The sequence below is a fragment of the Nostoc sp. WHI genome (assembly GCF_015714725.1).
Taxonomy (GTDB): domain Bacteria; phylum Cyanobacteriota; class Cyanobacteriia; order Cyanobacteriales; family Nostocaceae; genus Nostoc.
In genome coordinates, this window is sequence record NZ_WBKM01000109.1 from 1 (window position 1) to 57671 (window position 57671).

General features: G+C 41.2%; 48 protein-coding genes, 1 tRNA gene and 1 pseudogene (1 of these 50 running past the window's edge). 27 read left to right on the forward strand and 23 right to left on the reverse strand.

Translation table 11 applies throughout. The features are described 5' to 3' along the window. Together F8S12_RS10740 and F8S12_RS10745 are read right to left on the reverse strand one after the other, a co-directional pair. Nucleotides 1-2427, reverse strand: a 2427-nt coding sequence (locus F8S12_RS10740; RefSeq protein WP_196516284.1) for a WD40 repeat domain-containing protein, incomplete at its 3' end; no start/stop codon positions are given. A gap of 19 nt (nucleotides 2428-2446) precedes the next feature. Beyond that, nucleotides 2447-2827 carry a hypothetical protein gene (locus F8S12_RS10745; RefSeq protein ID WP_196516285.1) on the reverse strand — a complete coding sequence of 127 codons (381 nt, stop codon included), beginning with the start codon at nucleotides 2825-2827 and terminating at the stop codon, nucleotides 2447-2449. Nucleotides 2828-3296: 469 nt separating this feature from the next. On the opposite strand from F8S12_RS10745, the gene hpnA reads away from it, so the two are divergent. Next, the gene (gene hpnA / locus F8S12_RS10750) at nucleotides 3297-4298 is read left to right on the forward strand and encodes a hopanoid-associated sugar epimerase (RefSeq protein WP_196516286.1); all 1002 of its coding nucleotides are present in this window, start codon (nucleotides 3297-3299) and stop codon (nucleotides 4296-4298) included. Between the two features lie 206 nt (nucleotides 4299-4504). Here the strand turns inward: hpnA and F8S12_RS40500 are convergent, their stop codons facing one another. Then, nucleotides 4505-4660, reverse strand: coding sequence for a hypothetical protein (locus tag F8S12_RS40500; protein ID WP_230967936.1), 156 nt, complete (start codon nucleotides 4658-4660; stop codon nucleotides 4505-4507). A gap of 170 nt (nucleotides 4661-4830) precedes the next feature. Here F8S12_RS40500 and hpnH point away from each other — a divergent pair, with 170 nt between their 5' ends. After that, entirely contained in the window at nucleotides 4831-5850 is a 1020-nt protein-coding gene (gene hpnH / locus F8S12_RS10760) for an adenosyl-hopene transferase HpnH (RefSeq protein WP_196516288.1), read from the forward strand. A gap of 605 nt (nucleotides 5851-6455) precedes the next feature. Here hpnH and F8S12_RS10765 read toward each other — a convergent pair. Further along, complete coding sequence (locus F8S12_RS10765; protein ID WP_196516289.1) at nucleotides 6456-7223, reverse strand: DsbA family protein; 768 nt, start codon at nucleotides 7221-7223, stop codon at nucleotides 6456-6458. Nucleotides 7224-7483: 260 nt separating this feature from the next. Between F8S12_RS10765 and F8S12_RS10770 the strand changes: the two genes are divergently transcribed. Further along, nucleotides 7484-10345: a HEAT repeat domain-containing protein gene (locus F8S12_RS10770; RefSeq protein WP_196516290.1), complete on the forward strand. Its 2862-nt coding sequence runs from the start codon at nucleotides 7484-7486 to the stop codon at nucleotides 10343-10345. Nucleotides 10346-10895: 550 nt separating this feature from the next. After that, nucleotides 10896-11351: a DUF2141 domain-containing protein gene (locus tag F8S12_RS10775; protein WP_196516291.1), complete on the forward strand. Its 456-nt coding sequence runs from the start codon at nucleotides 10896-10898 to the stop codon at nucleotides 11349-11351. A 2-nt stretch (nucleotides 11352-11353) separates the two neighbouring features. Here F8S12_RS10775 and F8S12_RS10780 read toward each other — a convergent pair whose 3' ends face one another. The 5 genes from F8S12_RS10780 to F8S12_RS10800 all read right to left on the reverse strand — a co-directional run bounded on the left by F8S12_RS10780 (nucleotide 11354) and on the right by F8S12_RS10800 (nucleotide 18856). Then, a complete protein-coding gene (locus F8S12_RS10780) occupies nucleotides 11354-12502 on the reverse strand; it encodes a peptidoglycan-binding protein (RefSeq protein ID WP_196516338.1) in 1149 nt (382 codons plus the stop codon). An 85-nt stretch (nucleotides 12503-12587) separates the two neighbouring features. Then, the gene (locus F8S12_RS10785; protein WP_196516292.1) at nucleotides 12588-13658 is read right to left on the reverse strand and encodes a DMT family transporter; all 1071 of its coding nucleotides are present in this window, start codon (nucleotides 13656-13658) and stop codon (nucleotides 12588-12590) included. 406 nt (nucleotides 13659-14064) lie between these two features. After that, on the reverse strand, nucleotides 14065-16227 hold the full coding sequence (recQ, locus tag F8S12_RS10790) for a DNA helicase RecQ (RefSeq protein ID WP_196516293.1): 2163 nt from the start codon (nucleotides 16225-16227) through the stop codon (nucleotides 14065-14067). A 313-nt stretch (nucleotides 16228-16540) separates the two neighbouring features. Next, nucleotides 16541-18283 carry a fatty acyl-AMP ligase gene (locus tag F8S12_RS10795; RefSeq protein WP_196516294.1) on the reverse strand — a complete coding sequence of 581 codons (1743 nt, stop codon included), beginning with the start codon at nucleotides 18281-18283 and terminating at the stop codon, nucleotides 16541-16543. 432 nt (nucleotides 18284-18715) lie between these two features. After that, entirely contained in the window at nucleotides 18716-18856 is a 141-nt protein-coding gene (locus tag F8S12_RS10800) for a hypothetical protein (RefSeq protein WP_230967937.1), read from the reverse strand. Nucleotides 18857-19064: 208 nt separating this feature from the next. On the opposite strand from F8S12_RS10800, the gene F8S12_RS10805 reads away from it, so the two are divergent. Together F8S12_RS10805 and F8S12_RS10810 are read left to right on the forward strand one after the other, a co-directional pair. Further along, nucleotides 19065-19328, forward strand: coding sequence for a hypothetical protein (locus F8S12_RS10805; protein WP_196516296.1), 264 nt, complete (start codon nucleotides 19065-19067; stop codon nucleotides 19326-19328). A gap of 162 nt (nucleotides 19329-19490) precedes the next feature. After that, entirely contained in the window at nucleotides 19491-19775 is a 285-nt protein-coding gene (locus F8S12_RS10810) for a DUF427 domain-containing protein (protein WP_196516297.1), read from the forward strand. Between the two features lie 290 nt (nucleotides 19776-20065). On the opposite strand, the gene F8S12_RS10815 is transcribed toward F8S12_RS10810, so the two are convergent. The 5 genes from F8S12_RS10815 to F8S12_RS10835 form a co-directional block, all read right to left on the reverse strand. Beyond that, complete coding sequence (locus tag F8S12_RS10815; protein ID WP_196516298.1) at nucleotides 20066-23089, reverse strand: hybrid sensor histidine kinase/response regulator; 3024 nt, start codon at nucleotides 23087-23089, stop codon at nucleotides 20066-20068. A 105-nt stretch (nucleotides 23090-23194) separates the two neighbouring features. Then, nucleotides 23195-26023: a methyl-accepting chemotaxis protein gene (locus F8S12_RS10820; RefSeq protein WP_196516299.1), complete on the reverse strand. Its 2829-nt coding sequence runs from the start codon at nucleotides 26021-26023 to the stop codon at nucleotides 23195-23197. Nucleotides 26024-26083: 60 nt separating this feature from the next. Next, the gene (locus F8S12_RS10825; protein ID WP_196516300.1) at nucleotides 26084-26581 is read right to left on the reverse strand and encodes a chemotaxis protein CheW; all 498 of its coding nucleotides are present in this window, start codon (nucleotides 26579-26581) and stop codon (nucleotides 26084-26086) included. Nucleotides 26582-26585: 4 nt separating this feature from the next. Beyond that, nucleotides 26586-26963, reverse strand: coding sequence for a response regulator transcription factor (locus F8S12_RS10830; protein ID WP_196516301.1), 378 nt, complete (start codon nucleotides 26961-26963; stop codon nucleotides 26586-26588). A 65-nt stretch (nucleotides 26964-27028) separates the two neighbouring features. Beyond that, nucleotides 27029-28096, reverse strand: a complete 1068-nt coding sequence (locus F8S12_RS10835; protein WP_196516302.1) for a response regulator — start codon at nucleotides 28094-28096, stop codon at nucleotides 27029-27031. Between the two features lie 606 nt (nucleotides 28097-28702). Between F8S12_RS10835 and F8S12_RS10840 the strand changes: the two are divergent. Continuing rightward, nucleotides 28703-28852: pseudogene (locus F8S12_RS10840) on the forward strand (element excision factor XisH family protein); the annotation flags it as partial. Between the two features lie 132 nt (nucleotides 28853-28984). Here the strand turns inward: F8S12_RS10840 and F8S12_RS10845 are convergent. From F8S12_RS10845 to alr, 4 genes are all read right to left on the reverse strand, one after another. After that, nucleotides 28985-29446, reverse strand: coding sequence for a DUF29 domain-containing protein (locus F8S12_RS10845; RefSeq protein ID WP_196516303.1), 462 nt, complete (start codon nucleotides 29444-29446; stop codon nucleotides 28985-28987). A 98-nt stretch (nucleotides 29447-29544) separates the two neighbouring features. After that, the gene (locus F8S12_RS42285) at nucleotides 29545-29658 is read right to left on the reverse strand and encodes a hypothetical protein (protein WP_230967938.1); all 114 of its coding nucleotides are present in this window, start codon (nucleotides 29656-29658) and stop codon (nucleotides 29545-29547) included. Between the two features lie 124 nt (nucleotides 29659-29782). Then, a tRNA-Leu gene (locus F8S12_RS10855) sits at nucleotides 29783-29864 on the reverse strand. A gap of 98 nt (nucleotides 29865-29962) precedes the next feature. Continuing rightward, nucleotides 29963-31150 carry an alanine racemase gene (alr, locus tag F8S12_RS10860; RefSeq protein WP_196516304.1) on the reverse strand — a complete coding sequence of 396 codons (1188 nt, stop codon included), beginning with the start codon at nucleotides 31148-31150 and terminating at the stop codon, nucleotides 29963-29965. A gap of 271 nt (nucleotides 31151-31421) precedes the next feature. On the opposite strand from alr, the gene F8S12_RS10865 reads away from it, so the two are divergent. The 12 genes from F8S12_RS10865 (at nucleotide 31422) to F8S12_RS10920 (ending at nucleotide 42358) form a co-directional block, all read left to right on the forward strand. Next, nucleotides 31422-31919, forward strand: a complete 498-nt coding sequence (locus F8S12_RS10865) for an HNH endonuclease (protein WP_196516305.1) — start codon at nucleotides 31422-31424, stop codon at nucleotides 31917-31919. 614 nt (nucleotides 31920-32533) lie between these two features. Further along, complete coding sequence (locus F8S12_RS10870) at nucleotides 32534-33817, forward strand: DHH family phosphoesterase (RefSeq protein ID WP_196516306.1); 1284 nt, start codon at nucleotides 32534-32536, stop codon at nucleotides 33815-33817. Between the two features lie 161 nt (nucleotides 33818-33978). After that, nucleotides 33979-34449 carry a DUF29 domain-containing protein gene (locus F8S12_RS10875; protein ID WP_196516307.1) on the forward strand — a complete coding sequence of 157 codons (471 nt, stop codon included), beginning with the start codon at nucleotides 33979-33981 and terminating at the stop codon, nucleotides 34447-34449. A 93-nt stretch (nucleotides 34450-34542) separates the two neighbouring features. After that, the gene (locus tag F8S12_RS10880) at nucleotides 34543-35742 is read left to right on the forward strand and encodes a hypothetical protein (RefSeq protein WP_196516308.1); all 1200 of its coding nucleotides are present in this window, start codon (nucleotides 34543-34545) and stop codon (nucleotides 35740-35742) included. Continuing rightward, nucleotides 35735-36124: a type II toxin-antitoxin system VapC family toxin gene (locus F8S12_RS10885; protein WP_196516309.1), complete on the forward strand. Its 390-nt coding sequence runs from the start codon at nucleotides 35735-35737 to the stop codon at nucleotides 36122-36124. Before F8S12_RS10880 ends, F8S12_RS10885 begins: the two co-directional genes overlap by 8 nt. Before the next feature lie 151 nt (nucleotides 36125-36275). After that, nucleotides 36276-36770: a phosphohistidine phosphatase SixA gene (gene sixA, locus F8S12_RS10890; RefSeq protein WP_196516310.1), complete on the forward strand. Its 495-nt coding sequence runs from the start codon at nucleotides 36276-36278 to the stop codon at nucleotides 36768-36770. Between the two features lie 107 nt (nucleotides 36771-36877). Next, the gene (locus F8S12_RS10895; protein ID WP_196516311.1) at nucleotides 36878-38014 is read left to right on the forward strand and encodes a citrate synthase; all 1137 of its coding nucleotides are present in this window, start codon (nucleotides 36878-36880) and stop codon (nucleotides 38012-38014) included. Nucleotides 38015-38404: 390 nt separating this feature from the next. Further along, nucleotides 38405-39523 (forward strand): NADH-quinone oxidoreductase subunit NuoH, encoded by a 1119-nt coding sequence (gene nuoH, locus F8S12_RS10900; RefSeq protein ID WP_196516312.1) that lies wholly within the window; start codon nucleotides 38405-38407, stop codon nucleotides 39521-39523. A gap of 172 nt (nucleotides 39524-39695) precedes the next feature. After that, complete coding sequence (gene ndhI / locus F8S12_RS10905; RefSeq protein ID WP_196516313.1) at nucleotides 39696-40280, forward strand: NAD(P)H-quinone oxidoreductase subunit I; 585 nt, start codon at nucleotides 39696-39698, stop codon at nucleotides 40278-40280. Between the two features lie 172 nt (nucleotides 40281-40452). After that, nucleotides 40453-41067, forward strand: a complete 615-nt coding sequence (locus tag F8S12_RS10910; protein ID WP_196516314.1) for an NADH-quinone oxidoreductase subunit J — start codon at nucleotides 40453-40455, stop codon at nucleotides 41065-41067. A gap of 58 nt (nucleotides 41068-41125) precedes the next feature. Beyond that, a complete protein-coding gene (gene nuoK / locus F8S12_RS10915) occupies nucleotides 41126-41431 on the forward strand; it encodes an NADH-quinone oxidoreductase subunit NuoK (protein WP_196516315.1) in 306 nt (101 codons plus the stop codon). A 6-nt stretch (nucleotides 41432-41437) separates the two neighbouring features. After that, nucleotides 41438-42358: an NAD(+) kinase gene (locus tag F8S12_RS10920; protein ID WP_196516316.1), complete on the forward strand. Its 921-nt coding sequence runs from the start codon at nucleotides 41438-41440 to the stop codon at nucleotides 42356-42358. A 20-nt stretch (nucleotides 42359-42378) separates the two neighbouring features. Here the strand turns inward: F8S12_RS10920 and F8S12_RS41615 are convergent, their stop codons facing one another. Beyond that, a complete protein-coding gene (locus F8S12_RS41615; protein ID WP_269144802.1) occupies nucleotides 42379-42501 on the reverse strand; it encodes a hypothetical protein in 123 nt (40 codons plus the stop codon). A gap of 30 nt (nucleotides 42502-42531) precedes the next feature. Between F8S12_RS41615 and F8S12_RS10925 the strand changes: the two genes are divergently transcribed. Further along, nucleotides 42532-42795: a DUF3303 domain-containing protein gene (locus F8S12_RS10925; protein WP_230967939.1), complete on the forward strand. Its 264-nt coding sequence runs from the start codon at nucleotides 42532-42534 to the stop codon at nucleotides 42793-42795. A 396-nt stretch (nucleotides 42796-43191) separates the two neighbouring features. Continuing rightward, nucleotides 43192-44004, forward strand: a complete 813-nt coding sequence (locus F8S12_RS10930; protein ID WP_196516318.1) for a GNAT family N-acetyltransferase — start codon at nucleotides 43192-43194, stop codon at nucleotides 44002-44004. On the opposite strand, the gene F8S12_RS10935 is transcribed toward F8S12_RS10930, so the two are convergent. Continuing rightward, nucleotides 43995-47039, reverse strand: a complete 3045-nt coding sequence (locus F8S12_RS10935; protein WP_196516319.1) for a bifunctional diguanylate cyclase/phosphodiesterase — start codon at nucleotides 47037-47039, stop codon at nucleotides 43995-43997. The genes F8S12_RS10930 and F8S12_RS10935 overlap by 10 nt on opposite strands. A gap of 409 nt (nucleotides 47040-47448) precedes the next feature. On the opposite strand from F8S12_RS10935, the gene F8S12_RS10940 reads away from it, so the two are divergent. Both F8S12_RS10940 and F8S12_RS10945 read left to right on the forward strand, forming a co-directional pair. Continuing rightward, a complete protein-coding gene (locus tag F8S12_RS10940; RefSeq protein ID WP_196516320.1) occupies nucleotides 47449-49116 on the forward strand; it encodes a glycosyltransferase family 39 protein in 1668 nt (555 codons plus the stop codon). A gap of 96 nt (nucleotides 49117-49212) precedes the next feature. After that, nucleotides 49213-50829 carry a glycosyltransferase family 39 protein gene (locus F8S12_RS10945; protein ID WP_196516321.1) on the forward strand — a complete coding sequence of 539 codons (1617 nt, stop codon included), beginning with the start codon at nucleotides 49213-49215 and terminating at the stop codon, nucleotides 50827-50829. Here F8S12_RS10945 and F8S12_RS10950 read toward each other — a convergent pair. Continuing rightward, the gene (locus F8S12_RS10950; protein WP_196516322.1) at nucleotides 50826-53099 is read right to left on the reverse strand and encodes a glycosyltransferase; all 2274 of its coding nucleotides are present in this window, start codon (nucleotides 53097-53099) and stop codon (nucleotides 50826-50828) included. The two genes, F8S12_RS10945 and F8S12_RS10950, sit on opposite strands and share 4 nt — an antisense overlap. 312 nt (nucleotides 53100-53411) lie before the next feature. Here F8S12_RS10950 and F8S12_RS10955 point away from each other — a divergent pair, with 312 nt between their 5' ends. Then, nucleotides 53412-54131, forward strand: a complete 720-nt coding sequence (locus F8S12_RS10955) for a DUF4079 domain-containing protein (protein ID WP_196516323.1) — start codon at nucleotides 53412-53414, stop codon at nucleotides 54129-54131. Nucleotides 54132-54281: 150 nt separating this feature from the next. On the opposite strand, the gene F8S12_RS10960 is transcribed toward F8S12_RS10955, so the two are convergent. Continuing rightward, nucleotides 54282-54476, reverse strand: coding sequence for a hypothetical protein (locus F8S12_RS10960; protein WP_196516324.1), 195 nt, complete (start codon nucleotides 54474-54476; stop codon nucleotides 54282-54284). A gap of 163 nt (nucleotides 54477-54639) precedes the next feature. Between F8S12_RS10960 and F8S12_RS10965 the strand changes: the two genes are divergently transcribed. Beyond that, nucleotides 54640-55158, forward strand: coding sequence for a GNAT family N-acetyltransferase (locus tag F8S12_RS10965; RefSeq protein ID WP_196516325.1), 519 nt, complete (start codon nucleotides 54640-54642; stop codon nucleotides 55156-55158). Between the two features lie 118 nt (nucleotides 55159-55276). On the opposite strand, the gene F8S12_RS10970 is transcribed toward F8S12_RS10965, so the two are convergent. After that, complete coding sequence (locus tag F8S12_RS10970) at nucleotides 55277-55894, reverse strand: class I SAM-dependent methyltransferase (protein ID WP_196516326.1); 618 nt, start codon at nucleotides 55892-55894, stop codon at nucleotides 55277-55279. Between the two features lie 700 nt (nucleotides 55895-56594). On the opposite strand from F8S12_RS10970, the gene F8S12_RS10975 reads away from it, so the two are divergent. Both F8S12_RS10975 and F8S12_RS10980 read left to right on the forward strand, forming a co-directional pair. Beyond that, nucleotides 56595-56882, forward strand: a complete 288-nt coding sequence (locus tag F8S12_RS10975; protein WP_196516327.1) for a Mo-dependent nitrogenase C-terminal domain-containing protein — start codon at nucleotides 56595-56597, stop codon at nucleotides 56880-56882. A 191-nt stretch (nucleotides 56883-57073) separates the two neighbouring features. After that, nucleotides 57074-57671: the 5' portion of a response regulator transcription factor gene (locus tag F8S12_RS10980; protein WP_196516328.1), read on the forward strand. It continues 83 nt past the right edge of the window; 598 of the gene's 681 nt are visible here — the first part of the coding sequence; its start codon is at nucleotides 57074-57076; the stop codon falls past the right edge of the window.

A 57671-nucleotide genomic window follows, 5' to 3' on the forward strand; every position in this document is an offset into this window, starting at 1 on the left:
ATCATGTCCCTTGAGGGTGCGGATTTCCTTTCCTGTCTCTAGATTCCAGAGTTTGATCGTCTTGTCATCACTGCCAGAAGCCAATGTCTTGCCGTCGGCGCTAAAACTGACGCTATAGACAGAGCGATCATGTCCCTTGAGGGTGCGGATTTCCTTTCCTGTCTCTAGATTCCAGAGTTTGATCGTCTTGTCATCACTGCCAGAAGCCAATGTCTTGCCGTCGGCGCTAAAACTGACGCTAGAGACAAAGCCATCATGTCCTTTGAGGGTGCGGATTTCCTTTCCTGTCTCTAAATTCCAGAGTTTGATCGTCTTGTCCTTACTGCCAGAAGCCAATGTCTTGCCGTCGGCGCTAAAATTGACGCTATGGACAAAGCCATCATGTCCTTTGAAGGTGCGGATTTCCTTTCCTGTCTCTAGATTCCAGAGTTTGATCATCTTGTCATCACTGCCAGAAGCCAATGTCTTGCCGTCGGCGCTAAAACTGACGCTTAAGACAATGCCATCATGTCCCTTGAGGGTGCGGATTTCCTTTCCTGTCTCTAGATTCCAGAGTTTGATCGTGTTGTCATCACTGCCAGAAGCCAATGTCTTGCCGTCGGCGCTAAAACTGACGCTCCTGACAAAGCCATCATGTCCTTGCAAGCGGTTGCGTTCTGTTCCTGAAAAACTAACTACCTGCAAAGCATTCATTACCTCTGGGTTAGTTGTATGTTGGCTTTGCAGAAATTTTCCCGCCTTGATTGCTTGGACAAAAGCCTCTAAGTGTTTATTTTCATTCAATAGAGACAAAGAATATCGACCAAGAGATTCGGCTTGATTGAGTTCCGATTGGTTTTTCTGATTCCATGCCGTGAAACCCAATCCACCGCTAATTACCATCGCCACCAAAGAACCAGCCGCAATCCCCCAGGCGGTTCTGATTTCGCGCTTTCTGCGAGCTGCTTCGGCTTGTTTGAGGCGCTGTTGTTCTTGGATACTCTGCTCAATAAATTCTTTCTCATCAATTAAATCTTCTGGGCGTTCCTTCAGTTTTTCTTCTGCCTCCGCCAAAGCTGCACCACGCAACAATGAACCCGAATCTCGATTCGTTGCTTCCCATTGTCCCTTTGCTCCTCGCAGTCGCTCTTGCCAAGCTCTAAAAACGCGGCTTGTATTCATCCATTCTCGCAATTCTCCCCAATTACGAATCAGAGCTTCATGAACTACCTCCACCGTTTCTTGACTGCTGAGATTGCGACTTGTCACCACCAACCGAGCATCAGCTAATTTTTTTACCAAAGACCAGCTTTGCTCCCCCAATTCCGCTTTCATCGCTATGCGTCTTGTATCCTCTGCTCCCTCACCCGGACGTACCAATTGAATAAAAATCCGCCGGACTTTTTCTTTCTCGTCATCTGTCAAGTTGCCATATTTTTCATCAGCATGGCGCGCTAACGCACCTTCTACTTGACCAATTTCTTCATAGATTTTGTGAGTTAATAGTTTACCCGATCGCTTGTTCCACAACTCTGTTAATGCAAACTCTAGCAAAGGTAAATTTCCCGGTTGGTCTTCCACATCATCCAGAATGCGTTCTACCAGTCCTGTTTCAAATGTCACCCCTAATTTTTGGGCAGGTTTTTCAATGACTTCTGTTAGTTCTTTCCGATTCATCGGCCCCAGTTTCAAGTCAGCATTTTGCAAGACATCAGCAAAGGGACGATAGGAGAGAGCATTTCCCAAAAAATCTGCCCGCATCGTTGTCACCAACACCGTAGCCGATGAAGACAGAGAAATAGGAGTTTCTAGACTGGCTAATAAGCAGTCGAGAAACTTACGGCGTATTTCCTGATTGTTACAGAGTGTGTAAATTTCTTCAAATTGGTCAGCAATCAGTAGCACCCGATGATTAGGGTGATTTTGCCGAATTTTAGCAAAAACGTCTGAGAGAGGAACAGAGCCATCTTGCAAGTAACCAGCCATCTTTCGGGCTTGGGCAATTTGGTCAGTTTGATCTAAATCAGGTGTATAAAGAGGAACAAGAGCTAAAGCGATCGCATGGAAAGGATCAGAACCAGGACGAAAGTGAGTAAACTGCCAATGACCTGCTTTTTGCAACTTAGGGACTAATCCAGCTAATACCACCGAAGATTTACCGCTTCCTGATGCACCTAACACCGGAATAAAATTATTGGTTTTAGTTGCACTATAAAGTTCTTCTATAAATATTTCACGCCCAAAGAAAAACTCAGCCTCATTGGGGCCAAAATGAAACAAACCCTGATAAGGACAAGGCAGATATTCATCAACAGCGATCGCAAAATCAACAGGTTTTACTTCTTCCCTAGAGTAGAAGTAGTTGTAGATAATGTTTCCTTCACCAACTACAGCACCTTTGACTTCATTTTGAAACGTTGAATTATAGTTAGAACTCTCCTCAGCCATCTAGAGACTCCAGTGGCTTCTAGCCAAATTTATTTTCCTGTTTGTTGCCATCGCCAACCTGCGCGCCCTTAACTTCTGCTTGAAACACTGTGTCATACTTACCTGCTGCTGACTCTTCAGGCTTTTCCTGTTTCAGTAACTCCTGCGCTAACTTAATAATTTCCGCATCTTGATCAACACCAGCTTCAGCTAATTTCTTTTTAAGTGGTGCATTATATGTTTCAGGATCTGTTTCGTGTTCTTCCAGAACCATTTGGGCTTTTGGTTCACTTTCAAACTTCTTCTTAATCAACGTTTTCAATCCCTGATAGGCATCTTTAACGGCTGTTCCTGCGGTATCTTTAGTAGCAGCGATCGCACCAGCGCCTAAAGCTGCAATAATTAGAGAAATAGGTTCCATACTTGATCCTTAACAATTTGTAATAGTAAAAATACTTATCTTTGAGACTTATATTATCACAGACTGGGCAACTGAGTTACTTGCAATGTGAGTTTGATAAACCTCTGTGCGATCGCTCTCAGAGGATGTTTGAAAAGTCCTCTTGTCGGTAGCAAAACGTTCCAGATCCCCCTAAATCCACGCCACGTGCTTCAAGTCGGGAAACCCGCCCAACGCAGTGGCTCCCCTTAAAAAGGGGGACTTTGATTCCGGTTCCCCCCTTTTTAAGGGGGGCTAGGGGGGATCTCTGAGTACCTAAAATCACAGCCAACCACTTTTCAAACAACCTCTCAGATGCAGAGTTGACTTTATTACGAGAATAAAAAAAGGAGCAGCAAGCTTTGATGTCTAATTAAAATCTCTGTTGCAAAACTTAATCACGAATTAGTTTAACTGTCCCCAGTCGCTATTCAAAACAGGAAATCCAAAATTGCTAAATCCCAAATATCAAAAGGTTTTTGTCACAGGGGGGACGGGTTTTATTGGTGCCCACTTAGTACGCTTGTTGCTGCAACAGGGTTACACAGTTAAAGCACTGGTACGCTCAAGCAGCAACCTGGAGAATCTACGCGGCTTGGAGGTGGAAATTGTCAAAGGCGATTTGAATGATCCAAACCTTTGGCGACAGATGGTAGGTTGTCAATACCTATTTCATGTTGCAGCCCATTATTCTTTGTGGCAAGCAGACCGGGAATTACTTTATCGTCACAATGTGCAAGGTACGCGCAATGTGTTAACAGCAGCTAGTAAGGCTGACATTGAGCGCACCGTCTACACGAGTTCAGTGGCGGCAATTGGGGTAGGATCACCTGGGGAAGTTGTGAATGAAACACATCAGAGTCCTTTAGAAAAGTTGGTGGGTAACTACAAAAAGTCAAAGTTTCTGGCTGAACAAATAGCTATGGAAGCCGCTAATTCAGGTCAGGAGGTAGTTATAGTCAATCCCAGCAGCCCCATTGGGTCGTTAGATATCAAACCGACCCCCACAGGTGATATAATCTTACGGTTTTTGCAACGGCAAATGCCCTTTTATTTAGATACTGGTTTGAATTTTATTGATGTGCGGGATGTGGCATGGGGACATTTACTAGCTTTGCAGCACGGTAAATCAGGCGATCGCTATATACTAGGTCATCAAAACCTTAGTCTGAAGCAACTACTGGAACAACTCGCCGACATCACAGGCTTGCTGGCACCTCAACGAACTGTACCCCCTTGGTTGCCCCTTAGTGTTGCCTGGGTTGATGAAAAGATCCTCGCAGCACTGGGAAAATCGCCCTCAGTGCCATTGGATGGCGTTCGGATGGCGAAACAACCTATGTATTACGATGCGGCAAAGGCTGTACGAGAGTTGGGTCTACCTCAATCTTCGCTGAAGGCGGCACTTAAGGATGCTGTGGATTGGTTTGTTGCTCAGGGGTATGTGAAATGAAAAATAATAACGCCGTGTGCAACTTTCTCTCAGACCTAACCCTCAACTCCTTCCCTACAAGGGAAGGGGAGCAAGAATTAAAGCCTCTCTCTCTGTGGGGCTACGGTGTACACACAAGTTATCGAATCACTGTACACACAAGTCTTTTAAAGTTGCTGCGTGTAGGGTGGGTTAATTTTTGCAGGGCGATGCATCAAAGGTGCGAGTCAATGCATCAAAGGTGCACGTCGATGCATCAAAGGTGCACGTCGATGCAACAAAGGTGCACGTCGATGCATCAAAGGTGCAGGGCGATGCATCAAAGGTGCACGTCGATGCATCAAAGGTGCGAGTCGATGCAACAAAGGTGCACGTCGATGCATCAAAGGTGCGAGTCAAGAAACTTGTGTACACCATAGCCCTGTGGGGGAGAGGAATGGAAGTGGGGTTTTAAGGATAAGTTGCACATCAAGTAAATATAGTAGGCTAGCTAGCACAGATGTGCATCCCTAATGTGGTGTTTTTAGATATATAAAGAGGAGCGATCGCAACAATGGCAGTTAATTTACAACAAGCTATGGATATTGGGAAGTATCTTGTTACTCAGCGTTTGAAAGGACGTAAACGCTTCCCTTTAGTATTGATGTTAGAACCTCTTTTTCGGTGCAATCTCGCTTGTACAGGTTGTGGTAAGATCCAGCATCCAACGGAAATTTTAAAGCAAAACCTGACCCCAGAACAGTGTTTTGCCGCAGTGGAAGAGTGTGGCGCACCGGTTGTCTCAATTCCTGGGGGAGAACCTTTACTACATCCCCAAATTGATGAAATTGTCCAAGGATTAATTCAGCGCAAGAAGTATATTTACTTGTGTACCAATGGTTTGTTGTTAGAAAAGAGCTTAGATAAGTTTCAGCCTTCCCCTTACTTGACTTTTAGCGTGCATCTAGATGGGATGCGGGATCTGCACGATCATTGTGTCGATCGCAAAGGTGTTTTTGATATTGCTGTCAAAGCTATTCGCGCCGCTAAAGCTAAAGGCTTTCGTGTCACCACTAACACTACTATCTTTGAAGGTACTCAACCCAAAGATATGCAAGAGTTCTTCGACTTTCTGGAAACACTAAATACTGACGGGATGATGATTTCTCCTGGATACAGTTACGAGTGGGCACCAGATCAAGATCATTTTCTCCACCGTGAACAAACACGCGCCCTATTCCGGGAAATTCTGGCTCCTTTGAAAGCTGGTGAAAAAAATTGGAACTTCAATCACAATCCACTGTTCTTAGATTTTCTGACTGGTGAGAAAGACTACGAATGTACACCTTGGGGTAGCCCTAGTTATAGTGTTCTCGGTTGGCAAAAACCTTGCTATCTGCTGAACGAAGGTTATTACTCTACCTTTAAGGAATTATTAGGAGAAACTGACTGGAGTCAATACGGCCGTGCTAGCGGTAATCCCAAGTGTGCCGATTGTATGGTTCACTGCGGCTACGAACCTACCGCCGCAATGGATGCAATGCAGCCGCAAAATATGGCGCGTGCCCTTGGCAGTGTGTTTGGCAGGAGCTAGGCAGGGGAGCAGGGGGCAGAAGAAAATGGGAAGTTGAATTGTCAGCTTCTTATTTTGTACGGGGCGTTATGCCTATGGCTAACGCACTCTACTGGTGTGGCACTTTAGCTTACAGAATTAGTATAGAAAGATCGCTCACGAGTATCAAAGACTCGTCCGCGAGCGAGTAAGCTAATCGTCATTCATTTTTCCAAAATGATTCGCTTGTAGTAAGGGCTTCAGCCCTACCTTCATGCAACTTAAATGCCGATTAGTTTATCAAGAGAAAAGGAAAAGTATACCAATTTGAAAAAAGAATGCGACAAATAGACCATCTGTAGAGACGCGATGAATCGCGTCTTTAACGAAGGGTGTGTTGCAATCATTAATTGAATTAGTATTACATTTCTCATTAATTGAATTAGTATTACATTTCTTTTCTCCAAATTCTGTAATAAATCTGGCGTTGCTGAATTAGGTATGAAAGTTAATGTTTTAAAAATCTAAAATTTAAATTCTTCGCGTCTTTGCGCCTTTGCGCGAAACAAAATTCATACTGCAATCAGCAACGCCATAAATCTATTTGGTAGAGATGTTTCTTTCGTTCCTTTACCAGATACACCCATTTACCTAGCATCAGCCAATATCTTTTCAACGTCTGATAGCTCAACCACTCCTGAAAAAGTTGGACTATCAATTACAAAAAAAGGTGTGCCAGGAACAGCCAACTTCTCAGCTAGCTGAATATCTTTGGTAATTGCCGGAGTGGCAAGGGTAATCTCGCGTTTAAATTTTGCCAAATCTAGATTCAGATTTTTAGCAATATCTAAATATAACGCCTCACCCAGTTGCTTTTGATTAGTAAATAAGGCATCCTCATATTCCCAAAATTTATCTTGCTGATGTGCCGCCCAAGCTGCTGTTGCAGCTGGCAATGCTTCAGCATGAATTGAAGTTAGCGGTAAATTCTTGTAAACTAATCTTAGTTGATCCTGATGCTTTGCCAGCAATTTTTTTAAGGTTTTATGCATCTCGGCACAATAAGGACATTGAAAGTCTGAAAATTCTATCAGCACAATTTTTGATTCAGCTGAACCTGTAGTAGGAGACTCACCAATCACCGCTTGAGAATTCGTTTTTAAATCCTGTAAAAATGTTTGCCGTGCTTGCTTTACTTTCTGTTGTTGTTGCTCCTGATACGCTTGAACAGATTTGATAATTACCTCTGGGTGTTCGCGGACAATTTGTAATACTTGCTGTTCAAGTTGCGAATTAATGGTGCTAGCAGCTTGTGCAGGTAGTGACCAGGCGACAACCAAACATAGCAGACCTATTGCTGTCAAGGTACGCAGATATTTAAGTAATTGACCAAACCGATGAAAGAATGTATTCATAGAAAAACTCTTGAGAAATCAACATTCTCTTAGTATTACTTGAGAAGTGTAAACTTACGCTAGTCGAAGCTACCTTATAAACATAGATGTACGATAATTATCATCCAGAGGTCAAATGAGTGTACATGAAGAAACTGAAGATTTAGCGATCGCACCTAACACAATTCTGGGATTATCAATAGAAAGCTGATGCACTCCAAACATATTTTATTGTGTAGTATAGAAAACAGCGCTTAACTTTCCTCGGTCGATTAACTGGCATGGTTGCAGACCACAGCATTGATTTTCAAGCATATCTACAATCCCTCTGTGATAACGATATATACAGGGATTTGCAAGAATTTTATACACCGACCGATGCTTTAGACCGTCAACGATCTGAACTGAAGAAATCTCAAAGACGGTTGGATTTGAGTTTGATGGCGCAAACAGAACAATCACAGCAACCAGGAGGGGAAGCGCTAGACAGAGAAAAAATAAATGTCTTAAAAGGATTAAGGAAGTATGCTCCAGAGCATATACTGCTAGTAGGTAAGCCTGGGTCGGGAAAATCAACTTCGGTGCGGTGGTTGCTGTGGGAAGAGTCTCGGTGCTGTGTCGAAGCAATCGAGCAAGGCAAGAGTGAAATTCCCCCAATCCCTATCCTGATTGAACTGCGCGGTCTTAGGAGTTCAGTGTTGGCAGCAATTCAAAAAAAACTGGAACAGTGGCTTGACCTGAATAAGAAAACCTTAAAAGCTCTCTTGCGCGATAAACGATTGTTGGTGATCTTAGACGGGTTGAATGAATTACCAAATGACAAAGCTTGGCAGGAAGTAGATGAATTTAGACAGTTATGTACTGATTCAAAGTCTCCTTTAATCTTTACCACGCGAGAACTTGGTTCAAGCTCGAATTTAGACATTCCTAAAAAACTAGTGATGTTGCCACTGACTGAACCTCAGATATGGGAGTTTATTCAAAAGCGTTTGCCTGAAACGGGTGGGGAACTGTGGCGGCAGATTAAGGGGCAGCTTCGAGAGTTAGCAGAAACGCCACTGTTGCTGAAGTTTTTGTGCGATATTTTTGAGCAGAATGGTGATGAAATTCCTACAAACCGAGGCGATCTGTTCCGCAAGGAATTTGCACGACGGTATGAGGAATTTAAACCCGGACGACTTAAAAACGTTTCTGAGGAATCGCGTCGTTTTACGTCCCATCTACTAAGCTATCTCGCTTTTACGGTTCAAGGTGATCCGCATATCGCTCCTTATAAACCCAGAACTATTCGTAAGGATGAGGCAGAGAGAACACTAGCCATTTTTCTGGCTGGCGAACGCACACCCGATGTCACGAACATGGAAAAGGCTCATGAGTGGTTAGAGGATTTGTTGGAATGGCATTTGCTCCAAGTAGCGAGTGACCCGGATTACATTGAGTTTCATCACCTGTTGCTTCAGGAATATTATGCTGCTGAAAGGTTATTACAACAGCTTCCCGATATTAATAATGACAAGCTGAAACGGGATTATCTAAATTATTTCAAATGGACAGAACCCTTAGCGCTGATGTTTGCGCTGGTGGATAATGAAGTGCAGGCGCTGCGAGTGGTTAAGTTAGCCCTAGAAGTAGATTTGAAGTTAGGATCAAGATTGGCAGGTGAGGTAAAGCGAGAGTTTGGGGAAGAACCTGTTGGTTTAATTGCCAAACTAAAAATTCCTCAACAACTTAAAATATGGCTTTTAGGAACCACACGCTCGAATTGTGCAATTCCCCTTCTGTTCAAAGCTCTAGAAAATCAAGATAATAGTGTTCGTTGGTTTGCTACCAAAGCGCTAGGAAAAATTGCTAATGAGGCAACTATTGTTGCTCTGAGTCAGGCGTTGCAAGATGAAAACGATTGGATTCGTCGGGAGGCATTGGATGCCCTAGAAAAAATTGGGACTAAAATAATAATTCCTGCTCTAAAACAAGCTGTAAAAGATGAAAATATAATGATTTGTCAGCAGGCTATCTACCTTTTGGGTGATATAGCTGGTGAAGCAGCTATTTCTGATTTAATAGAGGTTTTAGATAAAGAAGACAACGTTGTTCGTAGCTTTGCTCTTGAGAAGTTAGCGCAAATATGCGGTAAGGAACAGATTCCTGAGCTAATTCAAAATTTGGCGGATAGAGGTTTTGATGTTCACTCTAATGCTTTTTCTAATATTAGAAGTTGGCCTGGGATATTTTTGGGATTAGGGCCAATTAAAAGAAGTCAAGGTATACTTGGATACAGTTATCCCCATTCTTTCGATATAGATAGAATTCGTCAGGAGGCAACAGTTAATTCTCTGTGCCAAAACTTGCTAGACGAAAACCCTGCTATTCGTAAAACTGCTGTCTATTTGTTGGGTCAAATTGGTACTGCGGAGGCAATTAATGCTCTTGTACAAGCTTTAGATAATGAACACTGGAGAGTTCGCTTTGATTGTGTCCATTGGTTAGCTCAAATTGGCGTTAATAATTTAAATAACACTATATTTACTCATATACTAAAAGCTTTACAAGACGAAAACTCTGACTTTGCTGCATATGCTGCCTATGTATTAAATAAAAAAGATATTTTTATTCCTGAACTACTATCTAAACTTTCTGAGATGATATTAACAGTTGAAAACCGTACATACACAATACTAGAAGTGATTACAGCAATTCAAGATAATTGCAATTACTACAATCATGCGATCGCAACTTCTCCCCCAGTCCAAGACAAAACTATGTCAGAAAATTCTCAAGGTTCTAAATTCAACATCAATCAACCTGGAATCGTTCAAATAATTGAAACTAATCAAGGTTATGTTACTGCCCACTATACACCAGCACAAAAACAAAATCTGGCAGAAGCAGCAAAAGAGATTCAGCAATTGCTAGAACAACTGGCAAAGACAAACCCCACAATAGTCGAATCTCAAAACCCGGATATTGTAGTTGCAGAAATTCATCAGGAAATCAAGCGCAATCCTACAATTAAAGCTAGATTGCTCAATGCGTTAAAATCAGGTGGCACGGAAGCATTAAAACAGGCATTAGATGCCATATTCAAAAATCCACTTGTGAGCGTATCGGTGGAAACGATTAAAGGTTTTATTGAAGCTGAATAAATTTAGCATTAGGTTGGCAGTTATAAACCGCGCCTACACAGACAAAATTCTAGCAGGTGATTTTCAAATCATCAGTCCGTGTAGGCGGACTTTATTTATGTAGCTGCAAATTTGATTCGCTAAGGCTCGAAGGTTCGTAAATGAACCTCTGAGCATCGTTGATGAACCTCTGAGCATCGTTGATGAACCTTTGAGCATCGTTGATGAACCTTTGATACCCGTGAGCGAGTATCAGTATTATATTTTCGCCAGTTGCATTACTCGCCAGAGTTTATAAACTCTTGTTATTTTCTACATTTTTGTAACAGTCAAATTGTTGCTTTGACCGACATCACGCTAGTAAATTTATTTTGAGGTGGTATAGCAACAAAGCGGGAGATTGGAAAAAAGGTATTTTGCGAACAGGTGGGATTTATAAACAAATCCATAGATAAAATATAACAAGATGCTTGTGGATATTAGCTAAATAATGTCAGCATGAATCTGCGCGATACCTACGACGGACTACGCGATCGCAATCAAAGTCAAAACCCACCTTAGTAAAAGTTTTATGGTAAAAGAATTGAAAATTAGTATGCTACTGTTAGCAGTCTTGGGAAATCTGGCATGGCCATTTAGTGCTAAAGCAAATTTTAACGGCAAACTGACCGTAGAAATTGATGGATTGAAGAATAAAGAGGGACAAGTTTGTGCGAATATATTTACTAGTAGTAAAGGATTTCCCAGCGATGGCGATCGCGTATTACAAAGACAGTGTATTAAAATTACTGACACTCCCCTGCTTATGACCTTTGAGAACTTGAAAGCAGGTAGTTACGCCGTTGCTATTATTCACGATCAGAATAATGACCGCACTCTCAATAGTAATGCCTTTGGCATACCAAGCGAAGGCTTTGGGTTTTCCAGCAACCCTGAAGTTCGCACAAGTGCACCCAAATTTGGCGAAGCAGCATTTTTGGTGGCAGGACCAAACACTAACATCCAAGTCCAGTTGAAATATTTTTAGGCTTATAGTTTTGAATCGTTGTGGGAATCTTCTTCTTCTTCCGGTAGACTCTGTTGTTCCGGCAAGGCACGCATTCGATTCATCTGAGTCAAAGCATATCGTGCCGTTGCTTGCACTTCGGCATCTGGGTCATTTAGCGCATGATGTAACATCTGACTCATTTGACTCATCATGTCATAAACACGCGTCAGGTCACGAATTGCATTTTGCCGCACCTGTGGACTTTCATCTTGGAGTGAGATTGCTAAAGCACGGTTCATCGGTTTGAGTGTGCGGGTGCCAATTTCTGCCAAAGCTGCCAAAATTAAGCTGCTTTCTTGAGAATCGGCATCAATCATTAGGTTAACCATAGGTTGAATTGCCCGCGAATCTCCCTGTTGACCCAAATCCCAAATAGCTTTGCGCCGCTTCGTTGGTTCAGCACTGCGTAAGTCTTGAATTAATTCATCAACGATATTGAGTTTAGCCAGACGAGAAGTTTTTTCTGTTAGCAGTAGTTGTGTAGCTGTTTCTGGATTAGTTACAGTCTCTACTAAAGGTGGTGTAATCACCTCTTTGTTAGCTTCACTCAAACTTTTAGTATCTGATACTTCGGACTTTTGCAATTTTTTGACCTTACGAAACCACGTGAGCAGGTACAGAGGTGCGCCAATAAATCCTAGAACTCCGATGCCAACTACTAACCACCAGACAAAACCTCTCTCGGTTGGTGTGGGTTGTGCAGTTGGCTTGGAAGCCCGCGCTGGAGAGGCCACTAGTGAAGAACTGACAAACTGATTTTTTTTGGCAGCTTTGGCAGCCAAAGCTGCTTGCAGTCTCCCCCTAGTCGCCAGACCAGTAATACCATCTACTTTTAAACCCTTTACTTTCTGAAATTTAGCTACAGCAATTTCCGTACTGGGGCTGTACTTTCCATCTATTACGCCACTGTAGTATCCCAACTGCTTTAATTGAGTTTGTAGTCTCTGCACATCTGTTCCTTGACTACCAAGGCTTAAAACAGCCGGACTGGTAGAAACCCTTGAACTAGCTTGTGCAAGTTCTAAAATTTCAGGCGCTAGGTTAGGAGTGGCTGTGCTTGCGCGATTTGGGTAAAAACCCAGGCAAGAAAAACAGGTAAATATCAAGATTGAAGAACGGCGTAGCCTCATATTGCAAGTTTCAGCCTGGACGTGCTTTTGAAGTCTTCGATACCACATTAACAATTCAAAATTCAAAATTGAACACACTTACTGCTTATGGCAAAATTTCTGTTTTGGATTCTCTGACTGCTAGGGTTAGGGGGTTCAATTTTTTAGCCGATGCTTCTGAAATTGGTTGCTGTATGTTAGCTATTTCGCCGACGGTGACTGTAACGTTATTTTGCCCTGCTAAAGTATCACGTTGATTGATGAGATAGATGCTAATTAAAGTCAGGAAAACACCTACCCACTGTAAGGAACTGAGGACTTCTGAGAGAAAGAGATTGCCGAATAGTAGGGCAAAGACTGGTGTGAGAAAGGTAAGGGAACTAAGACTGGTGAGACTGCCACTAGAGGCAAAGTAGAAGAATAAACCATAGGCGATCGCACTGCCAAATACGGTAGCATAACCCAAAGCCACTAAATCAGATCCTCCTAGATTTTCCCACTGCTGGGATTCGACAACTGATGAAATTCCCCATAGTGGCAATCCACCCAAAATCATGTGCCATCCCGTAGCACTTACTGGGTCAGCATGTCGGCACACAAACCGAATCAACACTGTTCCCACTGCCATTGACAGTGCTGCTAACAGCATCAACCCCTCGCCGCTAGCAAACAAATCTTGCCAGTTGCCGATTGTAATATTTGCGCCTGAGTTAAAAAAATGTAAAATCCACTCATCAGGTAAGCCAATTAAACTAATGCCTGCGACTCCCAAGCCTAGCCCCAGCCATCCCCAAAAACCAATGTGTTCCTGGAATAGCCACAACGACAGCAAGGCCACAGCCAAGGGTTGCGAGTCAATCATCACAGACCCTAACCCCGCACTGGTTCTGACTAATCCTTCTGCTAAAAAGCCTTGAAACAAAGTTCCATCTACTAGGGCAAATAAGGCAATCCACAGCCATGCAGCCTGACCCTTGGGCTGGGGTTTACCCATAAATGCTGCTGCTATCAGAATTAACACCCCTGCTGGTATCAGACGCACTCCCGCCATGAATAGCGGTGTGGTATGGGGTATGACTCCTTTCATGGCTACCATTGCCGTCCCCCACAGGAAAAAGGGGGCAATTAACAAAAAGGAAGCGAAGGGAAGTTGAGATGCACTGAGTTTCAGTTGCATGGGTTTGCTGATGCCTTTATTTAACAAGCGCAAAAATTGCTTTACCCAATTTTACCGAATTATGTAGTTTTGCGTAGCTTGCCGCCGTAGGCATCGTGTAGCATATCGAGAATCTGTACGCCCCTAAAGCCCAATACGCTTGGGTTAAGCAAATTTATCTGTTAAGGGAGGCAGGGGGAGCAGGCTACGGTATACACAAAAGTCGAAAAAAGCTCGATTTCCCATTGTTCTCTCGTTCCCATGCAGAGCATGGGAATGGCTAATTAGGAGCTGCTGCCTCCAGTTAGACATTGAGCCAGAGACTCAATGAATGCATTCCCAGGCTCCGCCTGGGAACGAGGAAAAGTTTGTCATTCATAACGAAACAATGATTGATTCGATTTTATTACTCGTCCTAAGCAAATCATCACTTACGATTTTCGCGCCGCCACTTACTCCGTAATAAGCGAATTTCATCAAAAGTGTAGCTTTCACCTAGTTGTTCTTTGATGGGAGTGAGGGAAATATCACCAAGTACTTCTAAAACTTGCCAAATTTTTTTTTGATGTTCTAGAGGTACTAATTGATTTAAATCAACTGGCTGATTTTTTTCAATTAATTTCTCTAAATGATTGCTAACTGTTGCCGGACTAAGGTTGCGTTTTTGGGCAATTTGAGCGATGTTTAAACCTTGTTGATGTAATTGTAATGTCTGTAATTCGGTGTAAGAAGATGAATTGGGAGATGATACGGAAGCGGAAGTAACAGATTTATTTTGCAACCCTTTTTCTTGGCGGTAGGCGCGAATTTCTGTAATAAACTTTTCGCCATATTGAGCGAGTTTGTGACTACCTACACCAGAAAGTTTGGCAAATTCAACTAATGTTTGGGGTTGTACCTGTACCATCACTTTTAAAGTGGAATCGTGGAAGATGACGTAAGGTGGTACAGATTGTTCATCAGCTAATTGTTTACGTAGCGATCGCAATTTCTGTAATAATACTTCTGCTTCTTCTGCTTTTTCACTCCCCTGTTCCCAGGTAATCTTTTGGACTGTGGTTACAGCTAGCGAAACTGGGCGTTGTTTTCGCATTACTTGCCAACTTAAGGCATTTAGTTTTAAAACTGAGTAACCATCGCTAGTCTGTTCTATTAAGCCTTGATGTAAAAGCGATCGCCCCAACATTCGCCATTCATCTAGAGTTCTATCTTTGCCAATACCATAGGTAGAAAGTTTATCGTGTTCGTACTGGATAATTTTGTCTTTTTTTGCCCCCCGCAACACATCAATTATGTGTAGCATCCCAAATCTTTCTTTGCAACGTGCCACACAAGATAAAAACTTCATGGCTTCAGTTGTCCAATCTTGCATGGGTTTGGGATGACGACAATTGTCACAGTTACCGCAATTCCCAGGAAACCTTTCTCCAAAATAACCCAGTTGAATCGTTCGCCGACAATCAGTGCCTTCTGCGTAATCGATCATCTGCCGCAGTTGTTGTTTAGCAATCAACTGTTCTTGAGGATCATTTTTTTGATCAATACTCCATTCAATTGTTTTAACATCACCAAAGCTGAAAAATATTGTACACCGAGATGGTTCTCCGTCTCTACCTGCCCGACCCGATTCTTGATAATAACTTTCTATATTTCTGGGCAGATCAAAGTGAACTACCAACCGCACATCGGGTTTATTAATTCCCATGCCAAAGGCGACTGTTGCCACCATAACTCGGACATCATCTCGAATAAATCGCGTTTGATTACTACTACGTTCCTCATCAGTTAATCCGGCGTGATAAGGCAAAACAATAACTTGCTCATTTTGCAGTTTAAAAGTAAGTTCATCAACTTTTTTCCGAGTTAAAGAATAAATAATTGTCGAACCTTCAGTTTCTCGAATTAGTTCTAACAATTCAGCGTAAGCATATTTAGTTTTAGGACGAACTTCGTAATAAAGATTTTCCCGGTTAAAACTGGCAAGATGGATGCTAGGTTGCTTCAGCCCTAATTGTTGAATGATATCACTACGAACGCGATCGGTTGCTGTGGCGGTGAGGGCGACAGTAGGAACATCAGGATAGCGTTTTCTCAAAGATTTTAACTGGCGATATTCTGGACGAAAATCGTGTCCCCACTCAGAAACGCAGTGCGCTTCATCAATAGCAAAACTAGAAATACCGATTTTTTCTTTAACTAAATCGAGAAACGGTAGAAATCTTTCACTCAGCAGACGTTCAGGGGCGACGTATAGTAATTTTACTTTACCACTGAGTATGGCTTCTTCCCGCGATCGCACCTGGTAAGCATTCAAGCTGCTATTGAGAAATGTTGCATTAATATTATTATTTCGCAGTGCTTCTACTTGGTCTTGCATCAAAGCAATTAATGGCGACACCACCACCGTTAAACCATTTTTCAACAGTGCCGGTAACTGAAAACACAGAGATTTCCCCCCACCAGTCGGCATCACAACCATTAAATCTCGATTTTGCAGCGCATCTTCGATAATTTGCCGTTGTCCGGGGCGGAATTGATCATAACCGAAGTGATATTTTAGCGCTTGTTCGAGATGAGGATACTGAAGCATAGCGATCGCTTTTTTCGGGGCGTTCTGCGTGAGTAGTTATTGAAGATATCGGTATTTTAACTCACATCTTCGGCAACTTTGGTCAGACCTGCGTTTCTGTTGGCGATCGCACTGCTTTGAGCAACATAACCTCAAAAGTTAGATGTAACTTTTTTGATGTCGCTACTCAACCCAACCTACAAGCTCGGCGATCGCTTGGTGTACAATTTATTGCCATTGATTTAACTTTATAATAAGCAAAAGGCATGACCTAAAAAACAAACGAAACTCTACTAGGAGATAAAAAACAATGGTCAGTAGCCTAAAAGAACTCTTAAACGCTTCTTTCGTTAAGATTCTGTCGCCACTCTCCCACAATATTTAGATTTCCCATCAAAAATCCATTTTTGCAAGCATGGCGCTGAATCTTACCACTGGATGTCTTTAAAATACTCGCCGTTTTGAGCAGCAACACTGCATAAACTTGTAACTCATGCTGCTCTGATACTGCTTCACAGATTGCCCCAACTACCTCATCGACATTCAGTTCCCGCAGGTAATTACGATGCACTTCTTGAACTACAACTAATCGTTCTTCTCCATCTACTTCTACAGCAAACGCAGCACCGGAATCAGGTCTTAAAGCTGGGTGACTCTGTTGCACCGTCAGTTCAATGTCTTGGGGATAATGGTTGCGACCTCTAATAATAATTACATCTTTGAGTCGTCCCGTGATAAATAATTCACCATCCTTTAAAAATCCCAAATCCCCAGTACGCAGAAACGGTTCTTCTTTAGTATCCCTTAATTGTGCCTTAAAGGTTTGCTCGGTCTGCTCTGGTCGCTGCCAATAACCTTGAGTCACACTACGTCCCGATATCCAAATCTCGCCTACTTGATTGGGAAGGCATTGTGTGAGCGATTCTGGGTTAGCAATGACGATTTTGGTATCAAGCCATTCGCGTCCACACCCTACTAAATGCCTCACATTTTGGGTATTCGATAATGCTTTTACAATTTGATTTTGTGCTAATTCATCGGCTTTAATAGTACAGTAAACTGGTTCTGCTTCGCCTAGTCCTCCAGAAATCATCAACGTTGCTTCAGCCATACCATAACAGGGATATAAGAAGTTAGATTTGAAACCACAAGGCTGGAATTTTTCGGTAAATCGTTCTAAGGTGTGGCGGCGGACGGGTTCTGCACCGTTGTAGGCGAAACGCCAAGTGCTGAGGTCGAGGGTTGCTAATTGCTCCTGTGTAATCCTGTTGATGCAAAGTTCATAGGCAAAGTTCGGGCCACCAGAATGGGTTGCTTTATAGTGCGAAATTGCCTGTAGCCATCGAATTGGTTGCTGAACAAACGCTGTCGGTGGCATCAAGATTACTGGAAAATTCGTATACAAGGGTTCGAGAATACCTAAAATGAGTCCCATATCATGAAAGCTAGGAAGCCAAGATACAGCAACACTTTCTGGCGTAAATGCAAATGCTTGCCTCATATACTCGCAATTGTGCAGCAAGTTGTCGTGACTCACCATCACTCCCTTTGGTGTGCCTGTAGAACCAGAAGTGTATTGAAGAAAAGCTAGAGTATCGCTGTTGACTTCCAGTTTTTGCCAATTTGGGGCTTGATTGCTATCTATATTATCTGTAGCCAGAATGTGCAGTGTATTTAGTTCTGAGTCTTGGACAAAGCTATTATTGATATCTTTTAACAGAGAATTAGTTGTGAGTGCAACATTTGCCGAAGCATCAGATACGATCGCAGATAACCTTGTCATTTTCTGATTCGGTCGGGGTGGATAAGCTGGTACAGCTATCACGCCAGCATATAAACATCCAAAAAAGGCAGCGATAAATTCTAGACCTGGTGGATAAAGTAATAAAGCTCGTTCACCCGTTAATTGCAGAGATTGTAACTGGGAAGCGATCGCTCGTGATAATGTATCCAACTGTTGATAAGATAGTCTAAGTGTTTCTTTTTCACCTTCTTGAAGAAAGATATAAGCTATTTTGTCAGCCTGATGTATTGCTCTATAACTCAGAAGCTCTATCCAAGTTGAAAATTTAGACATAAATTTTTGCTAGCTCTAATGTGACTTAGGGAACGGGTAACTTTTTTGGTATCATCACCGGGACGAACACATTGCAACCCACACTTAGAACAATGTCAGTCCACAGATTGTTTCACTAATAGAGCGATATCTAACCAGTTTTCTGGATAACGTTCGGAGGATTTTTTTGGCATTTTCTGATTATAAAAATGCGTAACGATTTAATTACCAGTTCTTGATAAAATCATCTACTATATCTCAGTCCAAAGCAACAGCCTGATAGTTTTACGCAACACTCAATAACCTCTTCAAGGGTTTTTGAGTCTGTTAAAGCCAGTTCTTCTGACAATTTTTTTAGCCAATATCCTACACACTACTTTCATCATTTCATTTTTTGAACCTTTTCAGAGTAGCATAAGCAGTAATTATATATTTAGTATCTCTTTAGTCTATTTAGCTATGATTAGCGATCGCTCTCTGGAGAAAAACTTTTTGGTTTACTGATATCATGTCCGAATAATTAGTTATGATTCCCACAGTCGTTGCACCCCACCCCCCCAAAGCTGTAGTAACTTCAAAATAAGCGTTTGCCACACATGAATAAGCTGTAGTCACTACAACAAGTTCATTAATAAGTTTTGCTTAAGCTGTAATCACTTCAACATAAGCATTTGCGACAAATGAACAAGCTGTAATCACTACAACTTGTTGATTAATAAGTTTTGCTTAAGCTGTAATCACTTCAACATAAGCATTTGCGACAAATGAACAAGCTGTAGTCACTACAACAAGTTCATTAGTCATGTCCGCTTGTGTGTTCTTAACTAACGCACAAGCTGTAGTCCATAAAGCATCACCAATATTTTCGCCTGTTTTCTCTAGTGCTTTGGTCGAGAGTGTAGTAGCGATGTCTACGACGGGCTACGCCTACGCAGTAACAACAGCCGTCAGTGTTACAGTTAGGGATCTGCGGGTTTCGACACTTCTCTACGAGACGCTACGCGAACGGCAAGCTCAGTGCATCGCTGCGCTCAACCCTCAGCCGTCGAGAGTTGAAAATTGTTAATTAACTCTATTGTGGAGAGTGCGATCGCTGAGGTCATACTAGTAAAAATTTTAACCCGCGTCGGCTGGTTTTGTTTTTGTAGCCACGACTTCTAACCGTCAAGGCACTTGCAGCCTTAGAAGTGTCAAAATATATATGTAAAGTTTATTCGCAAAGTCACTTATGCCGAAAGCAATTTGGAATGGAACTGTTTTAGCCGAGAGCGATAAAACCGTAATTGTAGAAAGTAACTATTATTTTCCTGCTGACAGCATTAACAAGCAGTATTTTCAAGAAAGTAACACCCAGAGTACTTGTCCTTGGAAAGGTGTTGCTAGCTACTACACCATCGAAGTCGATGGGCAAGTTAATAAAGACGCTGCTTGGTACTATCCCACCACTAAGGAAAAGGCTAAAAATATTGAGGGCTATGTCGCCTTCTGGAAGGGTGTAAAAATTGAGGCTTAATATAAAGGTTCCTGGAAGGATTTTAGTTTCAGGTAATTGATATTATGTCTGACTAATTGCCCATAAAATACAAAGCCCACTCAGAACTTCGGAGCGGGCTTTGTATTTAAACTATTTGCGAATTTATTCTAGGATGTAATTATACCTTTGCCTTGGTAAATGCTGCTTGCTTTCTCTTCGCCAGCCAAGCCAGACTACCAACAAATATACTACCCGCGATCGCGATTCAAGCAAGAACCGCTATAAGAACGAGATAATACCAAATTCCGAATTCAATTAGATGCTGCCTTTCATGCTGCTGTGCAAATTATTTCTTCCAGCGTTTGCAGTAATTCTTGTTCATTGTAAGGTTTAGAAAAGTAAGCTCTAGCACCTAATTGCATAGCTAGTTGCCGATGTTTGTTGCTGCTACGAGAAGTCAGCATAGCAACTGGGATATTTTTTGTATCAACATCTGAATTTACCTTACCTAAAAAGCCATAACCATCAAGGCGAGGCATTTCAATATCACAAATTACTGCTTCAACTCTCAATCCACCGTGGAGTTTTTCTAAGGCATCTTGACCGTCTTTAGCTTGTTCTACTTGATACCCGCCTTTTTCAAGAGTCAGAGCTAAAAAGCGACGAACATTAATCGAGTCATCGACAATCAAAATTGTACCTTTCTGCTTAATAGAAGCTGCTGATATTTTGTCTTCATCAAATATGAGGAACGGTGTTTTTAACCTTGCTGATGGTAATTGAGTGCCTCTGGAAGTCCGCCGATTCGTAGCAATCCAATACAGTAATTCGTTGGCATTAACTAATGGCACTACTCGACCATCACCGAGAATTGTACAGTTGCTAAAGCCTTCAGGTAAAGGTATATTTCCTTCAACTTGGCGGATAGCAACTTCTTGTTCACCCCAGCAACGGTCTATTTGAATAGCGACTGGCTGATTATTACCTTTGACTACTAAGACGCTGTTAGCATTAATGGCTGCGGGAGTCTCTAATTCTGGGCTATCGTAGCGCAGACAATTAAACTCTAAGTAGCGAGTCAAGCGAATCAGTGGCAACATGGTTCCTTGCCAATTTAAGACTTCGCTACCTGCCATTTGGAAAACTTGCTCGTTTTGGAGTAAAAATATTTCTGAAATGACATCTGTGGGAAATGCCAACAGCATTTTGTTGATTTCTACTAGCAGAACTCGCGCAACGGAAAGTGTAAACGGTACTGATAGGGTGAAGGTAGTACCAACTCCCGGCTCCGTATCAACTTTGACATCTCCTCGAATTAGTTTGAGGTTGTTGCGAACCACATCCATACCGACACCGCGACCAGATAATGCTGTCACTTGCTCGGAGGTGGTAAAACCTGCTTCAAAAATTAGTGATAACAGTTCTTCATCAGTAGCATTAGCGAGTAGAGAAGCATCCAATCCCATAGTTAGGGCGCGGGTGCGAATTTTCTCCAGAGAAATACCCCAACCATCATCACGGATAGTAATGATGGTGCGATTACTGCGATGAGTTGCTTTAATTTCAATCAATCCTTGTTCTGGTTTCCCTAAAAGGCGGCGGGTGGCCAAATCTTCAATACCATGATCGAAGGCATTCCTTAACAGATGCATTAAAGGTTCGTTTAAAGCTTCTAAAATGCTGCGTTCAATTAAAGTGTTACCACCTTCAATTTTTAATTGGACATTTTTCCCATACTCTACATTTAAATCGCGCAAAGCTCTAGGAAAACGTTCAACTAAATCAGACAGTGGCCGCATCCGAATATGATTTAGTTTTGTCTGTAACTGTTTTGATGTTTTGTTTAGTTTACGAGCAATTTGATCGGTATCATCTACACTGAGTTGCACATCAGTTGTGACTTCCTGTACCTGAACAATGGTTTCCATAACTTCCTGCGATCGCAGATTTAATTCGTTATAGCGATCCATTTCTAAGGCATCAAATCCCCTGTCTATGTCTTGTATTTGGTGATCATTTTCAGCTTGCAAACGCACCCCAGCAGACATGGCAGCTTGAGTGGAAATTTTATCATAGGCTGTATGTAAATCCTGGTTTTCTCGGTCGAGAACTTGTACACGCTGGCTGAGGTTACGAACGAGTTTGCGTAATCTTTCTAGTTGCGAGTTTAACCCATTGCGTTGAACAATTAGTTCACCAAACAAATCATTAATTTGCTCTAATTGTTTGCTAGGAACTCGGACGGTATTTTCATGATTTTCCCGCTCTTTACTTTCGCCAACTCTGGCATCTGGATAATTATTTTCTCTAGCAAATATTGGATTTTGCTCGGTGACATTGACACCATTAACGTCATCCGCAAACTCTGCATCTACAAATGTGAAATTAGCAGCGATACCTGCGCTGGGCTGCGCCAACGCTTGATCATTAGTCCAATTTTCTCTTATGTTTTCTGGTTGCCAAACAGATGTTGACACTACTTCTGTATCGAGGATCTCTCTGTGATCTTCTACATCTGGAGCAACAAATTGGGGTATTATTTCTATTTTTGAAAGTAGTTCAGATTGTGTATAACTACCCAAGTTAATTTCTGTAGGCAAGTTATCTAGTTGATTTGTCAGTATCAAAGCTTGCGATCGCCGCCATGCTTGCAGTGCTAACTGAGCAATTTCGGGAATGCGTTCGCTGTTAACAGCTGCTCCCAATTGCTGCGTTACAGACTCACAAAGTTTGGTAAAAGCTCCCAACTGAAGCATTTCCCCCAAACCGCCCAATTCAGCTGCCATGATCACAACTTCTTCATGCAAACCAGGCTGTTCGCTATCTGCCAATATAGATTCTAGACGCTGCAAACACTCTTCTACTTCTGTTCCAAATAGCAAGGGGATGACGTCTTGTCCATCTTCTAGGGATAGCATACTTGAGGCATCCTCAGGGGTAGGATCTCCCAAGCGATCGCGCAACTCATCAAAAATTGGGTGACAGAAAGTTGCTAACCAGTCATCTTCGACAACATTTCCTTCTGCCAGCAATTCTACAATCTGACGCAGCCAGTCAACTCCAGATAGCAATAAACTTTGTAACTGAGTATCAATTTCTAGAGAATTTTTTTTAGTTTTTAAAACTTTAAAGGAATCTTCCAGACGGTGAGCTAAATCACTTAGTGATTTAAATCCCATCATCCCCGCGCCACCTTTGATAGAATGAGTAGCTCGGAGTGCAGCATTAATTTTATCCAAATCGATCCGGTTAGTAGTATCGATTTCTAACAATACCCCTTCTAAGGTATTTATGTAATCAGTTGCTTCTTCCAGAAACTGCATCTGGATTTCTAATTCTTTGTTTTGTAGCATAATTACACATTTCTTCCTTTGCGCCTTTGCGCCTTTGCGTGAGATAAAAAAGATGTGGTTAATTTACCTGAAAATAGCTGTAATTAGTTTTAGAGGGTGTTTGACTTAACTAACTTTAAAAGTCTCAACAGTCTCTTGCAACTGCTGGGAAATTTCCACAGTTTGTTGCAAAGATTCGGAAACTTGACGAGAAGAATCGCTAGTGCGCTGTGATATAGCAGCGATATCTTTCATCAATTGGCTAACACTTTGCGATGTTTCTACCTGAGATGCAGTTGCAGTAGAAATTGACTGCACTAAAGAGTCAATTTGACGCGATACATCCAAAATTTGACCCAGACTTTGTTTAGCCTCCTCCACAATGCGGGTACCTTCTACCACTTGGGTAGTGCCTATTTCCATCGCCTGCACCACTTCACTGGTTTCTCGTTGGATATTTTCAACAATTTGTTCAATTTCTTGGGTTGCTGCGGCACTGCGGACTGCTAATTCGCCAACTTCTTCGGCCACGACGGCAAAACCTTGGCCTTCTTCACCCGCACGCGCGGCTTCAATGCCGGCGTTAATGGCAAGCAAGTTGGTTTGAATTGCGATTTGGTTAATCAAGGACACGACGCGAGAAATTTGTTGAGAAGATTCTCCCAAACGTTTCACTTTCTTAGCAGTTTCACCAACAGTTTCGCGCAAAGACAGGATATTTTGGACTGTCAAATCCATCGCGTGTCCACTCTTGGTAGCGGTGTGAGCAGCATGATTAGCAATGAAGGCAGCTTTTTCGGCGCTTTCGGCTACGGCTTGCATGGATTGGGTCATTTGGTCAACAGCATTGAGGGTGCGGTTGATTTCGGCAGATTGGGTGAGTGCTTCTTCTGCTAAGTCGCGGATAGCTCCTTCATTAGAGCCGACGGCAGTATTCACTTGCGTAGCAGCTTGTTTAACTTGGGTAACAATATCTCGGAGGCTTTCGACAATAGAGTTGAAAAAATCGGCTACAGTGCCGATTTCTCCAGCAGTCACGTCTGCACGTACTGTTAAGTCGCCTCTAGCTGCACCTTCTACATCACTGAGCAGTTCTAAAAGTTGCTGTTGCAGTGTTTCTTTTTGATGCCGTTCGTCGTCAGAACCGATAACAGCAACATTCCTGGCTTGTTCTATCTCCTCTAATAACTTTGCTTGTTCTAAGGCATAGCCGACTTGAGTTGCTATCTGTTGAAACAAGTCAATTTCCGGCTGTTGCCAAATACGAGGAGTTTCGCAATGATGAGCAATTAATAAGCCTAAAAGTTGCTCTTGGGCAAGAATCGGTACGATTAAATTAGCTTTGACAGCAAATTTTTCCAACAGTTGCATGTAACTATTGGCATTTTTCAAACTTTGGTCTTGATGAATATTGCTAACCGCTTGCACCTGTCCATCGTGATAATTTTCTATATAACGTTCCCGAAAATAGGGGTCATCAATTTTCACTCCGAGCATTTTGGGCCAATCGCCAGCAACCGATTCAGCAACAACAACGCCATCCCAAGTATTTGGATTCAGACTATAAATAATTACCCGGTCTGTTTTTAGCGATCGCTGAACTTCCTTCACTGCTGCATGATAAATATCTTCAATTTTGAGAATTCTCCGAATTCGTAGGGTAATATCTGCTAGTAATTTTGCCCCTTCAACGTCCAGTTCTTGTTCCTTAACTAAGACTTGTAATTGTTCGGCCATCTGGTTGATATTTGCACTCAATACCCCTAATTCGTCTTCTCTTTCGATTTCCAGACGGGTATTAAATTTACCTTGACCTAGCTTCGCTAATGCCGCAGTCGCATTGAGAATTGGCTGTGTAGTGAGTTTAGCTAACCGAGATGCGATCGCACCAACAATAAATGCTGTCAGTGCTGTACCGATGGCTATAGTCCACAACAATTGTCTTTGCGGCTCAAATACAATTGCTGTGTCTGTAGATAAAAGTACCTGCCAGTTTAAATCAGGTAATCCATCTAGCTTACTGGCTGGTACGTAGCTGACTAGTTCTTGTTTTTTGTAAGTTTTAGGAACTTCTATAAAACTATCTATCTTTTTAGCTGTCAGCAGCTTAGGTAAAGTGCGATACTCTTCCTTCGCCTCCTTCCCCAAAATTTTCTGTTGTGGACTCAAGAAAACTGTTCCCGAAGCATCGAGCAAATGATATTGTTGCCCATTGACTACGTAGTTTTTGATTACTTCCCCTAAAGATTTTACGGGCATACGCGATCGCACCACGCCGATAGTTTGACCCGTAAATGTATTTTTAACAGGTGCAGCTATATAAATATTTATTACACCAGTATTTTTTGCTGCTTCTGGTTTGCTAATGACAGGAATATCTTTTTGCAAAACGTCTTGAAAATAGCTACGGTCTTTTTGATTGTCTAGGGGTTCGCTTGTGGATTGAACAATCAAGTTACCTTGCCGATCAAAAACAGCAACACTGTCATAAGCTTTATAAGCTTTAACAACCCGATCTAGAACTGCTTGCTTTTCTTGAGTAGTGGCACTTCCACTAGCTTGGAGATTTGTCAAAAAAGGCAAACTTGATATTACTTGAATATCACCGTAACGTTCCAACATGAAACGGTTAACTTTATCACTTAAGCCAGTGGCTTCGGCTTGTTGAGATTGAGTAATTTGCTTAGTAATTGATTTGTTGGCAAAACCAAAAGCGATCGCGCCTATGCCTAGTACTGGTATTGTACCGATTGCGATCGCTAAAATAGTCGCTTTCTTAACCAATCCTAGCTTTGTAAAATAAGCAATAGCCTGATTCCAAGAAACATTATTAGCAGTTTCAGTATTAGGCTTATTTGGTAGCTTTACTACAGTCCCAATAGCTTTTTGTGATGAAATCAGTGACGCTCTGTTTTGAGCGCTATTGTTCTTGTTTGTGTCAGTTTTATTAAACATAAAGTAGTTTTCCTAAGTATGTGAATAAGAACACTAAAAACTATTTTTTAGTAATACACCTTAATCACTGCGGAGAATAGAAGACTGTCCAATTGCCTGTGCATCTAATACCAGTAAGGTTTCTTCCTGTTGCACAACGCACCCACATAAATAAGGAACTAAACTGGATGCTACTTGTCCTATAGGAGAATGAATAGCATCAGCTACGAACTTGGTTGTACCTTTTATTTCTTGCACAACTAAGGCCAATACTAATGATTCCACTTGGATAACGATCGCATTGTACTGTCGCGATCGATAATCTAGAGATTCTAAATTGAGCATTCTTGGCAAATCAACTACCCAAATTATCCGACTTCGCCAATTCATTAATCCTAATATACAGGGAGGCATATTGGGCATCGAGGTGATAGATTCAATAGGCACAATAATTGCTTCTTGGGTATGCCTCATTGATAAAACAGCACTAGTCTGTTGATTTAGCTGAAACTTCAGATAACCATCCGCTAAGTTGCTTTGGATTGGTTTTGGAGAAAGAATAATGTTTGTACTAGTCATTGATTCAAATTACCACTGATTTAATAGTACGTAGGAGATGTTCGCGGGTGTAAGGTTTAGTTATATAGGCATCTGCACCTTGCCTCGTCGCCCACAAACGATCAATTTCTTGATTTTTGGAACTACAAATCACAATCGGCACTTTTGCAGTAATCGGATTTCTTCTCAAAGAACGACACAATTCAAATCCACTCATTTCTGGCATTACTACATCAGTAACGATCGCATCTGGTTTTTCTAACACAGCTTTTTCTAAAGCTTCTTTTGCACCACTTGCTTTAATTACGTTGTAACCACTCTCTTTAAGATAATGGCTCATTAATTCCAATTCACTGGGAGAATCTTCTACAATCAGAATTGTGCCAAGCAAAGTCAGGCTCACTATTAAATCTCCTAAAAACTAAATTAAGGCGATTAAATTTGGTTATAGTTATTGGAAATATTAAATTAACCAAGATGCTTAAAAACCATTTTTAGCAATTCTGATTGTGTAAAAGGTTTAGTCAAATATCCTGATGACCTGACCATTTTAGCCTTTGCCCTGTCGATAAATCCTGTTCTACCAGTCACCATAATAATAGGTGTATTTTTAAAAGCTGAATGTTTCCTTAATAAGGAACATAACTCGTAGCCATCTAAACTTGGCATTTCAACATCGAGTAAAATCAGATCAGGCTTACTCCGAAGAATTTGCATTAAAGCTTTTACCGGATCGTTGATTAACACAACTGAAAATGTGTTTTCATCCAAAAAGTGTTTGATGGAATTCAAAACTGTTTGGCTATCATCAATGCAGGCAATTGTATATAGTTTTTTGCCAACAGATGGCTGAGTCGTTTGATTATTCTCAGGAACATCAAAATTGATTGGTTTCGGTAATTTTTGCCCAAGTTTTATTTGTAGCTGCGGCTTAACTTGAGACAGTTGGGTTGTAGATAAAACTTGGGAACCCCCACCAGCCGGAATTGATGATTGGATATTTTGCCGATTTCGTAACTGCTTTTGACAATGTTCAACAAGTAACCGCAAGTCTAGGCGACAAAACTTTGGTAGTTCATCCAAAGAGCTTTCTAGACTGAATTCATAGCTACCTTCTTTTAAACACAGAAATGATTCCAGTACTTCTTTTGCCAATTCGTCTATCAGGTTTCCTGCTTGCACAGAAGTAATATAGTTCTGATTTACTAACCAACAAATAGCTTGGTAATCTGCATTTGGTATTGATTGATGTTCATTCTTCGTCTCAAACATCAGTCGCATCTGCACGCGAGTGGCGCTGTTGAGAGTAAAGATTTGCTGACTCAAGCGTCGCAAGTGACTGTCAAGCCGCTCAAACAGTTTATCTGAATAGGAGGCATAAGTAAGTTTACCGTCCTCTAGATAAATTGACCAAGAAACTATCCCGGTAAATACGCTTAAGCAACCTGTAGCACGCCGACTGGTTAATTGTGCCAAAAGAGATAGCGGATGTAGTTTCTGGAACAACCTGTAGCTACCTATAGGAGTTGTGCTCATTTTGCTTTTACTTCAGCTAAATTCGATCCGTGTAAGCTAAATTTGTGCAGAGTTATTCCACAATTGAAATCAAGTAAAAGGCATTAAACTTTTGTATTTTAAAGTACATCAGTTTACATCTAGATTTGTGGGGAAACTCAACGACAGTAGCGTTATTTCAGATGAGCAAATCTTAGTAAATTCATAAATTGTGATTAATTTACTTACTGTTACTGAGATTTACAAACATCTTTTGAGAATTAAGACATAAAAATGTCAAGACTAGATGAAGCCACTTTCCATTGAGTCACCCCAATCTGACCACAGGAATAATACTGATTTTATATGCAGGGATATATTTGAGCTTCTGTATTTACACTTAAGTAAAATCTATTTTTTAAGCAGTAAGAACTATATGAAGCCACTTTTCATTAAATACCCCTGTTGTGACTACAGGGATAATACTGATTTTTTTGATAAAATAAAACATAATTTACAAGGAATCGTAAGAGTACCAGAAAAAGGCGTGAAATTAACCACATATCCAGGCGAATTTTTCTGGTTGTCCAAAATGTGCGATCGCACATTTTCTTAGCCAATCTCCCGTTAGAGATTTAGAAAATGCATATAGTGGTAGAAATTAAAAGTTTTATTAGTCTATCGAATGTTTCAGAATTTCATATAGCGTTGGGATAGTTTTTAAACTATCGGGATGCATTAGATAAAATTGAACCAGAACGCCAACTTTATTTAGCTGTTCGCGTCCCAATTTATAAAATGAGAAATATTTATGCCATAGCGATCGCCGAATAAACACCCGTTGTGTTTGTTCTCGTTTGTCATCGGCTTTAATTCGCCATTTAAACGCCAATTTACAGATTATGCTGTGGGTTAAATATCGACAATCCACTAATCAGGTAAAAAATCTTCATCTAAACATTCATCGGCAGTAAACGGAGAGTCTACACCGAAAGTATCAAGCGATAAACTAGTTTCATCACTAGCTTGCTTTCTTGCATCTTGATAGCACTCAGTCCAAACTTCCTGGAAATATAGTTTTAAACTAGGACTATCCTTAAAAGTTATTGTCAATCTGCGGCGATGTTCTCTAATAGTTCCTTTCCAACTATTAGAACGTTTTTCTGGCTGGTATTTATATTTTAGTAGATGCATTAATAGAACAACTAAATTACTCGCAAGCGCGTGTTTTTCACTTCTTCCCATGCATTCAATCTCTTCGATCAGATTTTCTAAATCAACCTCAGAAAATCTGCCTTCTTTTAATTGTTTAGCAGTTGTCTCTATCCACAGATAAAAATCTTGGTCGTAAAGATGATAGTTTGTAAATATTGTTGGCTGAGGCGCTGTCATCTAATTTTTGAACCTCCCAGAATCCAACTATTAAGCTTGGTTTAATTCCGTTCTTGCTATGCCGTGATATGTCTCAATATATTGCTTTTAGGCTTATCTCAAGGGGAAGTTGAGACTTGGCAAGTATATGATAGCAAAATCTGTAGCAATCCGATTTGATTTTTGATATTACGCAATAACTGAGCGATCGCAAAGTTAAAAAACACAGACAATAATCTTCTTACGCCAGGGAAGTTTAGCTCTATTGAACTTTCGTGCTTACAGTTGAGGATGAATTAATTCATAAAGCTAAAAATGCATGAGCCAACAGGCTCATGCATTTTTACCTATTCAAAATGCGGATGAAAGGACTTGAACCTTCACTCCTTGCGAAACTAGAACCTAAATCTAGCGCGTCTGCCAATTCCGCCACATCCGCATCAGTTTAACATCTTACCATAAGAAATCATTTATGGCAAGGAAGAGTGAGGATGAGGGAGATGAATTAATAACCAATGCCCCATGCCCCATGCCCAATTACATAACTGCAACACGAGGCAGACGATGCTTGAACCCGCAGAGAATTTCCCAGGAAATAGTATTTAGTTGTTCTGCCCAATCGTCTGCTGAAATTTGTTCTTTTCCTTGTTCTCCTAGTAAGGTGACTATTTCTCCTTCTTGGATATTAGGTATGGCACTCACATCCAGCATCAACTGATCCATCGTAATTGTACCGATTTGCGACACCCTCTGCCCACGAATCAACGCCTGCATTTTGTTGGAAAGACTACGAGGCACACCGTCAGCATAGCCAATTCCCACGACGGCGAGGCGGAGTTCACGCGGGGCAGTAAATTGATGACCGTAGCTGACAGCAGTTCCTGCGGCAATTGTTTTAACTTGGGTAACTCGTGCTTTGAGTTGTAAAACAGGCTTAAGATTGATCGCATTTTGTAAATGCGGTGCTGGGTAGAGTCCGTAAACAGCTAAACCTACTCGCACAATGTTGTAATGCAATGCCGGATCTGTAAGTGCGGCGGCTGAGTTTGCCAAGTGCAAGCAGGGCGGTTGGATTCCTATTGCTTTGATTTGAGCGATCGCTTCCTCAAATCGTTTATGCTGTTCTTCCATTGCCGTAGTGTCAGGATCATCTGCTGTTGCCAAATGCGAATAAATACTGGCAATGGAAAGATGTGGTAAGCGCTGCACTAATTGCACAAATTCGCCAGCTTGCTGCCAATTAGTTCCCAACCTAGACATTCCCGTGTCTAATTTGATATGTACGGGTACAGGCGAACCATAATTCATCGATTCTAGAGTGTCGGAAAATACTAAAGCTTGTTTAGGGCTACAGAGTGTGGGCTGAAGTTTCCAGTGGGCGATCGCATGAATCTGCTCTGGTGTATGAGTTGCCCCTAAAATCAAAATGGGCGCTTCAATGCCGCCTTCTCGCAATTGAATAGCTTCTGGAACTGTAGCGACTCCCAGCCAACTAGCTCCCGATTGGATTACAGTTTGAGCGACTGTTACTGCTCCATGCCCATAGGCATCAGCTTTCACTACTGCCATTAGTTCGGTGTGCGGTGATAACAACTGTACCAGCTGCTGTACATTGTACGACAACGCCCCTAAATCAATTTCTACCCAGGCTCGTTGCGAGAACCACGCGTAGGTGTCGCACTGCTGATTACTAACTACACCAGGGATTTGCTTGCGACTTAACATTTGTACTGACTCCTATCCCACCACGGCTAAACTTCCAAATTATCTATCTATACACGCTCTTAGAAGCGATATCAGATTAAATAGGAAGTTTACCCTTCATTTAAGAATTGATACAAGATGCCTGAAGAAGGAAAGCATGAGCTAAGAGTTTTGCTTACAAACTCCTCACTTAATTCTTTAATTATCTTGAAAGTATAATTTATTGTCGTCTCCATAACAGGGTATATTTGTGTTAATATTTATGTAAAGCTAATACCCTGAGCGCAGATCAATGGGGAAAGTTTTAGTCTTAAACGCCTCTTATGAACCTCTCAATATAACCAGCTGGCGTCGCGCTGTGGTTCTGTTAATCAAGGGCAAGGCAGAACACCTAGAACACAACGGGAAATTCTTGTACTCAGATTTCCCATTGCCGACCGTGATCCGGTTGCGTCATTACGTGCGCGTTCCTTATAAAGAAATTCCTCTGACTCGCCGAAATATATTGCACCGTGACGGTCATGCCTGTCAATATTGTGGTTACACAGGGGATGAATTGACCCTAGACCATGTAATACCGCGATCGCGCGGCGGGGTCGATAGCTGGGAGAACATTGTGACCGCTTGTGTCCGTTGCAATGTCAAAAAAGGCAGTCGCACTCCCCACGAAGCTCATATGCCTTTACGTCATCCCCCCCGCCAACCTTACAGCAGTCTCTATTTTGAGGTCAGCAAACATCTTAAAAGTGGACTGCACCAAGAGTGGCAAAAGTATGTCATTGGTCTTTGACATGACGTAGCTTAGTCCTAGAAAAGTAGAGAAATAGTCACAGGTTCGCGTTCCTGCTTGCTTTTAGCGTTCGCCTAAAGACCAGTTGGACACCTTTAGCTTGAAGAAATTGTGTGTTGAATCAGGTTTGTTCACACATTGTCATACACATTTTCCGGTAAGAGCTAACAATCAGAATTTTTAAATGGCATAGGAAACACGCCTTGTTTGTTAAAAATAATTGTTAATTGCTCAATAGTCACAATAATGAGACCATTGAGGATAAGAATATTTCAAATATCAAGGACAAACCCTAAAGTATAAGATGGAAAGTGTACCCTAAGTCAGACAAAAATCCAAATGATTGAATCTATAGTATGAGGAAAAAAATGAAATTAAGGAAATTATACTGTCAGATGCAGCCTGATATAGAAAACTTTCTTTTTTCTCCACCCTCTAGTGGAATTTAGTTAATTGCTCAATGCTGTTACTGACAAAAAATATACTTAAATATATAGTGTGATGCATTGATATTTTTGCGAAGATCATAATTAATATGGCTAAATTCAAATTCAGTGAGTTGCTGATTGTAGTATTTCTGAATTAATCGAGCCTCACACTTTAAAGAAGTTCCTATGTACTTGAATTCTCCCGTTACTCAATTTGAGAGTTTGTCATTGACCACAGAGCCAAACCCAGAGGAAGCCGAAATAGAGACATCGCCAGTGGAAGTTGTACTTAAAAGTCCTTCATTACCGCCATCGGTAGGTGAAGCAGCTATTTATATTGGTCAACGGAATAATTCCTTAGCACAACAAAAGTCAGAAGAACTGCAAAAAACCCTTCTGGCACACCGACACGATCGCCAACTGGTAATTCTGCAAGATTTTCCTGACCCTGATGCCCTTTCCTGTGCCTGGACTTACCAGTTAATTGCTCAACAATACGATATCAAATGTGAAATCATTTATGCTGGCGCTTTGAGCCACCAAGAGAATATTGCCTTAGTAAAGCTGACTAATTTACCTGTCCAACGCTGGACACCGCAAACCTTAAAAAGCAAAGATTTGTCATCTTATCAAGGTTTTGTATTAATTGATAACCAGGGAACCACTTCGCAGCTACTATCAGCAGTGCAGGAAGCTGGAATTCCCTTAGTGGTGCTCATCGACCATCACAGTTTACAAGGGGAACTCAACTCAGAGTTTGAGGATGTTCGTCCTTATGTACGAGCCACGGCGACAATTTTTACTCAATACTTACAATCGGGATTACTGGCTTTAGATAGTAGCAGAAATCAACACGTCAAATGCGCTACTGCTTTGATGCATGGCTTGCGATCGGATACAAATCGGCTCATGCAAGCGCAAGAAGAAGACTTTATGGCAGCTGCGTATTTAAGTCGATTTTATGACGCCCAACTGCTGAACGCCATTTTACAGGCAAACCGTTCCAAGCGGGTGATGGATGTGATCGAGCGATCGCTAAAAAACCGCATCGTCCAAAATAACTTTTCCATTGCTGGTGTTGGTTACTTACGCTACGACGATCGTGATGCCATTCCCCAAGCGGCTGATTTTCTCGTCACCGAAGAAAACGTCCACACTGCTGTAGTTTATGGCATTGTTCACGATGAAGATGAAGAACTGGAAATAGTCATCGGCTCCCTGAGAACCACCAAACTCACCCTTGATCCTGATGAATTCATCAAAGAAGCCTTTGGACAAGATAGCGCAGGGCGCTTTTTCGGCGGTGGAAGGACAAGCGCAGGCGGTTTTGAAATCCCGATGGGTTTCTTATCTGGCACTAACGAAAATTCCGCCTATGCGAAAATGAAATGGGAAGTATTCGATGCTCAAATTAAGCAAAAACTGCTGAGGTTAGTTAACCCTAGAGATAATCCAATTCAGTCCGAGTAAAGGAAGAGGATAAGGCGAAGTCTTAACTCATGCTGGAGTCAAAGTGTTTGGTTATATGAGGGCGTTATTATAATCCTAAACTCAACACCTTCAAATTGACAGAGGCTGAACTGAATGAGGATTTAGTTCGTGCCTAATGTTATTTGTGAAGGAAGAATGCCATGAAGATTATAGAATTGCAAATGTTACAAACTCTGTATGAGCAAGATTTTTATGCTTGGGTAGAGCAGACAGCAGAGCTTTTGCAATTGCACCACTGGGAAACGTTGGATTTAGAACACTTAATTGAAGAAGTGGTGGACTTGGGTAAGAGTCAACAACGGGCGTTGCAAAGTGCGTTGCGGTTGGTGTTGTCGCATTTGTTGAAGTGGAAGTATCAACCCGAACGTCGTAGTCACAACTGGCAAGTGACCCTTACCCGTGAGCGACTGAATATGGATGAATTGCTGCAAGAAAGTCCTAGCTTGCGGCGTTTTTTAAATGATGCCGAGTGGATTAATACTACTTATCAGCGATCGCGGCGAGAGGCGATAGTAGAAACTGGTTTATTAGAGGATGAGTTTGCGATCGCCTGTCCCTTTTCTGTTGATGAAATTTTAGACTTAGACTTTTATCCTAACGCTGACGAATAACCATGTAGAATTTTTGTATAAGTATAGATATGCTCCAGGTAAAGAGTGTGTTTATGTAAAAATAAGTAAATCTCAACCATTGGAAAAATACTTATGACTAACAATACTGAAATTCTATACGATGAAAAAGTGAAATCTCTGGCACAGAAGTACGAAAGTCAAGGATTTCATGTTTTAACTGGACTCAAAACAGATGAATTACCATTTGATTTGGGTAACTACCAGCCAGATTTAATCGCGATTAAAGACGGTTCAGGTTTAGTAATTGAAGTAAAAAACAGCCTCAGCCGTCTGTCGGTTGATCGTTTACAAGTTTTAGCAGAAGAAGTGAGCAAACATCCAGGCTGGCGTTTTATATTGGTAACGTTTGAAGACATAGAAGCCAAGTCATTACCTGGAACATCTGAAGAACTTCCTTCATGGCAAGAACTAAAGGAGCAGTTTGACCAAGCACATAAACTTACTGAAAATGAGGAAATTCAGTCTGCTTTTCTTTGTTTAGGGAATATTTTTGAGAATGCTTTAAGAAAGCGAGCAATCGATGTGTCAATTCCTATTGAACGTTTCCCAGTTATAGGTTTAATCAAACATCTGTACTCTTTAGGAGAGTTATCAATCTCTCAATTCGACCTTGCTCAAGCTTGTTTGGAAGTTAGTAATCGTGTTGCTCATGGATATATTGAAAACCTAAATTTGCCATTGGTATATAATTTGGATAATTTGGTTAGTGAATTGTTAACTGAATGGAAAGTAAAATTCGATATTAGTCAACTTTCATCAGAGAATCTAGCTGCTTTTCATACCTGGCTTGCCGAATTCGATGCAGCAGACTGGGATAAACGACAACAATTAAGGCTAAATTTAACAAATCAGATAATCCCTTTTTTACTACTAGAATCAAATGAAAATTTAAGAAATGAGAAATTAAACTTAAAAAACAAACCGCTTATAAATGTCGAATCGGATGTTAGTGGCCTTTCACCAGAGGCTCTGGCTAATTTTCGTGCCTGGTTTACGGAATTCTATCCAGTAGCCTGGGATAAACAGATTGAAAAAGATGTGACTCAAGAAGAAACCCTATTGTCTATTACTGACAGTAAAACCTTAGAACCTTTAACTGACCTTGACTCCTGGACTCAGAGTTTAATAGGTGTAATCCAGCTAGAAGAAGAAAATCCGACAGAAAATAATGATAGCTTTATTGGGATGTGGAGCGATCGCCAAGATTTAGCTGATAGCAGTGCTTGGGTGCGCGGTGTTAGAGACAATGAGTGGTCAAAGTTGCATGACTAACTCAACCATCGTTGATACTGATATTCTAATTGATGCTGGTCGCGGTGTTATCGAAGCAGTAACCTGTTTGCAAAATCTGAAAGCGAGTTCTAGCTTGATAATTAGCATAATCACACAAATGGAACTAATAGTTGGTTGTCGTAACAAAGCAGAACTACAAACACTAGAAAATTTTCTCAAGCAGTTTTACATCATTAAGATTGACCAGGCTGTATCTGACACAGCAGTTGATTTATTGCGGTCTTATCGGCTAAGTCATAATTTGCACATTCCTGACAGTCTCATTGCAGCTACAGCAATAATATCGAATTACCCGTTTATTACAAAAAACCAACGGGATTACAAATTTATTCAAGTTTTAAATCTATTGGCATATCCATAATACTTAGAACATCTAACGCCGCGTTGCACCGGACAGATGGCAGATCAACGAATACGTAATAATGATTAAGATTAGGATAAGTTAACTTACATCAGGTGTAACTCCTAACTCAGTAAGGGTAACGCCCCGTTACAGTCACAAAATTCAAAGTATGGAATTATATTTAATTCGTCATGGCATCGCCGAAGATCAGGGATTAGGCATCAAGGATGAGGAGCGCAGCCTTACCAAAGAAGGGCGGCAAAAAACTGAGCAAGTCGCCCAGAAACTTGTTAAGTTAGGTTTAAATTTTGATTTGATTGTCACCAGTCCCTTAGTGCGTGCCCGCCAAACAACTGAAATCCTCATAGCAGAAAAACTAAGCTCTCATTTAGAGGAATCTAGCCACCTCGCCCCCGATGGGCAAATTTCTAATTGGCTCCAAGACTGGTTAGAGCCAAGGAATTATTCACAAAATACCCAATTAGCGCTGGTTGGACATGAACCAGGTTTGACTAGTTGGGCGGAAATTCTTCTATGGGGGGAAGTAAAAGCAAGCTTAGTCTTGAAAAAAGCAGGTATGATTGGGATAAAACTACCAGAAACAGGTTCTCCTCTGGGTCGTAGTCAGATGTTTTGGTTGACACCACCCAAGTACCTGCTGTAACAGTTTTTCAACATTTCTGATTGTTGTTAGAACGGCTACTGTTATGGCGACAATAATTTCTGGTAAGTTAGCTTAATCAGACATTTCAACAAGTAAATGGTGTTGCCATGATGGTGTGCGAATACAAGCCTGGTTTAGAAGGCATTCCCGCCGCCCAATCAAGTATTAGTTATGTTGATGGGCAAAAGGGACTACTAGAATATCGTGGCATTCGGATTGAGGAACTAGCAGAAAAAAGTACATTCCTCGAAACTGCTTATCTTCTAATCTGGGGTGTACTGCCAAGCAAGGAAGAACTGGAAACATTTGAGCATGAAGTTCGTTACCACAGGCGGATAAAGTACCGCATTCGGGACATGATGAAATGCTTTCCAGAAAGCGGCCACCCAATGGATGCCTTGCAAGCCTCTGCTGCTGCTTTAGGCTTGTTTTATTCGCTCCGGGATTTACATAATCCTGTCTATATTCGAGATTCGGTCGTGCGCTTGATAGCAACCATTCCCACAATGGTAGCGGCGTTCCAGTTGATGCGAAAAGGCAATGACCCGGTACGTCCCCGTGATGACTTAGACTACTCCGCCAACTTTCTATACATGCTCGATGAGCAAGAACCCGACCCTTTGGCGGCGCGAATTTTTGATATCTGCTTGATACTTCACGTCGAGCATACAATGAATGCTTCAACTTTCAGTGCCAGGGTGACAGCTTCTACCCTAACTGATCCTTACGCTGTGGTTGCTAGTGCGGTGGGAACCTTGGGAGGGCCTCTGCATGGTGGAGCCAATGAAGAAGTGATTCAGATGTTGGAAGAAATTGGCTCTGTGGAAAATGTCCGTCCTTACATAGAGAATTGTCTGGAACGCAAATCTAGGATTATGGGCTTTGGACATCGTGTTTATAAAGTAAAAGATCCACGAGCCACGATTTTGCAAAAATTAGCCGAACAGTTGTTTGAGAAGTTTGGGTATGACAAGAACTATGACATTGCCCAAGAAATGGAACGAGTGGTAGAGGAAAAACTCGCCTCAAAAGGGATTTATCCAAACGTTGACTTTTACTCAGGCTTGGTGTATAAGAAAATGGGTATTCCCACAGACTTGTTTACGCCAATATTTGCGATCGCCCGCGTTGCCGGTTGGCTAGCCCACTGGAAAGAACAACTAGCAGAAAACCGGATTTTCCGTCCTACCCAGGTTTACAACGGTCTGCACGAAGTTACTTATACCCCCATTGACCAACGTTAATTGGGCATTGGGCATTGGGCATAGGGCATTGGGCATTGGGCATTGGGCATAGGTCAAAAACGATTCCCAACTCAGCACTCGACACTCACCACTCGGCACTATTTGGGCGGTCTTCACAGATCACATCACTGCATAAGTCCTGAAATATATACTCTCTCCGTGTCCTCTTCTGCGGGTTTTATTAGCCAATCTCAATGCCAATCATAAGTAGAAGTTCTCATCTCGCTTCAGAGTGCTCAAACCATCCAAGGATATACTAGGCATGGGAACTGGCAACAAATCTTCAATCAGGTATCATCTGGGCAAAAATTATAAACAGGTGAATTTGCAGGTATTAATTAAATTAATAATTGTAACTCACCATGACTTGATGTCTTAGAGAGCAGAAATATGAATTCAGGAATTGACCTCCAAGGAACTTTTATTGAATCCCTAATGGATTTAGGTATACCAGGCGGGACAGCCAAAGCAATTTGGATGCCACTGCCAATGGTACTAATGCTGATTGGGGCAACAGTGGGGGTTTTAGTTGCGACTTGGCTAGAACGGAAAATTTCTGCCGCCGCACAGCAGCGAATTGGGCCAGAATACCAGGGGCCTTTTGGGTTGCTGGTACCTGTAGCGGATGGTTTGAAGCTGGTATTTAAAGAAGATATAGTACCAGCTAAATCTGACCCCTGGCTGTTTACCCTCGGCCCAATTATTGTTGTAATTCCGGTGTTTCTGTCGTTCCTGATCGTTCCCTTTGGGCAGAATATCGTAATTAGCAATGTGGGCATGGGCGTATTCTTGTGGATTGCCTTGTCAAGCATTCAGCCCATTGGCTTGCTGATGGCTGGCTACGCATCTAATAACAAATACTCCCTCTTAGGAGGGTTGCGGGCAGCAGCGCAATCTATTAGTTATGAAATTCCTTTGGCGCTGGCGGTGTTGGCGATCGCTATGATGTCTAATAGCCTCAGCACCGTTGATATTGTCAATCAACAGTCTGGCTACGGCATCCTGGGCTGGAACATTTGGCGACAACCAATCGGTTTCCTGATTTTTTGGATAGCCGCCTTAGCTGAATGCGAACGATTACCCTTTGACTTACCCGAAGCAGAAGAAGAACTAGTAGCAGGCTATCAGACTGAATACACAGGCATGAAATTCGGTCTGTTCTACCTGGGTTCTTACGTTAACTTGATCCTTTCTTCCCTACTAGTAGCAATTCTCTACCTGGGCGGTTGGGACTTTCCCGTTCCCCTCAACCTCATAGCTAGTTGGGTGGGAGTTAGTGAAGCAAACCCCGTGTTCCAGATAGTAACTGCTGCTTTGGGTATCACCATGACCGTACTCAAAGCCTATTTACTAGTGTTTGTCGCTATCCTGTTGCGCTGGACAGTGCCACGGGTACGGATTGACCAACTGTTAGATTTAGGATGGAAGTTTTTGTTACCAGTTGGTTTGGTTAATCTTTTATTAACCGCCGCCCTGAAACTAGCCTTTCCCTTCGCTTTTGGTGGGTAAACCAATTTTAGATTTTAGATTTTAGATTTTGGTGAGGCAGTGCGGTCTTCTCCCAAGGGGAGACGCTAAAAGCGATAGCGCAGCGTTAGCGAGTCATCGAGCGTCACCCGGAGGGATTGAATCTAAAATCTAAAATTCAAAATCCAAAATTTAAAAGAGAGAGTGAAACACAATGCTAAAGTTCCTGAAACAAGTTGGTGATTACGCCAAAGAAACAGTACAAGCTGCGCGTTACATTGGTCAGGGACTTTCTGTTACCTTCGACCACATGCGGCGGCGTCCGATTACCGTACAATACCCTTACGAGAAACTGATTCTTGGCGAACGGTTTCGCGGTAGAATTCACTTTGAATTTGATAAGTGCATCGCCTGCGAAGTTTGTGTTCGCGTTTGTCCAATTAACCTGCCTGTAGTAGATTGGGAATTCGACAAAGCCAGCAAAAAGAAAAAACTCAACCACTACAGCATTGACTTTGGAGTTTGTATCTTTTGCGGTAATTGTGTGGAATATTGCCCCACTAACTGTCTATCCATGACAGAAGAATATGAGCTTGCCACTTACGATCGCCATGAATTGAACTATGACAGCGTAGCCCTCGGTCGTTTGCCCTATAAAGTAACAGACGATCCAATGGTTACACCACTGCGCGAACTTGTTTACCTACCCAAGGGCATCCTCGAACCACATGGACTGCCCGCAGATGCGCCCCGTGCGGGTGCGCGTCCAGAAGACCTTGTGGAACAAACGGAAAAATAAATAAATGTCATTTGTCCTTTGTCCATTGTCATTTGTTATTTGACCAATGACCAATGAGCAATGACCAATGACTAATGACCAATGACCATGCAAATTTTAGATTTTAGATTTTTCTTTCAATCCAAAATCTAAAATCCAAAATCCAAAATTGATTGACTAAGGACAAAAAACAGTGAATCTAGCGGAAGGAGTACAGCTTGTATCCCTTGGCATACTGGGCGTGATGATGATTGGGGCGGCCATTGGTGTGGTGCTGTTCTCCAACATCGTCTATTCTGCCTTTATGCTGGGGGGCGTGTTCATCAGCATAGCGGGAATCTACCTGTTGCTGAATGGTGATTTTGTTGCAGCTGCACAAATATTGATTTACGTTGGAGCGGTTAACGTGTTGATTTTGTTTGCCATTATGTTGGTGAACAAGCGGCAGAATTTTGTCCCATTTCCTAACTCTTGGGTGCGGAAAGTACTAACGGGTATAGTCAGTGTAGGATTGTTTGCTCTTTTAAGTACAATGGTGCTGGCTACTCCTTGGGCTTACTCAACTCCTCCTGTGGTGGGTGGTGAAAGTTCTATAGTTTTGATTGGAGAGCATTTCTTCACTGACTTTTTACTGCCTTTTGAACTGGCTTCCATTTTGCTGCTGATAGCGATGGTAGGAGCAATTATTTTGGCGCGTCGGGAATATTTGCCAGACCAATTGACATCATCCGATCTACGGCAAACTGTTTTGACTTTGCAAGAACGCCCTAGAGAACTGGTATCAACAACCAGCGAAACAAAAGAGTAAGATTTGTGACTTAATTCCCAAATAAACAGCCAGATTTTCAGGAGGGATACTCAGATTCATGCAACTCCAGTACTTTTTATTACTAGCAGCAGCTTTGTTCTGTATCGGCATCTATGGTGTAATTACCAGCCGTAACGCTGTGCGGGTGCTGATGTCAATTGAGTTACTGCTCAATGCTGTTAATCTGAATTTAATGGCATTTTCCAACTTTCTTGACTCAACATTAATTAAAGGTCAGGTTTTCACAGTGTTTGTGATCACCGTGGCGGCGGCCGAGGCGGCGGTAGGTTTAGCGATCGTGCTTGCCATTTATCGCAACCGCGATACCGTCGATATGGAGCAGTTTAATCTCCTGAAGTGGTAACTGTGCGTGCAACTCAAGCAGGTAATTATTGCTTATAAAGCGCGGGATGCCCGGAGTAAAGAACGGGCAGAAATCTGTGCTAAACAACTCGAAAATCGTGAATGTCACGTGTTGATGGGGCCTAGCGGGCCGAAAGACAACCCTTATCCCGTCTTTTTGGCTTCAGCTACTCAACCAATCGATCTGGCTTTGGTATTCGGTGGTGATGGTACTATTTTAGCTGGTGCCAGACACTTAGCCCCAGCTGGCATCCCAATTCTGGGAGTGAATGTGGGAGGTCATTTGGGGTTTTTAACTGAATCGGTGGACGAGTTTCAGGATACGGAGAAAGTTTGGGATCGGCTGTTTGAGGATCGCTATGCTATCCAACGACGGATGATGTTACAAGCGGCGGTGTATGAGGGTCATGGGTCTAATTTGGAACCAGTCAGTGAGCGTTACCTGGCTTTGAATGAATTTTGTGTTAAACCTGCCTCTGCTGATCGGATGATTACCTCAATTCTCGAAATGGAAATTGACGGTGAGGTAGTCGATCAATACGTCGGGGATGGGTTAATCATTGCTACTCCCACAGGTTCTACTGGTTACACCGTTTCTGCCAATGGGCCAATTATCCACGATGGGATGGAGGCGATTACCATCACTCCTATTTGTGCAATGAGCCTTTCTAGTCGCCCCCTGGTTTTACCCCCTGGTTCTGTGGTGAGTATTTGGCCTTTGGGCGATTACGATTTGAGTACCAAGTTGTGGACAGATGGGGTTTTGGGGACTTCAATTTGGCCGGGACACCGCGTTGATGTGCGGATGGCAGATTGTCGGGCTAAATTTATTATTTTGCGCGAGAACAATTCCTACTATCAGACGCTGCGGGATAAGTTGCTTTGGGCAGGTACAAGGGTTCACTACAGCAATAATCACCGGAATTGATTAAGTATTTTACAGTGCATTTACGGCAGATTGCGATAGTGTAGGCGATCGCCACAGGCATCGCCACTAGAATTATCCAAGCCCCTGGATTCATCCGGGGGCTTTCTCAAGGGAAGCAGAGGAAGAATTAGAAAGAGATTCAACTTATATAATCCAAAGCTAATATGCTTTACATGATTATTGAACACTTTAAAAATGAAAACCCTCTGCCCGTATATCGTAGGTTTCGGGATCAAGGTCGTCTTGCGCCTGAAAGATTGATCTACATTTCAAGCTGGGTCGATCAGAAAATGCATCGTTGTTACCAGCTAATGGAAACGGATGACCCAACGTTGATTGAACAGTGGATTGCTAACTGGAATGATATTGTTGAGTTTGAAGTCTATGAAGTGGTTACATCCAAAGAAGCTGCTGAACGTGTTGCTCCTTTGCTTTAGATTCGTGTTGAGCAGATCACATAGTATTTCTATCAGCAATCATGCGATCGCTTTGAGCCTGGGACGATGAATCGAATGATAAATGCTGATTTTTAACTTTGGTTTTGGTCAGGACTAATTTAAATGCGGCCGCCCTGATTTTGATATTTTTAACTGATTTGCATTCATAGCCTATATCAAAGGAAAATTTTGTATCTTATTGCCAGATTTTTTGGGAATTAATGTCCATAATAAAAGTACTCTATCCCTAATCCAAGAGAGTAAAAAAGCTCTCTTGAGGTTCTTTTATCGAAAACCGTCCCAATCACGCTTCGACACATTAATGCATAATGTCAGCTATTTGTATAGCACCTAAATCCTAGTAGGATATTTTCGCAAATCTAAGTAGGAAGATAGATGGAAGTTTCTGGACGTAACATCAATTACCAGCTGAATCCTCTTCCCCCCCTTGAAAACTTTCCCGTCCTTGAAACTGAAAAATATATCCTACGGCTTGCCTCAACTGAAGAAGAATTAGAATCAATTTTTCGGTTGCGCTTTGAAGTTTTTAATCTTGAACTTGGCTTGGGATTTTCTGCTTCTAACTTTACCCAGATGGATATAGATAAGTTTGATGAGGTTTGCCATCATTTGATCCTGATCTCCAAACAGACGGATAAAACGATTGGAACTTATCGGATGCAAACCTATACAATGGCTTCTCAAAGACTAGGTTTTGATGCTGCCGACATATTTAATCTTAATGCGATTCCCGATTCTGTGCTTCAGGCATCAGTGGAAGTTGGACGTGCATGTATATCTAAAGAATACCGTAATATTCAGGCACTTTTAATACTTTGGGAAGGGCTGGTAAATTATCTCATTTGGAGTAAAAACCAATATTTCTTTGGCTGTGGATCATTACTAACACAATGTCCTTGGCAAGCTACTTGCGCTTATGATTATTTTCAGCAAAATGGCTTGATACATCCAAGTATTTTGGTTTATCCAAATTCACAATCTTGTCTAGAACTACCTCAAAATAGTCCAGATTTATGTAATGTTGAGATTCCTAAAATTTTGCAGGCATACTTGAATATCGGAGCCAAAATATGCAGCCTTCCAGCTATTGATCGGCAGTTTAAGACTATTGATTTTTTAACTATATCTAATATTGCAGACTTTGCCAGATGGCGTTATCCAAATCCGCTCAAAAACCCTTACCACTGAGGATTTGTTAAGATTAATGCCACTGCTGCCGCGTTATCCAACGGACACGAGAAAAAATATCCTTGTCCACATTCACAGTTCAACTTTCTCAGAAGTGCTAGCTGCTCTTTTGTCTCTACCCCTTCAGCAGTTACATCTACACCTAATTTGTGTGCCAGTGTGATAATTGTCTCAATAATTTCTAAATTCCTGCCGTTATCATCCATCGGGCTGACGAAGGAACGGTCAATCTTCAACATACTAATCGGAAAGCTATGGAGACGGCCTAATGAAGAGTAGCCTGTACCGAAATCATCAATTGATAACTCAATGCCCATCTTCTGAAGTTTTGAGAGTGCGACATTTCCCTCATCGCCATTTTCCATAATTGCACTTTCAGTAATTTCTAACATGAGATTACCAGCATCAAGACCAGTCGAGTGCAAAATTTTCCCAATCTGCTCAATCAAATCCGGTTGAGAAAATTGCTTGACTGAAAGATTGACGCTGATTTTTTCTAACGAGTTTGTATAATGGCTCACCCTCCAGGTTTGCATCTGGCGGCACGCCTCATGTAGTGCCCAGTAGCCAATCTCGACAATCAGCCCGGTTTCCTCTGCAAAGGGGACAAAATCTGTTGGCAAAATCAGACCACGCTCTGGATGCTGCCAGCGCAGCAGAGCTTCAAAACCTAAAATTCTGCCATTAGTGAGGGAAACAATCGGTTGGTAATAAACCTGAAACTCGTGGCGTTCGATCGCTCGGCGCAGATCGGTCTCTAACTGCAATCTGGCTAGAGCATTAGTATACATCTCTGGGTTGAATATTTCATAGCGAGCTTTGCCTAGCGCCTTAGCTCGGTACATAGCCGTATCAGCGTCCCTTAACAAGTTTTCTGGTTGGTCATAGTCTACTGTCGAACTCAGGGCGATGCCAATACTTGCCGTTGTAAATACTTCTTGCCCGTCAAGCTCAAGGGGTAATGTCAATTCTTGTTGAATTCGCTCTGCTACCTTGATCGCATCTGACAGATTCTGAATTTCGTCAAGGAGGATTGTAAATTCGTCTCCCCCAAGCCGTGCGGCTGTATCCGTGGAGCGTATGCATACTCCTAATCTATTTGCAATAGCAAGGAGAAATTGATCTCCTTTTAGGTGTCCGAGACTGTCATTAATCACCTTAAACCGATCCAGGTCGAGAAATAGTACAGCAAATAAATAATTCTCCTGCCGTTTGGCTCGCTGGAGTGTTTGTTTTAAGCGCTCCATAAAGAAAGCTCGGTTTGGTAAACCTGTCAGTGCATCGTGAAACGCATTATGTAGCAACTGTTCTTCTGCGCGTTTGCGCTCGGTAATATCATGGGTGATTCCCAGAATCTGATGAATTTCCCCATGTTCATTTAAAAGTGGCACGTAGGTGACTACTATAGTGAAAGGTTCAGAATTAGGCAAACTGATCGTGCATTCTCCGGTTTGCAAGGTGCGTGTCTCCACAGTTTGTCGCAGGATTGGTAAATAGGTATCTACGACCAACGGCGGGAATAATTCTTCGTCTGTGTTACCAAGAAATGCTTCCTGAGAATAACCACTGCGCTTAACTCCGAAAGCATTGACAAACTGAAACCGCCGCTCGGCATCATAAATCACAAATGTATCAGGGATGTTTTCAATTGCCAATCGAAATCGCTCTTCACTAAGGTGTAGCGCCTCTTCTGCCTGCTTACGCTCGTTAATTCCAGCTTCTAACTGTCTGTTAGCCTCTATGAGTCCAGCAAATGACTGTTGTAATTGAGTAGCCATTTGATTATGAGCCTGAGCGAGGACTCTTACTTCGTTAATACCCTCTACTGCAACGGTTTGGTCTAACTTCCCATTAGCGATTTCCTTGGAGGCAAAGCTCAAGCTGAGAATTGGTTGAGTAATCCAATGAGAAGTAATTACTCCTGTGAATGTAGCCAGTATCAATGCTCCTAAACACAGCAAAATAGTGGTTTGAGTGTTGGCTTCAATATGCCCCATAAAGTCGGCTTCTGGAACCACCACGATAATCACCCAATTTAGCCCACAGTCGGCTGCGAAGGGCATTAACTGTACAAATTGCCGCTTGCCATCAATTTTAAATTCTAGCTGCTGTCTAGAATCAATGTTTCTAAAGTTACCAAAATGTGACTGCAAATACTGTGTTGTCAGATGAGTGATCCGATCGCTGCTGGCGATCGCTCTGAGCCGTTTATATGTCTTTTTTTCTGCCTTATAACTCAGGATAAAAGGTTGCTCTGCCGTTGAAGTTGCTACCAACTCTCCAGAATGCTCGACAATAAATGTCTTTCCTGAGCGACCAATCTTTAAACTGTGCAAAAACTCACTTAGTTGCGAGAGAGATAACGTTGCATTCGTAACTCCAAGCAAAGTACCTGTCTGGTTATAAAGAGGTTGGGTTGCGCTGAATGCTAGCCCTGATGAAGAGAAATACGAATAAATTTCTGTGCAAGTAAGTTTATCTGCTTTCACTGCATTTGTGTACCAGGGGCGAGTCCGAGGATCAAAGGTTTTGTTAACTTGAATTAACTTGCGAAGATTACCTTGATTATCAGTGGTGTAAGTATAGTAATTATTACCCGTTGATTGATCTCTTTTTCGGATGACTAATGAACCATTGTTAAGGCGATCAACCGAATGAATTTCTCCTTGTGTACTTGCAAAAGCTATCGGGTTTAAGGGCTTGAATAACTGCATTTGATGCCATAAATGGCGTTGTAAACTTTTTGGATCTTTTAAACTTAACTCACTAAGATAGACAGAATTGGCGTTAATCTTAGTAACGAGTTGGGGGGTTTCTATGTAATCGGTAACATATTGATGAATCAGAGTTGTAACTTCATTTCGCAGCTGAGTAGCAACCTCATTAACAGCTTTCTGACCATTTTTTAAAGAGAAGAATGCTGTTAACCCTACAGCAGCAGAGATTTGTAAAACGAAAGGTACTACAAGAGCTACACGGAGTGGCACTCTCAATAACCCTTTTGGAATCAAACGCAAGAAATTCTGCTGTGACATCTGTGCGATCTTAGCCGAGAATTGTCAAGAAACTTTCTGATCTCTCTTATATGTGTATCGATTAAATCACTACCGAAAATATAAATATAGTTTCCAACTCTGATGCCTTGACAGTAACTTACTTTTGACTCCCAAGATGTAAAAATGTTGGTTTAACTTACATGGTAAGCCCAGATAAAGTTCCATTCAGAGTATTTTACACTACATTCGGATCTCAGTTTCAAAACCAAGTCCAGTTTTGCGGGATTTGATACAACCTTGCTCCATTCTTTTCGTAGTTAATAAAGGAGAGGTGTTGATTCAATACAGTTCGATTAAGGTTTTTTGATGAAAATTCTAGATCGGAAAGATGCGATAAATCGCCGTCACGACGAAAGATTGATTATTAAACTTTTTGGGAAACCCACTTATGCGCCATCTCAAATTTGCTCCGAGTTGGTTGCGGTTTTTAATTATTTTCTTATTGGCGATGAGTATATTGTTTCGCTTTTTTAACCTTGATGGCAAAGTTTACTGGAATGATGAAATTTATACTTCATTGCGGATTTCTGGTTACACAATAACTGAAGTGAAACAGCAAATTTTTAATGGTCGTGTTATTGCCGAAGAAAGTTTTGTCCAGTTTCAAGGTGTAAATCCAGAAAAAAGCTTAAATGACACAATTATGTCTTTGGCAAAAGTAGATTCTCAACATCCACCTTTATATTACGTAATAGCTCGATTTTGGATGGAAATTTTTGGTAATTCTGTGACGGCAATCAGAAGTTTATCTGCTTTTATCAGCTTGCTAGTTTTTCCTTGTGTTTATTGGTTATGCCGAGAATTATTTAATGTGCCGTTATCGGTTCCTGGTGTAGCGATCGCACTTATGGCTATCTCTCCAATTCACCTAGTATACGCCCAAGAAGCACAAGAATATATTCTTTGGTTAGTCACCATTTTACTATCCAGTGCGTCTCTGCTGCGAGCAATGCGACTGGAATCAGAAGATAAAGATGAGCTATCAAAAAAACGACAACGACCAGATATATTCGCTATATGGAGCATTTATACAGTAACTTTAGCCATCAGTCTTTATACATTTCTGTGGAGTGGATTTGTAGCAGTTGCTCATGGAATTTATGTGATAATCATTGCCAAATTTCAGTTGACTGAAACTGTAAGAACTTATCTACTAGCATCACTGTTAGGTTTTTTAGCCTTCATGCCTTGGATGGTAGTTGTGATGGGTGACTTTTTTCAATTTTTGATTTCAGGGGAGAAGGCAACAACGCAGTTATCTTTAATGCCTATAATTCCATTTTTACTGATGCAGTTAAGCCGAATTTTTTTTGATATAGGTCTTAGATCAGAAAATCCCCTGACTTATTTAATTACACCAATTTTCTTAACTTTGGTAGGATATTCTCTTTATTTTCTTTGCATAACCACTAATTATAAAGTCTGGTTGTTTATCATCACATTAATTGTAGTGCCAGCCCTGCCTCTCATCCTACCAAATTTAATTACTGGGGGTATACAATTATTTAGTGAACCATATTTTATACCATCTTATTTAGGCATTCAATTAACTGTTGCCTACTTAATAGCTACGCAACTATATAATGGGAGCGGGTCACGTCGGAGCATTTGGCACATAATCATGGTATTTGTGATTATTTGTGGTCTGGTTTCTTCTAAAGTGAGTTCCCAAGCAGAAACGTGGTGGAATAAGGGTATGAGCTATGGCAATCCACAAGTTGCCCAAATTATCAATCAGACTACTCGGCCACTTTTGATTAGTGATGCTTTAGGCAATAATTATGGGAATGTTTTTTCTCTAAGCTATCTTTTAAAACCAAAAGTACGATTTCTGTTGGTGAACAATCAAAAAACTCCCAAAATTCCTGATGGCTTTTCTGATGTTTTTTTACTTAATCCTTCAGATAATTGGCGCGAAACAATAGAAAAAAAGTATAAATTAAAGACAGATATTGTTTATGGTGACAACTATTATTCTGTTTGGAAATTAACTAAACCTCGTAACTCGCGCCAACGTGAGATTCCACGTAAGAATAAATTCTCTGACGGTTTGTAGTGTGATAAGGTGGTGCATGTTAGATGCCTCACGCAGAGACGCAGAGGCGCAGAGAAAGAGTCGATAATTGTGTACAATTTATTGTGAAATTTAGTTATGCGGCATCTCAAACTAAGTCCCAGTAGGTTGCGGTTTCTCGTTGTCGTTTTCTTAATGATTAGTGTATTTTTTCGCTTTTTTAATCTTGACGGCAAAGTTTACTGGCACGATGAGACTTTTACTTCATTGCGAATTTCTGGTTATACGGCAAGTGAAGTAAAACAGCAAATATTTAATGGTCGTGTAATTACTAAAGAAAGTTTTGCTAAATTCCAAAGTTACAATCGCGAAAAAGGCTTAAGTGACACAATTAAGTCTTTAGCAATGGAAGATCCACAGCATCCACCACTATATTATATAATCGCTCGGTTTTGGGTGGGAATTTTTGGCAATTCGGTGACGGCAATTAGAAGTTTATCTGCTTTGATTAGCTTGTTGATTTTTCCCAGTGTTTATTGGCTATGTCGAGAATTATTTAAAGCATCACTATGGGTATCGGAGATTGCGATCGCACTCATGGCAATCTCCCCAATTCATCTAGTATACGCCCAGGAAGCACGAGAATATATTCTTTGGATGGTAACTATATTAGTATGCAGCGCCTCATTGCTACGAGCATTACGGCTGGAATCGAAAGATAAAGCACCACGCATATTAACCTGGGGAATCTATGCACTAACTTTAGCGATCAGTCTCTATACATTTTTGTTGAGTGGATTTTTAGCAGTTGCTCACGGGATTTATGTAATTGCCACTGCAAGATTTAAGTTGACTGGGACAGTGAAAGCTTATTTTTTAGCATCCTTAGCGGGGTTTTTAGCCTTCACGCCTTGGATAGTGATTGTGATAGCTAACTTTTTGCAATTTGACGGTTCAACAGCCTGGACAAAGATGCAGTTACCTGTAGAGATTTTAATTAAATCTTGGCTTTTACAGTTGAGCCGGATTTTTATTGATTTAAACTTTGGCTTTGAAAATCACTTTAGTTTTGTAATTACGCCAATTTTTTTAACTCTTATTGGATACTCTATTTATTTTATTTGCCGAACAACTAATTACAAAGTCTGGTTGTTTATTGTGACGTTGATTTTCATTCCTGCACTACCTCTAGTGCTACCAGATTTAATTTTTGGGGGTATACGCTCACTTTCTGAACGCTATCTGTTACCTTCTTATTTGGGCATTCAACTAGCTGTTACTTACTTACTAGCTACACAGCTAAATAATGAGAGTCTTTTCCGCCGGAGAATTTGGCAAACAATCATGGGACTAGTAATTATTTGTGGGCTAGTTTCTTATGGAGTGAATTCCCAGGCAGAAACTTGGTGGAGTAAGGTTATTAGCTATGGTAATCCACAAGTTGCGAAAATTATTAATCAGGCTGCCCATCCACTTTTGATTAGTGATGCTTCTGGAATTAATTATGGAAATGTCTTTTCTCTAAGCTATCTTTTACAGCCAAAAGTGCAGTTTCAATTAGTAAAAGACCAAACTATACCTACTATTGCTAATGAGTTCACTGATATTTTTTTACTAAATCCTTCAGATATCTGGCGCAAGCAAATAGAAACGAATTATCAGTGTACAACGAATGTTTTATATAGTGACAATCACTACCTGCTCTGGAAATTAGAAAATCTTCACTCATTTATACACGCTATAAAAAAATCTTAGACTTGCGAAACAGTCATTGGGCTAACATCTACTTTTCTATTAAATAAAATTCGTGGTTTTAGCAAAATTTTAAATAGTAACAACACGGAATATAACTCTCCTGGTGCATTCTTGTGCTTCCACTGTCCCGGACGACAAAATAGCATTTCTACAAGGCGGCGATGTTGAGTTAAAGTTATTGATTCAAACTTAACACGTACTGTAGGAAATTCATCTTTAAACCCAGTACGCACAACCTCACAAGTAAGCTGTAAATTTTCTTCTATAATTTCTATATCTATTGGCTGATGGGCAAATAAATAGCCTGGTAACTTTTGAGTCAAAGCAACTTCAGCACCCACTTCAGAAATCATTGTAGTCACACCCCATAAATTCTGCTCACCAACTTTTAGCTGCACGACTCGCCGCAAATCAAACCATTCGTACATATCTGCTTTCGGCGCATCTACTAAAATTAATAGGGTAATACCAATCATGATTATATTATAAGTACTCCACAGCCAACCTAAATTGATCCCTGTAATTTGTTGAGCAGTTTCCGGTTTAACTGTGGTAGCCCACCACCCTTTAAATATGTATATATCCAGATTTTGCCACAAACTAACAGCAGTAGCGATAAACAAAATTAGGAGGGGGAGGGCTAAAGTCCAATTAAAAATATACTGATTATTCGCTATACCCTTGGGTGTGACTTTAAATCCTCTTGCAAAGGGATTAACCATAACTTGTATCGTATTTAGTACCAAAGGAAGACATATTATCAGTGAATAAATATCTGATAGTAAAAATGAACAAGAACGATAATTTAACCAAGAGAATGTGGCAACATTCAATAAATAGTATGGCAATAAAAAAAATAACAATTCTCCTGCTGTTGCCCGAACGGGAATTATATCTAAAAACGAATATGCTAATGGGATAAGCAAAAAATAGATCCTAGATAACTGACTAAACCAATACGACAATCCAGCTAAAGAAGCTAACCTTTGCATGAGGGTTAGCCCAGGAATTGTTAAAGGATTAGATTTAATAAAAAGGGTCTGTAGTGTACCTTGCTCCCACCTTAATCGCTGAGTTGCAAAAGCAGCAGTATTTTCTGCTGCTAACCCGGCACTTAACTTTTCATTTAAATAAAGTAAACGGTAGCCTTGAGCAGATAAGCGAACTCCTGTGTAATAATCTTCACTTAAAGATTCAGTTACAAAACCCCCTATTTTCTCTAAAAAACTTCTGCGAACGACAAAGGATGTACCAGAACAAATTGCACTAGCTGAAGTATCACGACTTGTCTGAATTTGCCGACTAAATACTTCTGATTCAGGGGTGATAACATTTTCTAAGCCTAGATTTCTGGCTATGGGATCTGCGTTATAAAAGCTTTGGGGTGTTTGTACAAGAGCCATTTTTTCATCTTGAAAAAAGCCAACAGTGCGAGTGAGAAAGTTTTTTGTCGGGATAAAATCGGCATCAAAAACTACTATTAATTCGCTGTTAGTTTTAGCGATCGCATTATTTAAATTTCCCGCTTTCGCATAACTGTTGTCAGGTCGTATTATATAATAACAACCTAACTCCTCTGCCAATTCTTTCATTTCTAAACGATTGGTATCATCCAAAAGATAAACTGTTTTATTGGCATAATCTAGAGCTTGACAACCAATAATTGTCCGTCGCAAAATAAAACAAGGCTCGTTATAAGTTGGGATTAAAATATCAACATTTGGTAAATAAATGCCACTAATTACAGCTAATGATTTTACATCTGCTTCCTGGTGACGTTCTTTGATATCTAACATGAAAAATAGCTGTATGATGTTAGTAGATAGCATTAACATCTCAGCAAAAAATAATCCTAGACTAAATACCCCATTTAACGGATCTACTAAGTTTAAGGTAGAGAGCGATCGCCACAGAATATAGCGCAAAGTTACAATGAATATAATTATTACTATTAATCGTTGTGACCAAATACGGGGTTGTGGAGAAATTTTCATCACTACAAACACAGTTAGCAATAATCCCACAGTGGGTAGTAGTAAATATTTACCCTCTATTCTTGGTAATTCTAACCACATTGGTGGGTGCATTTGCCATTCGTTAACTTGAGTAAAAACTCCACTAATTCTGTCTTCACCAGCGAACCACCCTGCTATAACAATGCCAGATAATAAAACAATGCCTAATACAATCACTGTTGCTGTATGGAGTTGGATAACTCTCTTGGAAACAGGGGTTTGAGATGGTTTGTAGCTAAACTTTGATCCTGACATTTCGCCCTTTTTGCCTAAAACTATTCTGCCAAGAAAGCATTTTGGCTGACTATTTTTTGAGAAAATGTAACAAAATATTTTTAATAATACTTTATCCTAAGAAATATTGCTACTGTATTTTTTGATACACATATAATTATTACTAGAGTTATAACCTTTTATTAAGATTTTAAATATTTACTTTCTTAAAATCAGCTAAAAATAATAAACATAAATATTAAACAGATTCTAATCTGAAATTAATTTAAGTTATGATACGATGCTTTAAATTATCTTTTGAGATGAATTTAATCATTTATTAAAAGGTATTGTATGCAAATAACAGATTTTCTTGGTCTTTTACATCCAGCGATCGCAATTATATTCGTCTTTCCACTCATCGGTACAGTGGTTAATTTTGCTTGGCAAACACGCCAACGCAGACTGGAAATTTTAGCCGGCAATAAGAGTAAAATTCCTCCAGTGGTAGGTTCAGAACATAAGCAGTTAGGTGAACGGCTAACAAGTGCAGTTGTCGGATTAACTTTAATTGGATTATCCTACCCAATTGGCAAAAATATTATCAAAAATCAATTGTGGAATAAAGCACCTTTTCAAGTTGTCTTTATCCTGTTGATATTTGCTGCAACCATCGCCTCTTTAGTATTTCTTTATCGGGCAAAGCAGCGAATGTGGCGGGCAGCTTTTGCCACTTTAAGTGGTGCGGGTTTAGTAATTCTAGGCTGTCAGGATGGAGTATATCGTCTCACAAATCAGTGGTATTGGTCACATTATTATATTGGGATGACGGCAGCCCTGCTGATGATTTTTTCATTAGCAATTGTTCAAGATATTTATCAAGATAAATCTAATCGCTGGCGGATCATCCACACGATTTTAAACTGCATTGCCTTATTGCTATTTATTGGACAAGGTATGACAGGAACACGAGACTTACTAGAAATTCCTTTGAGTTGGCAAGAACCATACATTTATATGTGTGATTTTGCTAATAAAACTTGTCCAACTGCAAATCCTCAAGCACCAAAATAGGCAAGGGTAGCAGGGAAAGAATCGAAAACTCATAATAAAACGAGTGGATAATTAGGGGCAGTACACCACATATCCACTCAAAATTTCCTGGATTAAGGTCACTACAAAAGACCCCAAGAAATTATTAAAACTTGAGATATTTTAAACCAATTAACGTGATTCAGTTCCTTGATTGGGGCTACCTGCCACAGAATCTTCTCCTGGTGCTTCTGGTGTAGCAGTGGGTTTAGCATCACTCTTTTCAGCATCGCCAGTTTTGCGGATACTTTCGTCGAGGGGGGTTTGGTAGCCACCAGAAGCAGTAGGGGTAGCTTCTTGATTGTTAGATTTTTGTTGTTCAGCCATCACTACATTCCTAATCATTTAGTCTTGCTATTATCTTAAGAAGATTAGGGTGTAAGTTTATCTATCCAAGATATAGTTATGGCTGATTTTCTCCTCTATCGGAAGTATTGTTTAGTACTACTATGGTGTGATGATTGTCATACAAACTATTAAAGTGTAATTAATGAACCAGAGTAATCTATCGTTACCATCTGGGTATGTCCTTCGCAAAGCAACCTCGGCGGATGAGTGGTCGATTCGATTGCTGGTATTTTCAGCGAGACTCGACCCAACCCAGTTAAATTGGCAGCAATTTTGGGTAATTGAATGTGATGCCTACGGCGGGCAAAGCCTACGCAATCTGGTAGCTTGTGGACAGTTACGTAATTTCTCAGGGACGCAAGAACTTGGTAGTTTAGTCGTTGCATCAGCTTGCAGAGGTCGCAGTTTGGGTACTTTACTAACGCAGCATTTGATTAATACAGCAACGCAACCACTTTATCTAGAATGTTTAGGTCAGCGATTGGCGCAGTTTTACAGCCGCTTTGATTTTGTGCCAATATCATTTGAAGACTTGCCACAATTTCCCAGGACAAGAGGTTTGTCTACGCTCAAGGGGAAATTTAGATTCTCGCAATTAGCTAAAAGGCTGCTCAGAGTTCCTGTAGTGTTTATGGAATATCGAGGTCATACTAATTCGTAATTCGTAATGACGCTCGTTCCTCGCTACCGCTACGCTAACGTAATTCGTAATTAAGATACTTAGAATAAGGCTTGATACAAGCTGTTTCCAGCCCTTTACTTTGCCTGATTCCCTATTTTCAAATCGGAGATTTAGCAAAAATCGTTAGCAAGACAGGCCCTAGTAAATAGTGGTGATTCAAACACAATAGCCCAGCAGAGGAGCCAAGAAGTTGACGTTGATTAGGGCTGTAGAGTCTAATTCCACGGGGAGAGACTGGCAATAATTGAGGTTCTGACTCTTTTGTGGAGGTAATGTCAACCAAATAAAAACGTCCACCGGGAGAAAGTACCCGTGCTACCTCATTAAGCACCTGTTTGGGTTCCAAATAGTGCAAGAAGCTGATAGTGCTGAAAATGGCATCAAATTGACCATCAGCAAAGGGAAGAGACTCAGCTTTCCCCTCGATATAAATTAAACGTGGACGGTGGCGGTTGCTCTGTCTTGCTACCCGCAACATATTAGCAGAGAAATCCAATCCGGTGGCTCGCAGGTCGGGAAACTGAGTAGCAAGGCGCTCAAGTAAGCGTCCAGTACCACAGCCTATATCAAGTACATTTGCTGGCTCTGGTAAATCGACGTACTCCAGCAATCGTTTGTGAACAGCTCGATAAAACACTGAAGGAAAGAGCCAGTCGTAACTTGGTGCCCATTGGTCAAAAAGTAGCTTTTTGTTGCTGAAAAAGTCATGATTCATCAGTTTTCGCAGCTTTCCTAAAGCTTGATGCTTTTTGAGGGTAAGTTTAGCTGCGCCTCCAAGAAGTTGGTTAACAACACAAATTAACTATAGCGCTTCTGAATTGGTTGTAATACCAGGCTTTTGTAGAGTTAGTTAAGATATAGCGATTCTTAATTGTATAAAATACAGACCATTGGTAGGGGCACAGCATTGCTCATTGGTGTCAACTTAACATTGAAATAGTGGTTAAAAACCCTTGATTTTCTGTTAGCCCACGGAGGTGGGCTTTGTTTGTGTTCCTCGTTCCCAGTCTCTGACTGGGAATGCCTATTTTTAGGCTCCGCCTTCCTGACTCGCGGCAGCAGCCCAATGATGTGCATTTCCAGCCTCTGGCTGGAAACGAGGTTTTAAAGCAGTTTTAGCTTACGGTGTATTGCATCCAAACGAGAACCGCTATAGTCGGTGCATTAGCCTACGGCGTAACACGCCACTACGAAAATGCAATTTGGCACAAAAGATATGTTCGCCTTGACAAATTATTGGGAACTATAGCACTTGAATGTGTAGTTAACAGTGTGCCTAGAGACTCATTCTATCTCTGTAGAGAACCAAAGAATGAGCAATCAGTGCATAAAACTATAGAACCTAACCGTATGTATTTATATAGGTTCAAATACAACAGACTCAATCTAGTTTGAAATCATCAAGGTGAAAAATTATGTCAAGCTTTGTTCAAGCCCGGTTACCCAAAGATTTACTGCACCCAGTCCGCGAGTGGTTGGAAACGATAGAAATTAATAACTCCAAATTGGCTCATTTCCTGTGCAAATCTATTCCTGCTCAGTGTCCCTTTGAGCGAGACATCACGCTGTTTGGTCGGAAACTATTGCACATTCCTCCGATGTGTAAATTAAATCCCTTATACGAGGAAGTGGTTGGTTTGCGTTTTAGAGCGCTCTGTTATCTTGCCGATGAATGCGGTGAAGATGTTACAGCCTATTGCTAATAGCTCGTTGGATCGTTCTTTGATCAAGCGGTCATCGGTAATTGCAGACTTACAGTTGTTACTTACTCAGGTTTATACTAAGCTAACGTACACTTAATTAGATGTTTGGCTATTAAGTAGCTGACACCTCCTAAAGTGTTTACAGACCGTATTATTGCTTACCGTACCCTGCTGAAATCATTAACATCATCATGACGCACATCTTACTGGTTGAAGATGAAGTCAAATTGGCACGATTTATCGAATTGGAATTGAATTATGAAGGTTATCAAGTTAGCGTCGCCTACGATGGATTAACTGCAATCACCGCAGCGCGTGAGTTACATCTAGATTTAGTAATTTTAGACTGGGTGTTGCCAGGTTTGTCGGGGTTGGAAATTTGCCGCCGCCTGCGAAGTGCTGATGATAAAGTGCCGATAATCTTATTAACCGTCAAAGATGAAGTAAGCGATCGCATTGCAGGCTTAGACGCTGGTGCTGATGATTACCTTGTTAAACCCTTCAGCGTTGATCAATTATTAGCCAGAGTCCGCACCCACCTGCGAAAAAGCCATCAAGCAGACACGGCAGATGTTTTAGAATTTGAAGACCTAAGTTTAAATCGTCGCACGCGCCAAGTGTACCGAAATCAGCGCTTAATTGAGTTAACGACTAAGGAATTTGATTTACTAGAATATTTATTAGCCCATCCACGACAGGTAATTACATGCGATCGCATTTTAGAGGAAGTATCGGGTTACGACTTCATGGGCGACGCCAACATTATCGAAACCTACATTCATTACCTGC

Coding starts and splice junctions, on each gene's coding strand:
- F8S12_RS10875 (WP_196516307.1), top strand. CDS start 33,979: ATGAAGATTATAGAATTGCAAATGTTACAAACTCTGTATGAGCAAGAT.
- F8S12_RS10745 (WP_196516285.1), bottom strand. CDS start 2,827: ATGGAACCTATTTCTCTAATTATTGCAGCTTTAGGCGCTGGTGCGATC.
- F8S12_RS10975 (WP_196516327.1), top strand. CDS start 56,595: ATGTCAAGCTTTGTTCAAGCCCGGTTACCCAAAGATTTACTGCACCCA.
- F8S12_RS10870 (WP_196516306.1), top strand. CDS start 32,534: ATGTACTTGAATTCTCCCGTTACTCAATTTGAGAGTTTGTCATTGACC.
- F8S12_RS10865 (WP_196516305.1), top strand. CDS start 31,422: ATGGGGAAAGTTTTAGTCTTAAACGCCTCTTATGAACCTCTCAATATA.
- F8S12_RS10815 (WP_196516298.1), bottom strand. CDS start 23,089: ATGCTACAAAACAAAGAATTAGAAATCCAGATGCAGTTTCTGGAAGAA.
- sixA (WP_196516310.1), top strand. CDS start 36,276: ATGGAATTATATTTAATTCGTCATGGCATCGCCGAAGATCAGGGATTA.
- F8S12_RS10935 (WP_196516319.1), bottom strand. CDS start 47,039: ATGTCACAGCAGAATTTCTTGCGTTTGATTCCAAAAGGGTTATTGAGA.
- F8S12_RS10765 (WP_196516289.1), bottom strand. CDS start 7,223: ATGAATACATTCTTTCATCGGTTTGGTCAATTACTTAAATATCTGCGT.
- F8S12_RS10835 (WP_196516302.1), bottom strand. CDS start 28,096: ATGAGCACAACTCCTATAGGTAGCTACAGGTTGTTCCAGAAACTACAT.
- F8S12_RS10845 (WP_196516303.1), bottom strand. CDS start 29,446: ATGACAGCGCCTCAGCCAACAATATTTACAAACTATCATCTTTACGAC.
- F8S12_RS10945 (WP_196516321.1), top strand. CDS start 49,213: ATGCGGCATCTCAAACTAAGTCCCAGTAGGTTGCGGTTTCTCGTTGTC.
- F8S12_RS10955 (WP_196516323.1), top strand. CDS start 53,412: ATGCAAATAACAGATTTTCTTGGTCTTTTACATCCAGCGATCGCAATT.
- F8S12_RS10780 (WP_196516338.1), bottom strand. CDS start 12,502: ATGAGGCTACGCCGTTCTTCAATCTTGATATTTACCTGTTTTTCTTGC.
- F8S12_RS10820 (WP_196516299.1), bottom strand. CDS start 26,023: ATGTTTAATAAAACTGACACAAACAAGAACAATAGCGCTCAAAACAGA.
- F8S12_RS10770 (WP_196516290.1), top strand. CDS start 7,484: ATGGTTGCAGACCACAGCATTGATTTTCAAGCATATCTACAATCCCTC.
- F8S12_RS10950 (WP_196516322.1), bottom strand. CDS start 53,099: ATGTCAGGATCAAAGTTTAGCTACAAACCATCTCAAACCCCTGTTTCC.
- F8S12_RS10965 (WP_196516325.1), top strand. CDS start 54,640: ATGAACCAGAGTAATCTATCGTTACCATCTGGGTATGTCCTTCGCAAA.
- nuoH (WP_196516312.1), top strand. CDS start 38,405: ATGAATTCAGGAATTGACCTCCAAGGAACTTTTATTGAATCCCTAATG.
- nuoK (WP_196516315.1), top strand. CDS start 41,126: ATGCAACTCCAGTACTTTTTATTACTAGCAGCAGCTTTGTTCTGTATC.
- F8S12_RS10805 (WP_196516296.1), top strand. CDS start 19,065: ATGTCCGCTTGTGTGTTCTTAACTAACGCACAAGCTGTAGTCCATAAA.
- recQ (WP_196516293.1), bottom strand. CDS start 16,227: ATGCTTCAGTATCCTCATCTCGAACAAGCGCTAAAATATCACTTCGGT.
- F8S12_RS10785 (WP_196516292.1), bottom strand. CDS start 13,658: ATGCAACTGAAACTCAGTGCATCTCAACTTCCCTTCGCTTCCTTTTTG.
- F8S12_RS10775 (WP_196516291.1), top strand. CDS start 10,896: ATGGTAAAAGAATTGAAAATTAGTATGCTACTGTTAGCAGTCTTGGGA.
- F8S12_RS10810 (WP_196516297.1), top strand. CDS start 19,491: ATGCCGAAAGCAATTTGGAATGGAACTGTTTTAGCCGAGAGCGATAAA.
- F8S12_RS10825 (WP_196516300.1), bottom strand. CDS start 26,581: ATGACTAGTACAAACATTATTCTTTCTCCAAAACCAATCCAAAGCAAC.
- F8S12_RS10960 (WP_196516324.1), bottom strand. CDS start 54,476: ATGGCTGAACAACAAAAATCTAACAATCAAGAAGCTACCCCTACTGCT.
- F8S12_RS10940 (WP_196516320.1), top strand. CDS start 47,449: ATGCGCCATCTCAAATTTGCTCCGAGTTGGTTGCGGTTTTTAATTATT.
- F8S12_RS10880 (WP_196516308.1), top strand. CDS start 34,543: ATGACTAACAATACTGAAATTCTATACGATGAAAAAGTGAAATCTCTG.
- F8S12_RS10885 (WP_196516309.1), top strand. CDS start 35,735: ATGACTAACTCAACCATCGTTGATACTGATATTCTAATTGATGCTGGT.
- F8S12_RS10895 (WP_196516311.1), top strand. CDS start 36,878: ATGATGGTGTGCGAATACAAGCCTGGTTTAGAAGGCATTCCCGCCGCC.
- ndhI (WP_196516313.1), top strand. CDS start 39,696: ATGCTAAAGTTCCTGAAACAAGTTGGTGATTACGCCAAAGAAACAGTA.
- F8S12_RS10795 (WP_196516294.1), bottom strand. CDS start 18,283: ATGTCTAAATTTTCAACTTGGATAGAGCTTCTGAGTTATAGAGCAATA.
- alr (WP_196516304.1), bottom strand. CDS start 31,150: ATGTTAAGTCGCAAGCAAATCCCTGGTGTAGTTAGTAATCAGCAGTGC.
- F8S12_RS40500 (WP_230967936.1), bottom strand. CDS start 4,660: ATGCATCGACGTGCACCTTTGTTGCATCGACTCGCACCTTTGATGCAT.
- hpnH (WP_196516288.1), top strand. CDS start 4,831: ATGGCAGTTAATTTACAACAAGCTATGGATATTGGGAAGTATCTTGTT.
- F8S12_RS10970 (WP_196516326.1), bottom strand. CDS start 55,894: ATGAATCATGACTTTTTCAGCAACAAAAAGCTACTTTTTGACCAATGG.
- F8S12_RS10930 (WP_196516318.1), top strand. CDS start 43,192: ATGGAAGTTTCTGGACGTAACATCAATTACCAGCTGAATCCTCTTCCC.
- F8S12_RS10925 (WP_230967939.1), top strand. CDS start 42,532: ATGATTATTGAACACTTTAAAAATGAAAACCCTCTGCCCGTATATCGT.